Annotated in this window: 45 protein-coding genes and 1 tRNA gene (1 of these 46 running past the window's edge); 20 read left to right on the top strand and 26 right to left on the bottom strand. The window is 42.9% G+C overall.

The annotated features are described in order from the left end of the window. The 5 genes from dppA to glyQ form a co-directional block, all read right to left on the bottom strand. Positions 1–1,328 carry the 5' portion of a dipeptide ABC transporter periplasmic-binding protein DppA gene (gene dppA, locus PSF11_RS16710; RefSeq protein ID WP_014656985.1) on the bottom strand. Its footprint begins 280 nt before the window's first position, so the window shows 1,328 of its 1,608 coding nt (coding positions 1–1,328); the start codon lies at positions 1,326–1,328; the stop codon falls past the left edge of the window. An 849-nt stretch (positions 1,329–2,177) separates the two neighbouring features. Then, the gene (locus tag PSF11_RS16705) at positions 2,178–3,758 is read right to left on the bottom strand and encodes a ShlB/FhaC/HecB family hemolysin secretion/activation protein (protein WP_014656986.1); all 1,581 of its coding nucleotides are present in this window, start codon (positions 3,756–3,758) and stop codon (positions 2,178–2,180) included. Positions 3,759–4,039: 281 nt separating this feature from the next. Next, positions 4,040–4,116 (bottom strand) — tRNA-Pro (locus PSF11_RS16700). A gap of 212 nt (positions 4,117–4,328) precedes the next feature. Further along, positions 4,329–6,398, bottom strand: coding sequence for a glycine--tRNA ligase subunit beta (glyS, locus tag PSF11_RS16695; RefSeq protein WP_004923731.1), 2,070 nt, complete (start codon positions 6,396–6,398; stop codon positions 4,329–4,331). Positions 6,399–6,407: 9 nt separating this feature from the next. Beyond that, complete coding sequence (gene glyQ, locus PSF11_RS16690) at positions 6,408–7,316, bottom strand: glycine--tRNA ligase subunit alpha (protein ID WP_004923728.1); 909 nt, start codon at positions 7,314–7,316, stop codon at positions 6,408–6,410. 193 nt (positions 7,317–7,509) lie between these two features. Between glyQ and PSF11_RS16685 the strand changes: the two genes are divergently transcribed. Both PSF11_RS16685 and PSF11_RS16680 read left to right on the top strand, forming a co-directional pair. Further along, positions 7,510–8,073: a DNA-3-methyladenine glycosylase I gene (locus tag PSF11_RS16685; protein ID WP_072502592.1), complete on the top strand. Its 564-nt coding sequence runs from the start codon at positions 7,510–7,512 to the stop codon at positions 8,071–8,073. Positions 8,074–8,279: 206 nt separating this feature from the next. Then, positions 8,280–9,536, top strand: coding sequence for a valine--pyruvate transaminase (locus PSF11_RS16680; protein WP_053110242.1), 1,257 nt, complete (start codon positions 8,280–8,282; stop codon positions 9,534–9,536). Positions 9,537–9,817: 281 nt separating this feature from the next. Here the strand turns inward: PSF11_RS16680 and PSF11_RS16675 are convergent, their stop codons facing one another. Beyond that, a complete protein-coding gene (locus PSF11_RS16675) occupies positions 9,818–11,476 on the bottom strand; it encodes a putative transporter (protein WP_004923717.1) in 1,659 nt (552 codons plus the stop codon). 347 nt (positions 11,477–11,823) lie between these two features. On the opposite strand from PSF11_RS16675, the gene PSF11_RS16670 reads away from it, so the two are divergent. Then, entirely contained in the window at positions 11,824–12,183 is a 360-nt protein-coding gene (locus PSF11_RS16670) for a YceK/YidQ family lipoprotein (protein WP_004923714.1), read from the top strand. A 263-nt stretch (positions 12,184–12,446) separates the two neighbouring features. Here PSF11_RS16670 and PSF11_RS16665 read toward each other — a convergent pair whose 3' ends face one another. Next, on the bottom strand, positions 12,447–13,775 hold the full coding sequence (locus PSF11_RS16665) for a DUF3748 domain-containing protein (protein ID WP_004923712.1): 1,329 nt from the start codon (positions 13,773–13,775) through the stop codon (positions 12,447–12,449). 126 nt (positions 13,776–13,901) lie between these two features. On the opposite strand from PSF11_RS16665, the gene PSF11_RS16660 reads away from it, so the two are divergent. Further along, positions 13,902–14,516, top strand: coding sequence for a trimeric intracellular cation channel family protein (locus PSF11_RS16660; RefSeq protein WP_004923710.1), 615 nt, complete (start codon positions 13,902–13,904; stop codon positions 14,514–14,516). A gap of 20 nt (positions 14,517–14,536) precedes the next feature. On the opposite strand, the gene ligB is transcribed toward PSF11_RS16660, so the two are convergent. Continuing rightward, positions 14,537–16,249, bottom strand: coding sequence for an NAD-dependent DNA ligase LigB (gene ligB, locus PSF11_RS16655; RefSeq protein ID WP_072502593.1), 1,713 nt, complete (start codon positions 16,247–16,249; stop codon positions 14,537–14,539). A gap of 412 nt (positions 16,250–16,661) precedes the next feature. Here ligB and gmk point away from each other — a divergent pair, with 412 nt between their 5' ends. The 6 genes from gmk (at position 16,662) to PSF11_RS16625 (ending at position 23,187) form a co-directional block, all read left to right on the top strand. Next, positions 16,662–17,285, top strand: coding sequence for a guanylate kinase (gene gmk, locus PSF11_RS16650; RefSeq protein ID WP_004923701.1), 624 nt, complete (start codon positions 16,662–16,664; stop codon positions 17,283–17,285). Between the two features lie 57 nt (positions 17,286–17,342). Beyond that, positions 17,343–17,618: a DNA-directed RNA polymerase subunit omega gene (gene rpoZ, locus PSF11_RS16645; RefSeq protein WP_004262665.1), complete on the top strand. Its 276-nt coding sequence runs from the start codon at positions 17,343–17,345 to the stop codon at positions 17,616–17,618. A 19-nt stretch (positions 17,619–17,637) separates the two neighbouring features. Further along, the gene (gene spoT, locus PSF11_RS16640) at positions 17,638–19,755 is read left to right on the top strand and encodes a bifunctional GTP diphosphokinase/guanosine-3',5'-bis pyrophosphate 3'-pyrophosphohydrolase (RefSeq protein ID WP_004923698.1); all 2,118 of its coding nucleotides are present in this window, start codon (positions 17,638–17,640) and stop codon (positions 19,753–19,755) included. A 2-nt stretch (positions 19,756–19,757) separates the two neighbouring features. Beyond that, the gene (gene trmH / locus PSF11_RS16635) at positions 19,758–20,471 is read left to right on the top strand and encodes a tRNA (guanosine(18)-2'-O)-methyltransferase TrmH (protein WP_040132696.1); all 714 of its coding nucleotides are present in this window, start codon (positions 19,758–19,760) and stop codon (positions 20,469–20,471) included. A gap of 10 nt (positions 20,472–20,481) precedes the next feature. Then, positions 20,482–22,563: an ATP-dependent DNA helicase RecG gene (recG, locus tag PSF11_RS16630; protein ID WP_040132695.1), complete on the top strand. Its 2,082-nt coding sequence runs from the start codon at positions 20,482–20,484 to the stop codon at positions 22,561–22,563. Positions 22,564–22,638: 75 nt separating this feature from the next. Then, positions 22,639–23,187 carry an NADPH-dependent FMN reductase gene (locus PSF11_RS16625; RefSeq protein ID WP_004923693.1) on the top strand — a complete coding sequence of 183 codons (549 nt, stop codon included), beginning with the start codon at positions 22,639–22,641 and terminating at the stop codon, positions 23,185–23,187. Positions 23,188–23,275: 88 nt separating this feature from the next. Here PSF11_RS16625 and gltS read toward each other — a convergent pair whose 3' ends face one another. Continuing rightward, entirely contained in the window at positions 23,276–24,490 is a 1,215-nt protein-coding gene (gene gltS, locus PSF11_RS16620) for a sodium/glutamate symporter (protein ID WP_004923688.1), read from the bottom strand. Between the two features lie 235 nt (positions 24,491–24,725). Here gltS and PSF11_RS16615 point away from each other — a divergent pair, with 235 nt between their 5' ends. Then, the gene (locus PSF11_RS16615) at positions 24,726–26,108 is read left to right on the top strand and encodes a uracil-xanthine permease family protein (RefSeq protein ID WP_004923685.1); all 1,383 of its coding nucleotides are present in this window, start codon (positions 24,726–24,728) and stop codon (positions 26,106–26,108) included. Positions 26,109–26,222: 114 nt separating this feature from the next. Further along, positions 26,223–27,992 (top strand): AsmA family protein, encoded by a 1,770-nt coding sequence (locus PSF11_RS16610; RefSeq protein ID WP_072502594.1) that lies wholly within the window; start codon positions 26,223–26,225, stop codon positions 27,990–27,992. A gap of 49 nt (positions 27,993–28,041) precedes the next feature. Here PSF11_RS16610 and fabY read toward each other — a convergent pair whose 3' ends face one another. The 4 genes from fabY to PSF11_RS16590 all read right to left on the bottom strand — a co-directional run bounded on the left by fabY (position 28,042) and on the right by PSF11_RS16590 (position 31,112). Further along, positions 28,042–28,965: a fatty acid biosynthesis protein FabY gene (gene fabY, locus PSF11_RS16605; protein WP_004923676.1), complete on the bottom strand. Its 924-nt coding sequence runs from the start codon at positions 28,963–28,965 to the stop codon at positions 28,042–28,044. Positions 28,966–28,987: 22 nt separating this feature from the next. Further along, positions 28,988–29,425: a D-aminoacyl-tRNA deacylase gene (dtd, locus tag PSF11_RS16600; protein ID WP_004923673.1), complete on the bottom strand. Its 438-nt coding sequence runs from the start codon at positions 29,423–29,425 to the stop codon at positions 28,988–28,990. A 60-nt stretch (positions 29,426–29,485) separates the two neighbouring features. Continuing rightward, a complete protein-coding gene (yihX, locus tag PSF11_RS16595; protein WP_004923670.1) occupies positions 29,486–30,100 on the bottom strand; it encodes a glucose-1-phosphatase in 615 nt (204 codons plus the stop codon). A 91-nt stretch (positions 30,101–30,191) separates the two neighbouring features. Further along, entirely contained in the window at positions 30,192–31,112 is a 921-nt protein-coding gene (locus PSF11_RS16590; protein ID WP_072502595.1) for a LysR family transcriptional regulator, read from the bottom strand. 270 nt (positions 31,113–31,382) lie between these two features. On the opposite strand from PSF11_RS16590, the gene PSF11_RS16585 reads away from it, so the two are divergent. The 3 genes from PSF11_RS16585 to abgT all read left to right on the top strand — a co-directional run bounded on the left by PSF11_RS16585 (position 31,383) and on the right by abgT (position 35,767). Beyond that, positions 31,383–32,708 (top strand): M20 family metallo-hydrolase, encoded by a 1,326-nt coding sequence (locus tag PSF11_RS16585; protein WP_072502596.1) that lies wholly within the window; start codon positions 31,383–31,385, stop codon positions 32,706–32,708. Next, complete coding sequence (locus PSF11_RS16580) at positions 32,701–34,149, top strand: M20 family metallopeptidase (RefSeq protein ID WP_004923660.1); 1,449 nt, start codon at positions 32,701–32,703, stop codon at positions 34,147–34,149. The genes PSF11_RS16585 and PSF11_RS16580 overlap by 8 nt, the downstream gene beginning before the upstream one ends. An 88-nt stretch (positions 34,150–34,237) precedes the next feature. After that, positions 34,238–35,767 (top strand): p-aminobenzoyl-glutamate transporter, encoded by a 1,530-nt coding sequence (gene abgT, locus PSF11_RS16575; protein ID WP_014657002.1) that lies wholly within the window; start codon positions 34,238–34,240, stop codon positions 35,765–35,767. 502 nt (positions 35,768–36,269) lie between these two features. Here abgT and typA read toward each other — a convergent pair. Continuing rightward, positions 36,270–38,093, bottom strand: coding sequence for a ribosome-dependent GTPase TypA (typA, locus tag PSF11_RS16570; RefSeq protein WP_004923655.1), 1,824 nt, complete (start codon positions 38,091–38,093; stop codon positions 36,270–36,272). Positions 38,094–38,522: 429 nt separating this feature from the next. Between typA and PSF11_RS16565 the strand changes: the two genes are divergently transcribed. The 4 genes from PSF11_RS16565 (at position 38,523) to glnG (ending at position 43,689) form a co-directional block, all read left to right on the top strand. Further along, complete coding sequence (locus tag PSF11_RS16565; RefSeq protein WP_225829616.1) at positions 38,523–39,176, top strand: PadR family transcriptional regulator; 654 nt, start codon at positions 38,523–38,525, stop codon at positions 39,174–39,176. Positions 39,177–39,602: 426 nt separating this feature from the next. Beyond that, entirely contained in the window at positions 39,603–41,012 is a 1,410-nt protein-coding gene (glnA, locus tag PSF11_RS16560) for a glutamate--ammonia ligase (protein WP_004923644.1), read from the top strand. Positions 41,013–41,184: 172 nt separating this feature from the next. After that, positions 41,185–42,234 (top strand): nitrogen regulation protein NR(II), encoded by a 1,050-nt coding sequence (glnL, locus tag PSF11_RS16555; RefSeq protein ID WP_004923641.1) that lies wholly within the window; start codon positions 41,185–41,187, stop codon positions 42,232–42,234. A gap of 9 nt (positions 42,235–42,243) precedes the next feature. After that, entirely contained in the window at positions 42,244–43,689 is a 1,446-nt protein-coding gene (gene glnG, locus PSF11_RS16550; RefSeq protein WP_004923638.1) for a nitrogen regulation protein NR(I), read from the top strand. A gap of 12 nt (positions 43,690–43,701) precedes the next feature. Here the strand turns inward: glnG and PSF11_RS16545 are convergent, their stop codons facing one another. After that, positions 43,702–44,580 (bottom strand): LysR family transcriptional regulator, encoded by an 879-nt coding sequence (locus tag PSF11_RS16545; RefSeq protein WP_272682837.1) that lies wholly within the window; start codon positions 44,578–44,580, stop codon positions 43,702–43,704. 194 nt (positions 44,581–44,774) lie between these two features. Here PSF11_RS16545 and ampC point away from each other — a divergent pair, with 194 nt between their 5' ends. After that, positions 44,775–45,908 (top strand): class C beta-lactamase, encoded by a 1,134-nt coding sequence (ampC, locus tag PSF11_RS16540; RefSeq protein ID WP_071599671.1) that lies wholly within the window; start codon positions 44,775–44,777, stop codon positions 45,906–45,908. Positions 45,909–45,946: 38 nt separating this feature from the next. Here the strand turns inward: ampC and hemN are convergent, their stop codons facing one another. The 11 genes from hemN to pstS form a co-directional block, all read right to left on the bottom strand. Beyond that, positions 45,947–47,320, bottom strand: coding sequence for an oxygen-independent coproporphyrinogen III oxidase (hemN, locus tag PSF11_RS16535; RefSeq protein WP_060561277.1), 1,374 nt, complete (start codon positions 47,318–47,320; stop codon positions 45,947–45,949). Positions 47,321–47,530: 210 nt separating this feature from the next. After that, positions 47,531–48,058, bottom strand: coding sequence for a Der GTPase-activating protein YihI (gene yihI, locus PSF11_RS16530; protein ID WP_072502597.1), 528 nt, complete (start codon positions 48,056–48,058; stop codon positions 47,531–47,533). Positions 48,059–48,258: 200 nt separating this feature from the next. After that, positions 48,259–49,593 carry an NCS2 family permease gene (locus PSF11_RS16525; protein WP_004923617.1) on the bottom strand — a complete coding sequence of 445 codons (1,335 nt, stop codon included), beginning with the start codon at positions 49,591–49,593 and terminating at the stop codon, positions 48,259–48,261. A gap of 215 nt (positions 49,594–49,808) precedes the next feature. Then, positions 49,809–50,561, bottom strand: coding sequence for an amino acid ABC transporter permease (locus tag PSF11_RS16520; RefSeq protein ID WP_004923612.1), 753 nt, complete (start codon positions 50,559–50,561; stop codon positions 49,809–49,811). A gap of 1 nt (position 50,562) precedes the next feature. Then, a complete protein-coding gene (locus PSF11_RS16515; RefSeq protein ID WP_004923608.1) occupies positions 50,563–51,315 on the bottom strand; it encodes an amino acid ABC transporter permease in 753 nt (250 codons plus the stop codon). Positions 51,316–51,417: 102 nt separating this feature from the next. After that, entirely contained in the window at positions 51,418–52,248 is an 831-nt protein-coding gene (locus PSF11_RS16510) for an ABC transporter substrate-binding protein (RefSeq protein ID WP_004923605.1), read from the bottom strand. Positions 52,249–52,556: 308 nt separating this feature from the next. Then, positions 52,557–53,273, bottom strand: a complete 717-nt coding sequence (gene phoU, locus PSF11_RS16505) for a phosphate signaling complex protein PhoU (protein WP_014657010.1) — start codon at positions 53,271–53,273, stop codon at positions 52,557–52,559. A 13-nt stretch (positions 53,274–53,286) separates the two neighbouring features. After that, entirely contained in the window at positions 53,287–54,063 is a 777-nt protein-coding gene (gene pstB, locus PSF11_RS16500; protein WP_004923601.1) for a phosphate ABC transporter ATP-binding protein PstB, read from the bottom strand. Between the two features lie 37 nt (positions 54,064–54,100). Next, entirely contained in the window at positions 54,101–54,982 is an 882-nt protein-coding gene (gene pstA, locus PSF11_RS16495) for a phosphate ABC transporter permease PstA (RefSeq protein WP_004923598.1), read from the bottom strand. A 1-nt stretch (position 54,983) separates the two neighbouring features. Next, on the bottom strand, positions 54,984–55,940 hold the full coding sequence (gene pstC / locus PSF11_RS16490; RefSeq protein ID WP_004923595.1) for a phosphate ABC transporter permease PstC: 957 nt from the start codon (positions 55,938–55,940) through the stop codon (positions 54,984–54,986). Positions 55,941–56,052: 112 nt separating this feature from the next. Beyond that, positions 56,053–57,096 carry a phosphate ABC transporter substrate-binding protein PstS gene (gene pstS / locus PSF11_RS16485; protein ID WP_004923592.1) on the bottom strand — a complete coding sequence of 348 codons (1,044 nt, stop codon included), beginning with the start codon at positions 57,094–57,096 and terminating at the stop codon, positions 56,053–56,055. Positions 57,097–57,671 lie beyond the last annotated feature (575 nt).

Genomic DNA, 57,671 nt, shown 5'->3' with positions numbered 1-57,671 from the left:
AAGAAGTTATCAGGGTCACCATTATCACCGGTCCAACCCATCATTACCGTTTGCGGTTCACCATCTTTAGCACGCTTCAGATATTCGCCCCACTCATAGCTCACTACTTTCGATTTAACACCAATTTTTGCCCAGTCAGCTTGGATCATCTCAGCCATACGGCGCGCATTTGGGTTATATGGACGTTGGACTGGCATTGCCCATAAATCGATTTCGAAACCATTCGGGAACCCGGCCTCAGCCAATAACGCTTTTGCTTTTTCAGGATTATATTCATAATCCTTCACATCATCGTTATAGCCCCACATCGTTGGTGGAATTAAGTTTTTCGCTTTCTGTCCTGCACCTTGATAAACGGCATCGATGATAGCGTCTTTATTCACAGCCATAGATAGCGCTTGGCGCACTTTCTGGTTATCTAGTGGTTTTTTCTCAACGTTGAAAGAGAGGTAACCGACGTTCAAGCCTGGTTGCTCCATCAATGTAATATTTTTATCTTGCTTCATGCGTTCCAAGTCTGCCGGATTTGGGTATGGCATAACTTGACACTCATTTTTTTGCAGTTTGGCATAACGGACAGACGCATCAGGTGTAATCGAAAAAACTAAACGATCAATCTTAGGTTTATTACCCCAATACTCTTTGTTGGCTTTATAAAGAATACGTGAATCTTTTTGGTACTGCTGTAGCTCAAATGGGCCTGTTCCAATAGGGTTCAAATCCACTTTTTGCGGTGTGCCCGCTGCTAACATTTTGTCAGCATATTCAGCAGAAAGAATGGAAGCGAAGTCCATTGCCATATCAGCTAAGAAAGGTGACTCTGGGCGAGAGAGTGTGAAACGTACGGTGTAATCATCAACTTTTTCAACTTTATCGATGATTTTATCCATATCCATGCCCATAAAGTACTCATAGCTACCGCCGGAGACTTTGTGGTATGGGTGATTCGCATCTTTCTGACGCATGAAGGTATAAATGACATCATCCGCATTAAAGTCGCGGCTTGGCTTAAATTCTTTATTTGAATGCCATTTTACGCCTTTACGTAAGTGGAAAGTATAAACTTTGCCATCATCGCTTACTTCCCAACTTTCCGCTAAACCTGGCTCTATCTCTGTAGTACCAAGTTTGAACTCAACTAAACGGTTATAGAGTGGAATTGAGCTAGCATCGTAAGTCGTACCGGAAGTAAATAGCTGAGGGTTAAAGCCCTCTGGAGAGCCTTCTGAACAGTAGACTAATGTTTTCGCTTGCACAGAAGCAGAAACTGCAAGTGCTGCAAGTGTTAGCCCAATGGTTAAACCTGTCTTTTTGATTGAGAGCGTCATCTGTATGCTCCTGTGGTGTTCATGTGTTATTTGCTTGATGCCCAAACCCATCCTTGAAATGACAGATAGGGGATCTGTATTTTTTTGTTATTCACTGTGCAATTAATCAACTGTCATCCACTTCGTCAATAGTATCTCTCTTTAAACAGACAACTATCTTATAACATTTTAGAAACATATTAAGAGTGTTCTTAGGTCTTTGTATGGTTATTTAAGTCATATAGCAGACATAATAACCATAAAAATACTACAGGATAGTGTTTTATCTCTGGGTGATTTATTTTTATATTTGTGATTAAGTGCTGAATTACTGAACGAAAATAGTGCAACACCTAAGAGAGTGCGGCATAAAGTTCTGGTGTGTTTAAAACAAATAATTACTTTAGGTTGTTATTATTTTGCTTGTTTTTTATTCATATAAAAAAGTACGGTTCATTAAATTTTAACAATTTATTGATTAGTTAATAACTTCAATAATCGCACGATCTACTTGATTTCATTCTCTCTACGGACCTTCACTATATGACTCTGCTCTCATTCAATAACTCGCCTTTTCCAAAATAAATAATTTACTTTAATATCAATCCATTATAACTATTCACGCCGGAATATCGCTAATCTCATCCCCTTTACTCGCTATATTAATTGCTTTATAAGTATTCCAATGCCTGCACAACAATGCTCAGAGATACCTAAATAGCCGTTATTTGGGGGCTTTATGAGTACAATATAACGGTTTCCTTGAACTCGCTGCTGTGTAACCCTACTTCAACCAGACTTCTGCTTACCTATTTATGTTTGGGCATAAACCATATTCATAGCCAATGAAACTGCGACCAAATAAACTGGCTAATAATCAATACTCACTTTCGCCCCAACATTCACCGCGTTCGTTGCTAATTTCGCCGACTGCCAAAGAGGAGCCTCGATAAAGAGTTGGTAGTTCAAGCGATCAATCTGCCCTCTCACACCAATTTCTGTACCGAATAACCTGTTGTCTCGCCAAATATGTGCGCTTTGCGAAGATGTCGAGGCGAAATCCAATGCACCATATAGCTCATAACCCCGCCATGGGGTAAACCACCCCCACTCATTTTTAAGTTTCAACGTGTTATCTCCCAAATTCTCCGTTAATACGCTATTTGAGAACCCCCTAATCCCAAATTTCCCAGTAGGACTATTTAGCTCAAGCTGCGGATCTAGTGGCGAGCGACTTAATTGCATTTCAAGCTCATGTCGGTGATACATCGATTGGTTGGCTAAATAAAATTGCCGTTGAAAATCTACCGAAAATAGATATATGCCGGCTCGCTCTAACCCTGTCACTTGGCGCCTTGTGGAACCGAACCAATCCGTATCTTGTTTATAACTCAATGAAAATGTCACATTACCTTGTGCAAAATGACGCTGATGCTTTACCCCAAGTAAGAGATAACTCGTGAAGCGTTGTTGGGTTTTCAAACGATATCGCTCTAAAAAGAGATCTAATGTTTGAATTTGAGTCCCCATACTTATCGACGTTGAGTGATATAAGGCTCGATGAAGAACATACTCAGCTTGTAGCGACAGTAATCGACTTCTCACATCATTTCTAACTTTAATGCTATCAATTAATTGGAAGTTTTGATGAATGCTGTTCTCTTGATAGCCCGCATATAAACTCAATAACCAATAATGGTAAGGAACTGAATACAAAATGGAGACCGATTTCAATTTCTTTTCAGGCTCTTTTCCAATATCACTATCTAAATTTAGAAAAAAGAAATCATTCAGTGCTAATGGATTAGCTAACATAATCAGATTGCTGACAACATGGGTAGGAAATTGCGGTGATTGTTTCGACGCTAAAAGTAGTTTTCCTTTAAAAGCTCTTGCTGCATTACGTTGGATCACTAAACGGTTCATATTGTTCTGTTCGTGATCGGAAACAATATGAATTTGATGTGGGATCAACTGGGTATTGCGTAAATTAGCCAGACCTTGATTTATAGCGTGGATATCTACGACTTGCCCTTTGCGTAATGGAAAAGCGTACGCTAATGATTGGCTAGCACTATCTTGATACTCAATACTGCCGAGCTTCCCCGCGACTAATTCAACCTGCAACACACCAAATAACAGAGTTTGCTCTGGGTAGTGAATAGACGATGTGATATATCCTACCTCAGCCAACTGTGCGTTAAGAAAGTCTGCATAGCGCAATAGCCCTTCCTCACTAACACATCTCCCTTCAACGCCCTGTTTCCATTTATTGATATCACTCGAGGTAATTAACGGAAATAGTGCCAATGTTGAGAAATGAACTTGGTGAATCGCAATACAGGGCGTTGATGGTGATTTCACCGCAAAATCAAGCTGCCTATTGGCATAACAAGGCAGATAGTTGAACAGTAAAAATAACAAAATAAACAGTGTTGGTGCTGTTTTCATTAACAGGTTCCTTGTTATGAAAAATCCATTGATAGGTAATAAACAACTCGCGACTACATCATGCTTTTCATTACACTCAAGAAAACAACGTTAATGAACATAACAACAGATTATGACGAGAAAGGACAACAAAGTTACTCTGAAAGCGCATGTTGGTAAGTTAGACAAAAACCATGCCACCAGAATCAGTATTTGGATGATGAGAAAAATTACTGTGTGAAATGTTTGCTGACGTGCAAATGCAAAAAACCCCACCTCATATGAGGTGGGGTTCTGGAATCTGGTCGGCGAGAGAGGATTCGAACCTCCGACCCACTGGTCCCAAACCAGTTGCGCTACCAAGCTGCGCTACTCGCCGAAAACGGTGTGAATCATACTGTTGAGCGCCCTTCCCGTCAACCCATTTTTCACTAAATTTGTTTGTATGCTGATAAAACCATCAACTTGATAGGGTTTTTTAACTAATCGTCCCTATAAGACAACATTAAGCCCTTGCAAGATCTTATCCTGCAAGGGCTTATAAAGATTAATAAATGATATTTTTAGTCAATACCATCACTTGTTCACGATTTATTGTAGCAATGAGATATCTGCAACTTTCAAGAACAAATCACGTAATTGGCTAAGCAGAGTTAGACGGTTAATACGTACCGCTTCATCTTCATCCATAACCATAACATCAGCAAAAAATGCATCCACAACTTCACGTAAAGAAGCCAACTCAACTAAGGCATCTTGATAATTACGCTCAGCAAACATTGGCTCTAGTTTTTCTTGTAATACAACAAGGTGTGTAGCCAACTTCACTTCTTGTGGTGCTTTTAGCACAGATGCGAGAACTTTATCAGCCAGTTTCTCATTAGATTTACTCAAGATGTTCGAAACACGCTTATTGGCTGCCGCTAAAGCTTCTGCATCTTCCAATGTACGGAAGTGAGTCACAGCCTTCACACGTGCATCAAAATCGGCTGGTGACGTTGGACGGCGCGCTAACACCGCTTGAATCGTATCAATACTATAGCCAAGCTCTTGATACCAAGAACGGAAGCGGCCAAGCATAAATTCAACAACATCATTCACTACATTTTTGTTAGTGAGTTTATCACCGTAAAGGCGGACGGCTTCTTCTGTCATTTCAACGAGATCAAGCTGATAGCCTTTTTCAACAATAATGCGTAACACGCCTAATGCAGCTCGACGCAGTGCAAATGGGTCTTTATCACCTTTCGGATGCTGACCGATGCCGAAAATACCGGCTAAGGTGTCCATTTTCTCGGCTAAGGCAAGTGCCGCTGAAACATCAGTAGATGGCAACGCATCCCCTGCAAAACGAGGTTGATACTGCTCTTTCAGTGCTAATGCAACATCTTCTGATTCACCGTCATGGCGTGCGTAGTGCATCCCCATCACGCCTTGAGTGTCTGTAAATTCAAACACCATATTGGTCATCAGGTCACATTTTGCCAACAAACCCGCGCGAGTCGCATGATTAACATCTGCACCAATCTTCGCTGCAACCCAACCTGATAAGGCTTCTAAACGGTCAGTCTTATCACGCAATGTGCCAAGCTGTTGTTGAAACAGAACGGTTTCCAAACGTGGTAAATTATCTTCAAGACGTTGTTTACGGTCAGTTTTAAAGAAAAACTCCGCATCCGCCAAACGAGGACGTACCACTTTTTCATTACCGGAGATAATTTGTTGTGGGTCTGAAGATTCAATATTCGCCACAAAAATGAAATTTGGCATCAGGTTGCCAGCATTGTCATAAACAGGGAAATATTTCTGATCCCCTTTCATGGTATAAACCAATGCTTCCGCAGGTACTTCTAAGAACTTCTCTTCAAATTTTGCAGTTAATACGACAGGCCATTCAACTAATGAAGCAACTTCTTCTAGTAAGCTGTCGGTTAAATCCGCTTTCCCACCAAGGGCGAGCGCGGCTTTTTCAGCATCAGCTTTGATGACGGCTTTACGTTCTTCATAGTCAGCAATGACTTTGCCGCGTTCACGTAAGATCGCCGGATATTGGTCTGCATGATCAATCGTAAACTCTGATTCACCCATAAAACGGTGACCACGGATTGTACGACCGCTCTTAATGCCTAGCACTTCACCGTCAACAACATCGCTACCCAATAATAAGGTTACGGTGTGGACAGGGCGCACAAAATGCGTCTCTTTATCGCCCCAACGCATGAGTTTTGGAATGGGTAACTTAGCCAGAGAACGGCTTACCATATCGACCAACAATTCACTAACTGCTACGCCTTTTACTTGAGCGCGATAAAGTAACCATTCACCTTTATCCGTTTTTAAACGCTCGGCTTGGTCAACGGAAATACCGCAACCACGAGCCCACCCTTCAGCAGCTTTGGTTGGTTGACCGTCAGCGCCAAAAGCAGCAGAAATCGCAGGGCCACGTTTTTCAACTTCACGGTCAGGTGATGAGTCTGCAAGAGCAGCGACTTTTAAGGCCAAACGGCGAGGTGCTGCAAACCAGCTAACTTCACCGTGTGCAATATCCGCGCTATCCAATTCAGCCGTAAAGTTTGCCGCAAATGATTCAGCTAATGAACGAAGAGCCTTCGGCGGTAACTCTTCTGTGCCGATTTCCACTAGGAAAGTCTGTTGAGTCATGACAGCCTCTTAATTCTTGTGACACATAGGGAATCCGAGCGCCTCACGGGAAGCATAATAAGCTTCGGCAACCCCTTTAGTTAGGGTACGGATACGTAGAATATAACGCTGGCGTTCTGTCACTGAGATTGCTTTACGAGCATCCAGTAAGTTAAATGTATGAGCCGCTTTCAAAATGCGCTCATAAGCCGGTAGCGGCAGTGGTGTTTCTAGTGACAGTAAATATTGAGCTTCTTTCTCATACTCTTCAAAGCATTTGAAAAGAAAATCGACATTAGCATATTCAAAGTTATAGGTTGACTGCTCAACTTCATTTTGATGATAAATATCACCATAGGTCGTTTTACCGAGTGGGCCATCGCACCAAACAAGGTCATAAACGCTATCAACACCTTGAATATACATAGCAAGGCGTTCAAGACCGTAGGTAATTTCACCCGTTACAGGCTTGCATTCCAGCCCGCCAACTTGTTGGAAGTAAGTAAACTGAGTGACTTCCATACCATTTAGCCACACTTCCCAGCCTAGACCCCAAGCGCCTAGTGTTGGGTTTTCCCAGTTATCCTCAACAAAACGGATATCATGAACGGTGGGATCAATTCCCAATTCCTTCAATGAACCGAGGTAAAGTTCTTGAATATTGTCAGGTGATGGCTTAATGATCACTTGAAACTGATAGTAATGTTGAAGGCGGTTTGGGTTTTCACCGTAACGGCCATCAGTAGGACGACGAGAAGGCTGAACATAAGCCGCCGCAATTGGCTCAGGCCCTAACGCACGCAAGCACGTCATTGGATGAGATGTTCCTGCGCCGACTTCCATGTCCAGTGGTTGAACAATGGTGCAGCCTTGGCGCGCCCAGTAATCCTGCAATGTCAGGATAAGACCTTGGAAGGTTTTGGTATCAAACTTTTGCATGTTAGATCCGCACGCGATACATATGATTTAATGAAAGTACGTCAGTATACCCTTTGACCGCCAGATATACAGCATTGAATCTACGTCTATTTGCCCTATAAATAAAAAAACTTTATTTTGTCTCTTTTAAACTGGACATTTATACAGTATAAATAAGGCATATAAGCTTTTGCCCCCCTTGAAAGGAGACAAAATGAATTCATCGCCAATTCGTTGCCATTGGGTAAATCAAGACCCAGAATATATTGCCTACCATGATAATGAATGGGGGAAGCCAACAAAGGATAACCAACAGCTATTTGAGATGATCTGCTTAGAAGGTCAACAAGCTGGGCTTTCTTGGTACACCATTTTAAAAAAACGCCAAGATTATCGCATACTGTTCCATCAGTTTGATCCAGCAAGAATTGCCATGATGAGTGAACAAGATGTTGACAGCTTAATGCAGGATCCTCGTATCATTCGGAACCGCGCTAAAATTAACGCGATTATTGCTAATGCAAAGGCTTATTTAAAAATGGCTGAAAACGGCGAGGATTTCTCAACATTTTTATGGCAATTTGTGGGTGGCAAACCTATCGTCAACCAGTGGCAGTCTCACACTCAAGTTCCCACAGAGACAGAGCTTTCAAAACGTTTATCCAAAGCACTTAAAAAACGTGGATTTAAGTTTATTGGTTCCATTACTTGTTATGCTTTTATGCAAGCGACAGGCATGATTAATGACCATTTAAAAGATTGTTGCCAATATAAATAAATCAGAATGAATCGGCATCACCCCCATTATCAAAAGCAACATTCACCATATTTTAACCAATTTTCACAAATATCAGCCCAGAAGTTAATAAAAAAGCAGTATTTTGTATCAATGCTATATTGATTGAAGCTGTTGAACTCTCTTGTCGAGCAGAGTATGTTTTTAAATTCCATTAACAACCTACTTAACATATGTGAATAAATGAGATGATATTTTCTAAATTCGGTAATAAATTCGCACAAAATTCAGGTATATCAACATTAATGAAAGACTTGAATGATGGCTTGAGAACTCCCGGTGCAATTATGCTGGGTGGTGGGAACCCTGCTCATATCCCTGAGATGGATGCCTATTTCCAAACACTATTAGCAGAAATGTGCGCCAACGGTAAATTAACGGATACTTTGTGTAACTATGACGGCCCACAAGGTAAAGATGCCATGTTGAAAGCGCTAGCAGCAACCCTAAAAGCAAAACTAGGCTGGAATATTAGCGCCAAAAATATTGCCCTATCCAATGGCAGCCAAAGCGCGTTTTTCTACCTATTTAACTTGCTTGCTGGTCGTTTTGAAGATGGCATCACTCGTAAGGTACTATTCCCACTAGCCCCCGAATATGTTGGCTATGCCGATTCAGGGCTAGATGACGATCTATTTGTGGCAAATAAGCCACAAATTGAATATTTACCGAATGGTCAATTTAAATATCACGTTGATTTTAATACATTAGAAGTAACTGATGATATTGGTGTTATCTGTGTTTCACGCCCAACAAACCCTACCGGTAACGTGATAACCGATGAGGAAGTGGAGCACCTTGATAAACTGGCAAAGCAACACAACATTCCATTACTCATTGATAACGCTTATGGAGTTCCTTTCCCTGGCATTATTTTTAGTGAAGCGACGCCATTTTGGAATGAGAATGTCATTCTGTGTATGAGCTTGTCTAAGCTAGGGTTACCCGGTACTCGTTGCGGTATTATCATCGCGAATGAAGAGATCATTGAAGCGGTGAGTAACATGAACGGCATTATTAGCCTTGCACCGGGTAGTGTTGGCCCTGCATTAGCGTTGGAAATGTTGCAGCGGGATGATCTGATTTCTTTATCAAAAAATGTTATTGGCCCCTTCTATAAACAACGTGTAGAAGAGGTTATCCGCATTATCCGTCGCTATATTCCTGAAGATAAATGTCTGATCCATAAGCCTGAAGGTGCTATTTTCTTATGGTTATGGTTCAAAGATTTGCCGATTAATAGCTTAGAACTCTATCAACGACTAAAAAAACGCGGTGTTTTAATGGTTCCGGGACATTACTTTTTCCCTGGTCTAGAAGAAAACTGGCCACATGCACATCAATGTATGCGTATGAATTATGTGCCAGAGCCAGAAAAAATCGAGAAAGGTATTGCTATCCTTGCTGAAGAATTAGAATTGGCTTATCAAACTGTCGAATGTTAGATGTTCCTGTCGTTAGCTTGTTGTCATCCTTGTATATCAAGGATGACTGGTTAACTAACACGGTTAATAGATACCTGATACCCTAAAAATAAAAAAAAGCCCTTTTATGAATTAAAAGGGCTAAAAATTAGCGAGAACTCCGTAATCAAATATTACATTACGAATATCATTCAACTGTATTAAACCATCTTTTTAGATTATTCATCGTTTGAATAAACACCATTTTTACCTCTATATATCTAAATACCCTTCTCGCCCATCATCACTTTTAGCAACTATCGTCACAATGTCCAAAATAAAATCGCCAATAGCTGCGGTGAAATAATGCGTAAAAACATCGCTAAAGGATAGACGGTTGCATAAGAGAGAGCCGGTGCCCCACTGGTTGAATGAATATTGTTAGCAAATGCCAGTGCTGGTGGATCTGTCATTGAACCTGCCAGCACACCACACAGGCTGAGGTAATTCATCTTGCCGAAGATCCGAGCGATAAGACCAGTAATAAATAACGGAACAAAGGTGATTAATAAACCGTAGCCGATCCAAGTTAGCCCATCACCTTTAACTAAGGTATCAATAAAACCACCGCCTGAATTTAAACCGACCACGGCAAGGAACATCACAATACCGAGCTCCCGTAATGCAAGGTTAGCACTAGGCGGCATAAACCAATATAAACGCCCTATGGTGCCTATACGCCCTAAAATCAGTGCGATGACCAATGGTCCACCTGCCAACCCAAGTTTTAATGCTGCGGGGAAACCCGGAATAAAAAGAGGTATCGACCCCAACACAACACCAAGACCTATACCAATAAACACAGGTAGCATTTGTACTTGCTGTAGTTTTTGTTTGGCGTTGCCAAGCAATGCGCTAACGGCTTCAATAGACTCAGGCCTTCCCACAATATTGAGAATATCACCGAATTGCAGTACTGAATTATTATTCGCCACAAGCTCAATCCCTGCTCGATTTAGTCGAGTGACCACCACGTCATATTTCTGTTTTAAGTTCAGATCACGTAGACGTTTACTCAATACTGAATCATTTGTTACTACTACACGAACAGAGTGAAGTATTGAGCCAGATGTCGATAATGATGCATCCACCTCCTCACCAAGAATTAAACGGACTTTATTAAGGTCTTCTTTTTGCCCAACCACATGCAGTAAATCGCCTAATTGAATTTCCGTTGTAGGCTGAGGCACCATAAGCATTTCGCCTCTTTTCAATCTTGAGCAAACAATATCCTCACTTCCTAATAAAGGAATATCTTGCATCATCAAGCCATCTAAGTTGGTATTGCGAACCGCAATATTCATCGTTTGCAATGTTTCTCGCTGATGCACATTCTGGCTGCTAAAAGCTGCGGCTTCTTTATCAACACTGATCCTAAAAATGATACGGATCAACCACATTACTAGCAAAATACCACATATGCCCATCGGATAAGCCATGGCATATCCCATTCCCATTTGCCCAACCAGCGCAGGGTCCGAGCCTAAGTCAGTGAGTATTTGCTGGCCTGCACCTAAAGAAGGCGTATTCGTGACCGCACCAGAAAAAATCCCCAAAATAATTGGTAACGGAATATTGGCTAATTTGTAGATAACCGCGGTTACTACAGCACCTAATACAACAACTAATAAAGCAAAGCCATTTAGTTTTAATCCAGAAACACGCAATGATGAGAAGAAACCTGGCCCCACTTGAATACCGATAGTATAAACAAACAGGATCAAGCCAAATTCCTGAATAAAATGCAGCATGTGACCATTGAGTTGTAAACCATAGCTTTGTGCGAAATGGCCGACAATAATACCGCCAAATAATACCCCGCCGATCCCAAGGCCAACATTACGGATTTTCCAATTACCTATCCATAAACCAAGTGCAGCAGCTAACGCCAACAAACTCACAGTAAGAGCTAATTCACTCATAGACCGCTATCCTTTTGACGAAAAGTCACTTACAAAGCGTAACGTGAAAGACGATAAAACGTACAACTGAATCGATTATGTCAAATAAAAACAAAGTAATATGTGCATTAGTCCACAGTTCGTCATTTATGAAAAAGAGATTAGCTCACCGATTGATGCCAATACATATACGTATTAAACATTCAATGATATTGGTTAATATTGGTAACAAAATAGATCATTTGTTTAGACAGTTATCAATTTTTATAATACAAATTCAACAATTCATATTATGCTGTGATTGTGAATTTTTGATTTTTAGCTATTATTGTCACAGGGAAAGATAATAAATTTAAAACATAGGTTAAATGGACTATATGGCTGGACTATTGCTAAAAAGAATATTGATATGTTTTACACCATTAATACTTTCAGGCTGTTCAAGCATTATGACTCATGCAGGGCCTTCTGACGGTTATTACCCCGGCTCTAAAAACAGTATCGAAATGATTAAAGATAAAGATACTGGCTGGGTTATGCGCCCGCTATTAGCGATTGATTTACCCTTTACCGCGGTAATGGACACATTGCTTATTCCCTTAGATTATGTGAAATCTGATAGTAACTCTGAAGAGAGTTCACCTAAAAAGCGTATTGAAGCACTCGATAAACAAGCTAATACCCAAATAAATAACCACCCAGACTCTTTAGAGAGCAATCTAGAATAGCGTATTTGTTACAAGTAACATATTCAGTTAATGAGTATTAATTTTATAATTAATTACTCTTTGTTTTACTCTTTATTTGCATAATTTTTTCAGTGTTATTCTAATTAACACGATTTAATAATGATTAAATCACCGAATAAATTACTAAGATATAATTAATTAACACTATAAACACTAGCTAATTAATTATATTTCGAGTATTGAGAAGAGGCACTTTCGCCTCTTCTCTCTTACTTTATCTAGGTGGTTACCTAGCATGCGATTTAGCATCCTAAGCCTGTTTCTACAATATGAATTTGCCTATACCCCTTTGTGTCATCACGCATAAAAGCAATCAAACGGTCATCAGGTGAAAACACAACGGCGTCCGCAACGGGAGCGGTTGCACTTCGCACCGTCAATCTTTCTAATTCACCTGAAATCACATTGCAACGCATCACGCTGTTATCACAAATAAAGGCAATATGCTTGCCCTGACTATCCCAGCTAAAGGCAGATTGGATAGATGAGGAACACTGTGTAATTTGCTTAAGGCTTCCTGTCGATGTACTGGCTAACCATAACTGAACAACGCCATTATCATCCTTCATTAAACAGGCAATAAAACGGCCATCAGGCGATGAACGTAACCAGTGCCTTGGTTGTTTCGCCAGCCCTGGATATTGCCGCTCATGGGTAAATGTCAACCTACGTTGTTGAATATTTTTAGGGGGAAAAGGTAGCCGAGAATCCGTGCCTTGCAGCGGGAAATCACCTTGTTGCATAAAGGCATTCTCATCCTCGGGCAGGTCAACGATGAAGATTTCAGGAATAATTTCACCATCAAGCGAGTGAGTATCACCAATAAACGCGATTGCCCTGCTTTGCCACTGCCCATTATCTGATAAATACCCTTTTTGCCCAATCCAACCTTCTTCGTAGGCTCGGCTGATTTGATGACTGCCAAGAATCGGCTCTGGGGTTGTGTGGGAAATAACACAGCAGAAATATTCCCCGCTATACTCACGTTGATGACCTTTCGGCTCCACATTGACTGCTTTGATAGGAACAGCGATAGCAACATTACGTTGATCTAACCGGATATCTCTTTCATGCATAACATGGTCGTTATAAGTAAAACTTAACCACTTACCATCAGGACTAAAGACATGAACATGTGTTCCTCCTCTTAATGCTCCTGCAAGATAAGGTGGAGTAATACACATGGCATCAATTGAATGCGCCTCTCCTAATTTATCATCTCTAACGTATACGCCTCTGCGATGATGAAAATCGTATTGCCACTGCTCATCAGGAAATTCAGGGCCATGAATAAAGGCATAACGAGGTGGGTCTTCAGCACTTACCGTCACAACACCCACATGCGCACCATGATTAGCGCGATAGATTTCACATGGCATCTGACGCTCAATATGAATTTTTTCTATGGTCAACCCAGTAAATGAACTCGGACTAGGGCGAACATCATAAGCTATCCATTGGCTATCCGCTGTCCAAACATTAATATTTGTAAGTTGATGACTTCGCTTATCGTGCGTTATTTGAGTTTCTTTATAAGGTAATTTGCCGTTCAATCTGTTATCCTTTGACATCTCTTAATATGGGCTATCGGATTACTTTAACTAATCTATTTTGTAAGGCACTAGAAAATCTCAGTCGAGAATTTCTATAAGTAATATTACCCTTTAGCAATCACTTTAGTGTCGAATAGAATCATTATGTTATTAAGTGTTCTTTATATTATTGGTATTACCGCTGAGGCCATGACAGGCGCCCTCGCAGCCGGTCGCCGTAAAATGGATGTTTTCGGCGTTATTATTATTGCCTCAGCGACCGCCATTGGCGGAGGCTCTGTGCGCGATGTCTTGCTTGGGCACTATCCATTAGGTTGGGTTCAAAACCCCGAATATATCTTGACAGTCGCCGGTGCCGCTATCGTTACTATTTGGATCGCACCAATGATGAAACATTTACGTCGTTTGTTTCTAATTTTAGATGCGATAGGCCTTATTGTATTCTCAATTCTAGGTGCCCAAATAGCCCTTGATATGAATTATAGCCCAGTGATTGCCGCGATTGCTGCTGTAATTACCGGAGTATTTGGCGGTGTCCTTCGTGACATGCTATGTAACACCATCCCCCTCGTTTTCCAAAAAGAAGTTTATGCTGGCGTCTCATTTGCCGCTGCATGGCTGTATATTGGGCTTTTATATACCCCACTACCACAAGACATCGTCGTTATTATTACCCTCGTCGCGGGGCTAAGCGCACGGCTCATCGCCATACGTTATCGCTTAGGGTTACCCATTTTTAACTACGAAAGCCAAGACTAACGATTTAGGCCATCAAGCGGTTAGATTGATGGCCCGTTTCTTATCTCATCAATAACCTGAAATATCTCTTTGATATCCGGTGTTGAAAGCCATTGATTAAGCTTTGTTTTTTGTATGATAGACAAACCTAACCCCTCTAAAAAAAGCGTATTATTTAATAGGCTTAATTCTGTAATTAATGATAAATGTTTATCTTTTAAAGGGATCCCTAAGCCTTTTAGCCAATTCATGAGTGGTTGCTGCCCCACCAGCCTAAATTGCTCAATGATTTTCTTGGTTTTTTTAGTATTGGGTAGACTGGTTTGCCAACTTGGAGATAACCATGTTGTCAGCTTATTCAGATGGTAATGTTCTGCCCATTCACGCCAAGTAGCTTCACTAATTCCTTTTATCTTCAATTGCTTGCCTAGCCAATTTAAACGAGCAACAAACTGCTGCTCACACTGAGGAGTCATTACAAAACAGCTTAAAGCGTGAAACTGCTTAAACTGAGATAAGTCAGGGTAGGTGCGTTGTTGAAGGCGCCAAATTACCGATTCAAGTTTTGGAATACCATGCCCCGCTAGTGCCACTTGAATAGTATCACCAACCAGCAGATCCTTTTTCTGCCATGATTTCAATGAGCCTAAATAGAGCCGACTCACCTTTTTACTATCTAGTTCAACAGGTTCAATTTCCGCCACCACACTCACAGCCCCCGTTCTCCCCACGCGAAAATGGAGGTCAGTCACTTTTGAGGCGATTCGAGCATAAGGATGCTTCCAAGCTACAGACCAACTGTTGTGATTCACTTGCCATGCCGCTACCCGTGGCGTTGGAAATGACTTAAGTACAATACCGTCTGTCGCAAAAGGCATCGGCTGTTGATAGTAATAGGACTGCCATTTTTTCACTTGTGCCATAGTCGTGACTTTATGGCTATATTGCTGAGTAAGTGGAAACCCTAAATTTGCCAGTTGCCGCCATTGCTCTTCGGCTTTCCCCACTCCCTCTGGCCATGCCCAAATAAAGACATCAATATTGGCCTCAGGGGTTACAAGCTTACTTTTGCGCATTAACCACCCTGCAACTTGATTTCTGGCATTAACCCCACCACTGGCTTGTTGCCTATGATCTTTTAGCCGCCAAAATAGCTCTCCTTGTAATATAAGCTGTGGTTGTGATGTCGGTAGTTGCTTGGGGATAGCTGGAATAAAATCCGCCTTATCACGCCATTCAAGCCCCTCAATACCATTTCCACGACTGATCATTGAAACCAATTTCCCTTGTTGATAAACCAACGAAATGGCAACGCCATCAACCTTCGGTTGTAGCCAGACCTCCTCCCGTGTATCTATCCATTTTCCAATATCCACTTCATTTAATTTTTTTAAGCCCGTATGCACAATAGGATGCTTGGCTGTGCGCGAATGAGGTGGCAAATGGATAGGCGGTAATTGCCCAGACAAATTTTGGCACTTTTGCCATTGTTGCCATGTATTCAGCAGTTGATCATATGTTTCATCTGTTACGGGGCTATTCCCCGATAAACGGTATAGACGGTTCCATTGCTGCAATTGCTCACCCAATTTTTGGCTCTCTTTTTTTAACTCATCCTGACTCAATGTTGAGCATTGGTGGGGATAAAAAAGCCGTGTTGCATCGGCTGACACATAGCTACAGTAAAAACTCAGTACCACAAAGACGTATTGAGCAGCCAGCCCTCTTTTTTCCTGAACAAATCCCTTTTGCATAAGCTGTCCTTATTCCTTTAGTTATCCCTTCAGATTGCACATCGATCCTGACGCGATAATCCAAAACTATCAGCTTAATTTCGATACTTCTGCAAAACATTTCGCAAAAAGAGTGTACTTTGCATCAATAAAAAAATATTTTCTGGAACGGCTTCGCAATTCATCTATTTCTTAAATAAATTGCGCTGTATACTCTAGATAATTTGAGATGCAATAAGAAATGAATCGCTATCAGCGCACTGCCGTTTGCCGTTCGCGTTAATGAATATCATCAAGAATATGGCAGCTTAAAGAGAAACAAGCATGCTTCATGCTTGATTGATAACGCTGCATGTTGGTGTAAGTCCGTGTATACTATGTGGGGTTTATCATTATCATTTATGTTTAACCCTCGATTATTCAAGAAACCATCATGATACAAGGCACATTATATATTGTTTCTGCGCCAAGCGGTGCAGGTAAGTCCAGCCTGATCCAGGCGTTGTTGAAAACACAACCGTTGTATGACACTCAAGTTTCAGTCTCTCATACAACAAGAGCTGCACGCCCCGGTGAAGTTCATGGTGAGCACTATTTCTTTGTATCCGAAACTGAATTTTTGGCAATGGTCGAAAATAATGAGTTCTTAGAGCATGCCTGTGTCTTTGGCAACTACTATGGTACTTCACGGCCGATCATTGAAGAAGTCCTCAAAAGTGGGGTTGATGTTTTTCTCGATATTGACTGGCAAGGTGCGCAACAGATTCGTGCCGCCATGCCAGAAGCACGTAGTATCTTTATACTACCGCCATCAAAAGATGAGCTTTATCGCCGTTTGCGAGGTCGTGGCCAAGACAGCGATGAGGTCATTGAGAAACGCATGTCACAAGCTGTTGGCGAAATTGAACATTACAATGAGTACGACTATCTCATTGTAAATGATGATTTCAATACCGCATTGAGCGATTTGCAATCGATTATTCGCAGCGAACGCTTAAGATTGGAGCGCCAAGTCCAGCGACATGATGCTTTAATCAGCAAATTACTGGCAGACTGAGCATAGTTTCAGTATCATATCAGGTCATTTTTTTATTTCTTTTGGAGTAGCACATTTATGGCACGCGTAACGGTTCAAGACGCTGTAGAAAAAATTGGTAACCGCTTTGACCTTGTACTGGTCGCGGCTCGTCGAGCTCGTCAGTTGCAAACTGGCGGTAAAGATCCTTTAGTTCCTGAAGAAAACGATAAATATACAGTTATCGCACTACGTGAAGTAGAAGAAGGTTTAATTAACGGTCACATACTGGATGTACGTGAACGTCAAGAACAGCAGGAGCAAGAAGCGGCTGAAATGCAAGCAGTTTCTGCTATCGCTGAAGGTCGTCGCTAATTACTAAGGTGGGTCTGCCTTGTATCTGTTTGAGAGCCTAAATCAAGTAATTCAGAAGTATCTTCCCGAAGAACAGATTGAATTACTGAAAAAAGCCTATGTTGTCGCACGGGATGCCCATGAAGGACAAACCCGTTCAAGTGGTGAGCCTTATATTACTCATCCCGTTGCTGTGGCCTGTATTCTTGCCCAAATGCGTTTGGATCATGAAACATTAATGGCAGCGCTACTTCATGATGTCATTGAAGATACTCCAGCGACATTTCAGGATATAGAAGAGCTATTTGGCACCATAGTTGCGGGGCTTGTTGAAGGTGTGTCTAAATTAGATAAACTCAACTTCCGCGACAAAAAAGAAGCTCAAGCAGAAAACTTCCGCAAAATGATCATGGCGATGGTTAAAGACATTCGCGTCATTTTGATAAAACTGGCAGACCGCACTCATAACATGCGCACGCTTGGGTCGCTTAGGCCTGATAAGCGTCGGCGCATTGCAAGAGAAACGCTGGAAATCTACAGCCCTCTTGCGCACCGGTTAGGTATTCACCACATCAAAACTGAGCTAGAAGAGCTGGGCTTTGAGGCGTTATATCCAAACCGTTATCGCGTTATTAAAGAAGTGGTCAAAGCCGCCCGTGGCAACCGTAAAGAGATGATCCAAAAAATCCTCTCTGAAATTGATGGTCGCCTTACTGAAGCGGGTATTCCCTGCCTAGTCAGTGGCCGAGAAAAACATCTTTACTCTATTTATCGTAAAATGCACCTTAAAGAGCAGCGTTTCCATTCCATTATGGATATTTATGCGTTTAGGGTGATCGTAAAAGATGTTGATACCTGCTACCGCGTCCTCGGGCAGATGCATAACCTCTACAAACCGCGTCCCGGTCGTATTAAAGACTATATTGCCATCCCCAAAGCCAATGGTTACCAATCACTGCACACGTCATTAATCGGCCCACATGGTGTTCCCGTTGAAGTGCAAATTCGCACTGAAGACATGGATCAAATGGCTGAAATGGGGGTTGCAGCCCATTGGGCATATAAAGAGCAAGGCGAACAAGGCACTACCGCTCAAGTTCGTGCTCAACGCTGGATGCAAAGTTTACTTGAACTACAACAAAGTGCGGGAAGCTCTTTTGAATTTATCGAGAGTGTTAAGTCTGACCTCTTTCCTGATGAAATTTATGTGTTCACACCGGAAGGCCGTATTGTTGAGTTACCGACAGGCGCAACCCCGGTCGATTTCGCCTATGCCGTCCACACGGATATCGGTCATGCTTGCGTAGGTGCTCGGGTTGATCGCCAACCTTACCCACTTTCTCAGGCTCTCACCAGTGGTCAAACGGTTGAAATTATCACTGCCCCTGGTGCAAGGCCGAATGCAGCTTGGCTCAATTTTGTTGTCAGCTCAAAAGCGCGCGCGAAAATCCGCCAATTATTAAAGAACCTTAAACGAGAAGATTCCATCAATTTGGGCCGTCGCCTATTGAATCATGCGCTCGGGGCGGGTTGTAAACTCAACGATGTGCCACAAGCGAATATCGATCTTGAATTAGCACGCATGAAGCTCAATTCAATTGATGACTTACTTGCTGAAATTGGTTTGGGTAATGCGATGAGCGTTGTTGTGGCGCGTAATTTACAAAGTAATCCACAGACTGCACCTGAAGATGAGCCTGTCGTGACGACACGCAATAAGCTCTCCATAAAAGGGGCTGATGGCGTTCTTATTACCTTTGCGAAATGTTGTCGCCCTATCCCAGGCGACCCCATTGTGGCTCATATCAGCCCCGGTAAAGGGCTTGTTATTCATCACGAGTCTTGCCGTAACATCCGTGGCTATCAAAAAGAGCCTGACAAATTTATGGCTGTAGAGTGGGATAATGATACCGATACCGATTTTATTGCTGAAATCAAAGTCGATATGATTAACCATCAAGGGGCCCTTGCCAATTTAACAGCTGCCATTAATGATGCTAACTCAAGCATTCAGAGCATGAATACCGAAGAAAAAGATGGGCGAGTTTATTGTGCCTTTATCCGCCTAACGACGAAAAATCGCGTTCAATTAGCCAACGTGATGCGTAAGATCCGGATCATGCCTGATGTGTTACGTGTTAGCCGGAACCGTAATTAACGATGAATGAACGCCGCTATCGCCGCATTTGCCAAATGATGGCGATGCGGCAACCCGATCTCACCATATGCCTTGAAGAAGTTCACAAACCCCACAACGTTTCAGCGATCGTACGTAGTGCAGATGCCGTTGGTATCCATACCATTCATGCTATTTGGCCTGACCAACAAGTCAAACTCTCTGTCTCTTCTGCTGCGGGCAGTAACAGTTGGGTCAATGTGATTTCACACCCATCAACAGAGGCTGCTATTAGCCAATTAAAATCACAAAACATGCAAGTGCTTGTCACCCATTTGTCTGAACAAGCCGTCGATTTTCGTGAAATTGATTATACTCAGCCGACCTGTATTATGGTGGGACAAGAGAAAAAAGGGATATCAGCAAAGGCGCTTGAGCTTGCTGATAAGCACATTATCATTCCAATGGTAGGGATGGTGCAGTCTCTGAATGTCTCTGTGGCTTCCGCCTTGATCCTCTATGAAGCACAACGCCAACGGCAGCTTGCAGGAATGTATTCTCGAGAAACCAGCCTTCTTTCTGAGCAAGAGCAGCAGCAGTGGCTATTTGAAGGTGGCTATCCCGTCCTTGCAGAGGTTGCCAAACGTAAAGGCCTACCTCGCCCCTATATTAATGCACAAGGGCAAATAGAGGCTGAAGAGTCTTGGTGGGCACAGATGCAGTTAACCGAAAAAATGAAAAAACGACAGTTAGGTTAAGGAAGGAATAATGAACAGTGGGCTGCTTGATACCATTTCACTGACGACTCTACACGGCGTAGGGGCTAGCCAATCGGAAAAATTAAGCAAGATAGGCCTAAATACCGTTCAAGATTTATTGCTGCATCTTCCACTTCGTTATGAAGATCATACTCGCCTTTACCAAATCCGCGATCTTTTACCGGGCACAACCGCGACTATCGTTGGTGAAGTGCTCCAAACAAAAGTGGTGTTTGGTCGTAAGCGAATGATGACCTGCTTAATTACCGATGGTACAGGGAATTTAACATTACGTTTTTTCAATTTTTCTGCTGCCATGAAAAATAGCTTAGCAGAAGGCCGCCATGTTATTGCATATGGTGAAGTCCGTCGTGGCAATACTGGGCCTGAAATTATTCATCCTGAATATAAAGTATCCCAAGATACCTCAAATATCTCACTGCAAGAAAACCTAACGCCCGTTTACCCTACAACCGAAGGGGTAAGACAAGCAACACTGAGAAAGTTAATTGAACAGGCTTTGAAGCTGTTAGAAGGGGGGCAGATCAAAGAGTTGCTACCGGAAGAGCTTAGTCGTGGCTTAATCAGCCTCCCAGACGCGATCCGCCTTTTGCATACTCCCCCCCCTGATGTGGCATTAAGTGAGCTTGAGAAAGGGCAGCACCCGGCTCAAAAACGTTTGATATTAGAAGAATTGCTCGCACACCATTTAAGCATGTTAGCCATTCGAGCCGGTCACCAACGCCTCTATGCTCAACCAATGGTGATCACAGGTCAATTAAAGAGCCAATTTTTGGCAAGCCTACCGTTTACCCCAACCCATGCACAAACACGGGTTGTCGGCGAGATAGAGCAAGATCTGATTAAAGATGCACCGATGATGCGCTTAATTCAAGGTGATGTTGGCTCAGGAAAAACTCTGGTCGCGGCTCTCGCTGCATTATCTGCCATTGAAAATGGCAAACAAGTGGCTTTAATGGCTCCCACCGAGATTTTGGCTGAGCAACATGCCAATAACTTCAAATTATGGTTTGAGCCTTTAGGCATCAATGTGGGCTGGCTTGCAGGGAAACAAAAAGGTAAAGCGCGCGAGCAGCAACAAGAGGCTATCGCCAAGGGTGAAGTGAGTATGGTTGTTGGTACACATGCCCTGTTCCAAGAGCATGTGACGTTTAAAGCTCTTGGACTGGTCATTATTGACGAGCAGCACCGATTCGGTGTTCACCAGCGCCTCGCTCTACGTGAAAAAGGTGAACAACAAGGTTTTCATCCTCACCAACTTATCATGACCGCAACGCCTATCCCTCGCACACTGGCGATGACCGCTTATGCCGATATGGATACCTCTATCATTGATGAGCTGCCTCCTGGACGAACTCCGGTAACGACAGTCGCCATTCCAGATACACGGCGTAAAGATATTATTGAACGTGTCAGGCAAGCTTGTATTGATGAAGGGCGCCAAGCCTATTGGGTATGTACTTTGATTGATGACTCCGATGTATTAGAAGCACAAGCGGCACAAGCGACGAGTGATGAATTAGCATTAGCGCTACCTGAATTGAAAGTGGGATTAGTACATGGACGCATGAAACCGGCTGAAAAGCAAAGCATTATGGCGGCATTTAAAAATAATGAGATTCAGCTACTGGTTGCAACTACCGTTATCGAAGTGGGTGTTGATGTTCCAAATGCGAGCTTAATGATCATTGATAACCCTGAACGGCTTGGCCTAGCCCAATTGCACCAATTAAGAGGACGTGTTGGTCGCGGCGCAGTCGCCTCCCACTGTGTGCTTCTCTATAAAACACCGTTGACCCATACGGCAAAACAGCGGTTACAAGTACTGCGTGATAGCAATGATGGTTTTGTTATTGCTCAAAAAGATCTGGAAATTAGAGGCCCCGGGGAGTTATTAGGTACTCGGCAAACGGGGAATGTCGATTTTAAAGTCGCCGATTTGTTACGTGACCAATATATGCTGCCTGAAGTACAACGTATCGCGCGCCATATTCAGCAGAACTATCCTGAAAATGCCAAATTAATTATTGAAAGATGGCTACCTGAACGCGAGCAATACAGCCAAGCTTAATTCAATCATAACTCGATAAATACCTTAATATTTATTGTAAAAATTAAAAGTCATAGCAACAAGGGATAGTGGAACATGAAGATACAAATCTTAATTGGTAGTGTTCGACAAACACGAATAGGACCTCAGATAGCACGCTGGGTTAAGGATGTTGCCGAGAAAAAATACCCTACTGAAATCCTTGATCTCAGAGATTGGCATTTACCAATGGATGATGAGCCCTATCTCCCCGCCGAAGGAATATATACCCAAGAGCATACCATTGCTTGGAGCAAAAAAATCGCTGAAGCCGATGCTTATATTTTTGTTTTCCCACAATATAACTGGGGCTATCCCGCTGCACTAAAAAATGCGATAGACCATTTGTATAAAGAGTGGAACAACAAACCTGCCTTAATGGTCAGTTATGCCAATCGAGGTGGAGGAAAAGCTGCGGAGCAGTTACAACAAGTGTTGCAAGGCATTCATATGCGTACTACAGAATCTCATTTAGAAATTAAACTCTCTGAAGTTAATTTCTCACCTTCCAACAGTGATGCCTCTTACCCTGAAACACTTTGCCACTATGAAAATGCGCTAATTTCAGCGCTAAATCAGCTGAGCCTGTTACACACATCACGCTAATTGCATCATTTTGTACCCTATAAACGAAAATTGCCGTGAATAAATTCACGGCAATACCTGCTATTTACCTTTATATATTTTTTATCTGTTATCCAGCCACTGATGGGAATACGGGTAACATTAGATATAGTTTGATCACAATCGCGTTAACGATATCAATAAAGAATGCGCCAACCATTGGAACAACTAAGAATGCAAGGTGTGATGGACCAAATTTGTCCGTGACCGCTTGCATGTTCGCGATTGCTGTTGGCGTTGCACCTAGGCCGAAACCACAGTGCCCTGCCGCCAATATCGCCGCATCATAGTTTTTACCCATCACGCGGAAGGTAACGAAAATAGCATAACCCGCCATCACACAGGCTTGGACTGCCAAAATAATCAGCATAGGAATCGCTAAAGATGCCAGTTCCCACAACTTCAGGCTCATCAGAGCCATCGCAAGGAATAGGGAAAGGCTAACGTTACCAACAACAGAAACCGCGCGGTCAAACACGCGATAAAAGCCCGCTAAAGATAGGCTATTACTTAAGATAACCCCAACAAATAACACACAAACGAATTTAGGAAGTGCAAAGGCAGTATCTGCCAGTAAGCCAGCAATAAAACTCCCCGCCATCAAACAAATCGCAATTAATGCAATAGTTTCAATCAACACCATAGAGGTGATCATTCGGCCTGATTGCGGCTTCTCAAATGCTGTTGGTACATCTTTATCATCTTCAGCAGTGCCTGGCGTTGGAATATTACGGATTAAGAAACGTGCAACTGGCCCACCAATGAGCCCGCCAAGCACAAGACCGAATGTTGCACATGCCATCGCAACTTCAGTCGCACTTTGGAAACCATAGCTATCTGTAAAGATTTTACCCCAAGCAGCCCCTGTACCATGACCACCAGATAAAGTGATAGAGCCAGCAAGCAGCCCCATTAGCGGGTCAAGGCCAAGTAATTCGGCTAAGGCAATACCAACCGTATTTTGTACTAATAGTAAACCTACAACGACAAAAATGAAAATAAACAGTGCTCTACCACCAGCTTTCAAGCTGGCTAAGTTTGCGTTTAAACCAATCGTGGCAAAGAATGCCAACATCATAGGTTCTTGTAATGAAAGGTCGAAAGACAAGCTCCAATCAAATACTTGCTTGATCACCAATAAGCTAAAAGCGACCAGCAACCCGCCTGCAACAGGCTCCGGGATAGTATATTTTTCGAGGAAAGGAACTGATTTTACAAGCTTACGTCCGAGCAATAGCACAAGGGTAGCAGCCACAAGCGTACCGTAGACATCGAGATGATACATTTATGTACCTCGTCTGTTGTTAATATTATTTAAAACTAGTAAGACGTTAATTTCTTCCTTAAAACGCCAAAAGCAGGTTCCTGAATTAGAAAAAAAATCGGAGATAAACACAAGTTAAAACATATAAAAATGTGACATTCCTTATCTAACTATAAAGAAATATTTTTCGCGCAAACGATTGCTTTTTTACGTGGTCGCTTTACAATGCGTTTTTTGTTGGCAGAGAAATACCAAAATGACCACCGAAGCATCTCAAAGACAGGCCGTTGAAGTCGAGCCAAAAAGTGAACTCATTTACCGTTTAGAAGATAGGCCACCACTCCCTCAGGCGTTGTTTGCTGCGGGTCAGCACCTTCTCGCCATGTTTGTGGCCGTCATTACCCCCGCAATGCTTATTTGCCAGTCATTAGGGCTACCCGCCCATGATACACAGCGCATTATCAGTATGTCACTGTTTGCTTCGGGTATTGCTTCCTTAATTCAGATCCGTGCTTGGGGGCCTGTTGGCTCCGGGCTATTATCTATCCAAGGCACCAGTTTTAACTTTGTTGCACCTTTAATTATGGGGGGTGTTGCACTCAAACAAGGTGGCGCTGATATCCCCTCAATGATGGCGGCACTGTTTGGCACACTGTTGGTCGCAGCACTCACTGAAGTTGTTTTATCGCGTTTTCTGCATTTAGCACGTCGAGTGATTACCCCATTAGTATCTGGCGTGGTAGTCATGATCATTGGGCTGTCACTGATCCAAGTCGGTCTGACTTCTATTGGTGGCGGGCACAGCGCAATAACTGATAATACCTTTGGCTCCCCCGATTATTTGCTACTGGCAGGTATTGTGTTGGCTGTCATTATTTTACTCAATCGCCAAAAAAACCCTTACTTACGCGTCGCCTCTTTGGTGATAGCTATGGCAATCGGCTATCTTGCGGCTTGGTGGATGGATATGCTTCCCACAACTCAAGACACCGATAGCACACAATCCGTGATCACCATACCTGAACCTTTCTATTATGGATTATCCTTTGATTGGAACTTGCTGATCCCACTCATGCTCATTTTTATGGTGACCTCTTTAGAGACAATTGGCGATATCACCGCGACCTCCGATGTCTCCGAGCAACCTGTGCGCGGCCCCATTTATATGAAGCGAATTAAAGGCGGAGTGTTAGCAAATGGTTTGAACTCCATGGTATCTGCTGTATTTAACACCTTCCCTAACTCCTGCTTTGGCCAAAATAATGGCGTGATCCAGCTTACTGGCGTGGCAAGCCGCTACGTGGGTTATATCGTTGCTTTAATGTTGATCCTATTAGGGGTATTTCCTGCTGTCGCCGGCTTTGTTCAACAAATTCCTGAGCCTGTTTTAGGCGGTGCCACCATTGTGATGTTCGGTACGATTGCAGCTTCTGGTGTGCGTATTGTTTCCCGTGAACCCCTCAACCGCCGTGCAATTATGATTATCGCCTTATCGCTTGCGGTCGGTATGGGGGTTTCACAACAGCCACTTATTTTACAATTTGCCCCTGATTGGCTGAAAACACTCTTTTCATCCGGCATTGCCGCAGGGGGTTTAACCGCAATTGTTCTGAATTTAATTTTCCCTCACGAAAAGTAACCTGTCATTTACCGCCAGAGTTGAATACACTGGCGGTTATTCTGTATTCTATCTTGATAATTTATCCATCAGCGCATTTACCCATCAGTCCAATTATGGAGGGGCAGATAAACCATGAGGTGGTTAACCAAGCTCATCATAGCGCTTCTGCTACTGTTCTTACTCGCCGTGATATTCACCTATGCAGGGTTGCAAACACGCTGGGGTGCATCCTACGCTAGCCATTTTTTAAGTAAATTCACCGATTTTGATATTGATGTTGGTATCATGGGGCATGAGTTTTCGAATGCGGGTGAATTTGTTTTCCAAGACGTAAAAATCGCTTCGCGTAATCAAGACATGACACTGGATGCGAAACAAATTGTTGTCGATGTTAATTGGCGGAATCTGTTTAGCGGTACCGCAATTCGTCGCTTCGTGATCACACAAGGTAATTTAGCGGCGACGACCTCAGAAACGTCAACGCCAATTCCATTGAGTGCAAATATCCTCCAGTTTGAAAATAGCAATATCCAGCTAAACCAAGCAGAAAATCGCCTTCAAGTTTCTGGGTTCACAGGTGGCATCACACCATGGCAGCCAACCACAAACCATCCGTTTGGTTATGGTGATTTCCGCTTCACCACTAAACAGTTAGATATTAATGAATTGCCCTTAAAAAATGTTGCAATCACAGGGAAGCTTCAAGAGAATTTCACTGAATTTACCGATGCCAGCGGCTATCTTAATAATGGCTACATCACAGGCTCAGGAAAAGCATTAGCAGACGGTTCTATCACCATTAATTCTTTAGCGATGGATAAAGTTGGCTGGCAAAATAGCATTCCCTTTGACTCATTGCGTGAAGCAATCGAGAGCCAACGCACTATCTTATTAAAAAATGTTGCGCTAACTAATGTTGATCTCCAAGGTAAAGACTGGGCAATCTCAGGGCTTAATACTGAAATTGACCATATCAACTGGGTGAGGGGAAGTTGGAGCAGTCCTAAGAGCCATATTAACTTTACTGTTAATCAATTGGTTATCAAGGATCAACAGGTCGATACACTGATTGGTGATCTCAATATTCAGGGCGATAACCTCAACATTGAAAAGCTTTCAGGTTATTACTATAAAGGGGTATTTAGCCTTAATGGTGTGTGGCAACGTAACGACCAAACCCTTACCCTCAATGACGCAAAACTAGCCGGTATTTTATACACCCTGCCTGAAAATTGGTTGCAATTTTTCAGTCAACCTTCTCCTAATTGGCTATCAGGGCTGACTATCAAACAGTTTACCCTATCTCAATCATTGCTTATGAATATCGACTCTCGTTTCCCATTCGAATTGACTGCGCTCAGTGGCAACGTAGAAAATGTGAGTCTTATTAAGCAAAAACAGTGGGGAATTTGGAGTGGTAAAGCCTCATTCAATGCAGATAGCGGAACGGTTAATCAAGTTATGATACGCCGGCCTTATATGGATTTACGCCAAAGTGGGCAAGCCTCTGCTGCGGCTTCATTAACTGCCAGCACTGATAAAGGGGTTGTGAAGGTAGGTCTATTGGTGAAGCAGTCACCTAAAAAAGTGCCATTTTTACTGCGAGCTTCAGGTACGAATGTCGACCTTTCCGTCCTAAATCAATGGGGCTGGCAAGGCTTTCCACCTCAAGTCATTGGCGATTTTGATACATCACTACAAGGGGATTTATTAGCGCCATCCTTAGCAAAAAGCGTAAATGGTGAATTAGTCGCTACTCCACTGCAAGGGAAGCAAATGTATCGGACTGTGGTGAACGGTGTTGTTACCTCTTCTGTTGAGAGTGATGCGCCCCCTACCGAGTCACAACCTGTTGGCTCTCTACCAACGAACGATCAGCTCCCAGCGCTACTTACGCAATAATAGAAAGGCAGGCCAATCATCTCATTGGCCTGCCTCTCAATCGCTATCATCAAGATGATTTTATGGTCTTTTCCACCGGTAAAACCATATAGACACCGCTAAATACTGCTCCAACCTCACTGTTCGCGCCACTGACGGCTACCTCAAGTTTCACTCTCGCTTTACTTCCTCTTGCGAGACGGTCAAGGTCGCCACTCATATGTGACATATCGGCAACGGCTGTTGGCCTGCCACTAACAGGCTTGCTATAACGAATACTGGCATCCACTAAGACAATATCACCACCGAGTTGGTGCTCTTGCATGAGTAGCCAAATCAAACCCCATCCCGTTAATGTTGCCAGTGAAAATTGGCTACCTGCAAAAATTGTTTCATGGGGGTTTTGGTTACCCGCTTCAGGCATCGTGGTAATAAATTTTTTCCCTGTATATTGTTCAATACGAACACCCATTTTTTCACTTAACGGGATATATTTATACCACGCTTGTTGCAGTTCGCCACACCAATCGGGTCGATGGAGGATTTGATCGAGGGTTTCAATCGGTTTAATCATTAAATAGTGGCGAACGGGTGTTTTCAGTTCACCAGCGATAAGGCCACGACTTTCAAAGCCGATCTTACTAAAGAAAGGAACGGCCTCTTCCCGAACACTCGATACAATGCGTTTTACACTTTCTTGTCGCGCAATGGACTCTAGGGCCATCAAGATGAGTTTACCTAAACCTTTACCTTGCATCACAGGATTAACAGCAAGAAAGCGGATCGCGCCTTCATTATCGGCATTAATATAAAGCCGCCCGATCGCTAAAATACGGTTTTTATCATCAACGACCATTTGATGATAAGCAGTAAGATCATAGCCATCTTTCTCAGAACCAAGAGGCTGATTAAAGGGTTTACGTAACATCTCCCAGCGGAACTGGTAATAAGCATCAAACTCAGCGTCATCTTTAGGTGCACGCAGATGGTACATAGTCTCCCCCTAAATAGTTGAATCAGACTTGCAACCAGAAAGTCACAGGACCGTCGTTGGTCAGGCTGACTTGCATATCCGCGGCAAATTGCCCTGTTTCAGTGATCACACCTTGTTGGCGACTCTGTTCAACAAAATATTCATATAGCTGTTCAGCGCGTGCAGGCTCTGCTCCCCCTGAAAAGCTGGGTCTCATCCCTTTTTTCGTATCTGCTGCCAATGTAAATTGCGAGACAACTAACAAATGACCGCCAGCTTGTTGAACATTCAGGTTCATTTTTCCCTGTTCATCACTAAAAATTCGATAACCAAGTACTTTCTCACACAGCCGTTTTGCTTTTTGTTCGTCATCATCTTTTTCAACGCCGAGTAAAACAAGTAACCCAGAACCGATTTGACCAACAACTTGCTCATTCACAACAACTGCTGCATGAGCGACTCTCTGTATTAATGCAATCATGGTAACTCTATAAAAATATGGAGTAACGGTTTAGGTTACTCCACGGTGATAACTCATTAATTATTCGACTTCAGCGTTGAAGTCATAAGTACGAAAATATTCAGGTACAGTGTCTTTGTTAACGACATGAACACCTTTGATACCTAGCGCTTCGGCAGCCTTAATATTGTCCTCAACATCATCAAAGAATATGGCATCTGCCGCGTCAAACTCTTCAGATTCCAGAACATATTGGTAAATGGCTGGATCAGGTTTGCGCATCCCCAAGTCTTGAGATAGGTAGAGGAAATCAGAGGAGGCTGCAATTTCAGGGTAATGTTCAGGCCAGTAATCAAGGTGTAGGCGGTTGGTGTTAGATAAAACAACAACACGATGCCCTTGCTCACGTAGGCGCTCCATTATATCAATAACTTCTGGGCGCACCGACATAAAGATAGCGTGCCAGCCTTCCGCAAACTCTTCAAAACTGAGTGTAATGCCGAGTTCTTCGCATAGCATTTCAGCAAATTCAATATCTGAAATTTTGCCACACTCATGTTGTTGGAAGATATTCCCAAAAGTAAACCGTGATTTGATCTGCTCAGAAGGCGTACCGCTCAGCTCTGACCATTTATCAAAAACACGATTAAAGTCGATATCAATAATCACATTACCCATATCGAAGATATACAGCATACCGTTTCCTCGTTGTTATTAACTAAATTCACTTTAATCATAATTCATACAACTGAACAGCCCTAATTGCAGATTATTTGTTGTTTTTTTATTAATAAAGGGTGCTATCGTCTCTATCATGACAATAGATTCGAAACAGTCGAGCTAGATGCTCCCCTGCTGGCGACAAGGTATGATCCCGCCGTTGCACCAGCGCAAAAGTTGCATAAGGCAATTTTTCAGCCAAATCTAGTGCGATAAATTGCTGGTCAAATAAAGGGTCATCAATTGTATCAACAGAGACAATCGTCAAAAAATCGCTTTGTGCCACCAAGCTCATGCAGCCAATTAATGTTTCACATGTCACACTAAAGCTCATTGGTCTCTCCATTCTGGAGAACACTTCAGAAAGCTGCTTATAATAAGTGCCTTTCGGTGTCGGCATTGTCCAGTCACAATTTGCTAATTGCTCTAATGACGTAGCATGCCTCATCGGGTGATCTTTACGCATGATCACCTTATATTCTTTGCGCATTAACCTTTCAAAATTAAATTCAGCATCCAAACTACCGGGGTAATAAGTATTCACCGTAAAATCTAATTCACCTTGGCGTAATTGCGGCAACATCGTCAATAATTGCCCTTCCATGATACGGATCTTGATATTGGGAAAGTCACGATGAAATTGAATAATGACTTTTGGCATCACTGAACGTGCAATACTCCCTGCGACACCAATATTAATCGTACCGCTGGATAACCCAATGCGCTGCTGTATTTCCTCTTGCCCTACACGTAACTCTTCCAAAATAATACTGGCACGACGTAAAAAACTTTCTCCACAATCCGTTAAATAGATCCCTTGATTACTACGAATAAATAATTTTGCTCCCAAAGAGCTTTCTAATTCACGAATGGATTTGGTCAATGCTGGCTGAGAAAGCTGTAAAAAACGGCTTGCCGCCCTAATGCTGCCATGGCGACTCACTTCAACGAATGCCCTCAATTGATTCAACTTTATTGGCAAAGCCATATTAGCCCCTGATAACCATTAATTATATAGACAAAGATAATCGTATCTTTTTTACCCTATTTTGATTGTGTACAGTCAACTTTTGATAATAACAAATAATTAACATAACTACTTATTAACTATTTTTTAATTATTAAAACAATCAAATGCAGCATATTAAATTAGTTTAAAAATATTAAATAAAATTTAATTTTATTTAAATTGAATCGTTCTGGGTATTTATACCGAGCCACTCCCACTTTATCGTGATAACTAAAAGAGATAACAATTATGGAGATTTCTTTAAATAACGCTATTGGATCCATCACACATCAATTACAAATTTGGCGGCGTGATTTTCATCAATATGCCGAATCCGGTTGGTTTGAATTTCGAACTGCAACATTAGTTGCTGATGAGCTGGACCGCCTTGGCTACCAATTACAACTAGGAAAGGAGGTCATCAACGCTGAAGATCGTATGGGGCTTCCCTCACCACAGCAATTGGCAGAGCAAGAAAAACGAGCCATTGAGCAAGGCGCGCTAACCAAATGGCTTCCCTATTTTTCAGGAGGATTTACGGGGATCGTTGCGACGTTAGATACGGGTAAACCGGGGCCTACACTGGCGTTTCGTGTTGATATGGATGCGTTAGATCTGAATGAAGATCTCACTGAGCAGCATCGTCCACACGCAGAAGGCTTCTCTTCTTGTAATGCCCATATGATGCACGCCTGTGGTCACGACGGTCATACCGCCATTGGCCTCGGTTTGGCACATATCTTGAAGCAATTTCAAGCACAACTGACTGGTCGTATCAAAATTATTTTCCAGCCTGCCGAAGAAGGAACCCGTGGAGCAAAATCAATGGCAACCGCTGGCGTTGTGGATGATGTCGATTTCTTTGTCGCCATACATATCGGCACTGGAGTGCCTAAAGGGGAATTAGTGTGTGGCAGTAAAAGTTTTCTTGCGACCACTAAATTTGATGTCACTTTTCAAGGGAAAGCCGCACATTCAGGAGCAAGACCAGAAGATGGCAAAAACGCATTAGTTGCCGCCGCTCAGGCCACACTGGGTCTATATGGTATTCCTCGGCATAGTGAAGGTAGTTCTCGTATCAATGTTGGTGTACTCAATGCAGGAATTGGACGTAATGTCATTGCTGATCACGCATTAATGAAAGTTGAGACGCGCGGCGAAACGAATGATATTAATGAGTTTATGTATCAAAAAGCCCTCAATATCATTGAAGGTGCCGCCAAAATGCAAGATGTTGAGTTCAACATCAAATTAATGGGCGCTGCACAAAGTAGTCATCCTAGCCCGCAATGGGTCGATTTCATTATGCGTCTAGCACAGAACAATATTTCTGAGCTGACTTCCGTTATTAAAGATAAACCTCAAGCAGCAGGTTCAGAAGATGCAACCTACTTTATGGAGCGCACCAAAGCACTTGGTGGGCAAGCAACCTATATGATTTTCGGTACTGAGCTTAGCGCAGGGCATCACAATGAACGTTTTGATTTTGATGAAGATGTTATGCCTGTTGCCGTCAAAACCTTAGCCACTATTGCGCTTTCGCTACCTGAATTTGGAGATCACCCTAATGAGTAACGCATTCACATCATTCATCAATCATTATATTGAACAGAATCGCGCACGTTTCACCCAATTAAGCGATGCGATTTGGGATCATCCAGAAACCCGTTTTGAAGAGACCTTCTCGGCTGGGCTACTCGCTGATGCACTGGAGCAAGAGGGCTTTACTGTAGAAAGAGGGGTGGGCGATATTGATACCGCATTTATTGCCAGCTTTGGCTCCGGCGCCCCTGTGATAGCGCTGCTGGGTGAATTCGATGCGCTTGCTGGTTTAAGTCAGCACTCCGCTTGTAGCCATCCTAGCCCCGTTATTGAAAACGGTAATGGTCACGGTTGTGGGCATAATTTATTGGGAACTGCCGCATTAGCTGCCGCCTTTGCCGTAAAAGCTTGGATAGAGGAAAACCAACTACCAGGTACAGTACGTTTCTATGGCTGTCCGGGTGAAGAAGGCGGCTCAGGTAAGACTTTTATGGTAAGAGAAGGCTTATTTGATGATGTAGATGCGGCGGTAACATGGCACCCTGAATCATTTAGTGGTGTTTTCAATGTTCAATCCCTCGCCAATATTCAAACTGCATTTCGCTTCAAAGGCATTGCAGCACACGCGGCAAACTCTCCACATTTAGGCCGTAGCGCACTTGACGCGGTTAGCCTAATGAATGTTGGTGTTCAATTTTTACGTGAACATATTATTCAAGAAGCGCGCATCCACTATGCAGTCACGAATACGGGAGGCGCTTCCCCTAACGTCGTTCAAGCAGATGCCGAAGTTTTGTATCTGGTTCGTGCACCACAGCTAGACCAAGCTCAAGATATTTATCAACGAGTTATTGATATCGCTAAAGGCGCAGCTTTAATGACTGGTACACAATTAGAGATCCGACTCGATAAAGCATGCTCAAATTATGTTCCTAATCGCACTATTGAAAAAGCGATGTATCAGCATATTACCCATTACGGTATTCCTGAATACAGCGAGCAAGAGCGCCAATTTGCAGAAGAGATCCATGCCACCTTAACCAAAGATGATTTGCACAACGCAAAACTGAATGCCGCGCGTAGTGGTGGTGAACAAGCGATAAAATGGGGTGAGCGCCAAGGTAACAAGGCTCTGACGGATGAAGTTTTACCCTATGTTGAATCAAAAGAACTGATGTATGGCTCAACGGATGTGGGGGATGTCAGCTGGGTCACACCAACGGCACAATGCTTTAGCCCTTGCTTTGCATTCGGCACACCTCTGCATACATGGCAATTGGTTGCGCAAGGAAGAACATCTATCGCCCATAAAGGCATGCTATTAGCAGGGAAAATTATGGCAGCTACCGCCGTTGATCTACTCACAACACCGAACTTACTCGCACAAGCAAAAAGTGAGTTCCAACGTCAACGTGCTCAACAACCTTACCACTGCCCAATTCCCCCTGACGTTAAGCCGTCTAAATTGCAGTAATTTTGTATTGGCGGGTCAATAACAATCACAAATCCCGCCATCAAGACCATAAAAATAACAATAATTGCAAATACATAGGAAAAACATCATGAGCCAAACCACAACATCAATGAATAAGAGCCCAGGTGCTATTTTTCGTTGGATAGAGCGTGTTGGGAATAAAATACCAAACCCTTTCATTCTTTTTGTCTATCTTCTGGCGATCTTAATGGTCGCTACGGCTATCCTTTCTTGGTTTGATTTATCGGTAAAGAACCCAGCTAACGGCGAACTCGTTTCCGTAAAGAACCTATTGAGTGTCGAAGGCATACAGTGGATTTTGCCTAATATTGTCAAAAACTTCAGTAGCTTTGCTCCATTAGGCGCCATCTTAGCGCTCGTCATCGGGGCAGGACTCGCTGAAAAAGTGGGTTTATTACAAGCCTTAATGTACAAAATGGCATCAGGGATTAATAAACGTTACGCCAGCTATATGGTGTTATTTATCGCCTTTTTCAGCCATATTTCATCAGATGCCGCTTTGGTGGTTATGCCCCCTTTAGGTGCATTAATTTTTATTGCGGTTGGTCGTCACCCCGTCGCGGGTCTACTCGCGGCTATTGCTGGCGTAGGCTCCGGCTTTACCGCTAACCTCCTGATTGTTACAACGGATGTTTTACTCTCTGGGATCAGTACGGAAGCCGCCATGATCATCGACCCTAACTTACATGTTAGTGTCATTGATAACTGGTATTTTATGGCTACATCCGTCATCGTCTTAACGATTGCAGGTGCCATCTTAACGGATAAATTTATTGAGCCACGATTACCAAAGTGGGAAGGCACTTCTCATGACCGCTTAGAAAAATTAACCCCATTACAAAATCGTGGGTTATTAATGAGCGGGCTCTCGGCATTAATATTTATTGGACTCGTCGCATTAATGGTTGTACCTGAAGGTGCACCACTTCGTGACCCACAGACAGGCTCGGTGATCCCTTCACCATTTATTAAAGGTATTGTGCCTGTCATCATTATTTTCTTCTTTGTCGTCTCAATTACTTATGGTATTTCGACCAAGCAAATTAAAAAACCAAATGATATTCCTGACCTATTAGTTGACCCCATGAAAAGCATGGCGGGCTTTATTGTCATGGTTTTCCCTCTGTCTCAGTTCGTTGCGTTTTTCAACTGGAGCAACATGGGGAAATTTATGGCGATTGGCTTGACTGATTTACTCGAAAATTTAGGAATGACAGGCGTACCTGCCTTTATTGGTTTGATGTTTTTATCTGCATTCTTATGTATGTTTATTGCCAGTGGCTCCGCAATTTGGTCTATTTTAGCGCCAATATTTGTGCCAATGTTTGTGCTGTTAGGCTTCCACCCTGCTTTTGCACAGATAGTCTTTCGTATCGCTGACTCCGCGGTACTCCCACTTGCACCGATGTCACCATTCTTACCTCTATTTTTAGGGTTTCTACAGCGATATTACAAAAATGCCCAACTTGGTACTTATTACACCTTAATTCTGCCTTACCCACTGGTTTTCTTTGCAGTATGGATATTGCTGCTCGTCGGTTGGTACTATGCCGGTTTACCAATAGGGCCAGGGGTTTATCCTCAACTGACACCTTAATAAGTCACCCATTACCTTTAAAATTTACTGTATCAATAGAAGGTGGGATAGCTTCCCGCCATCCTCTTACCCTACCGTACATACAGCGCTGTATGCACGGTAGTTTGTACTTATTCCGCTCAGGTCGTCACACATGTGTGTCGCTAATAATTTCGTTACTGTTCGTTTATTGCGACTAACAAAATTAAGGTGATTTTGGGAAAATCTTTCCTTCTCCACGCGCGATGACTGATTATTCGTTATATCTACTCAAGTTGCAGTGTGATAATAGATATCACTCAGAACTGATTGATTTTACGAACGTAAATATCCTTCCAAAATGTGTTTATCTCGTGCGATAGCTTGGAATTAATATGATGGGAATGAGAGGCTTTGAATATGTCGGCTAGCTCACTATTTATACTAGCCCCATAACAGCAAAGTCCTAACCTTTTAGGCTAGGACTTTGTTAGCAATCTGAAAGCGCCCAATGAGCGCCTTCAGCAAGAAGAATAACTAAAAATTAGTCTTCTTTTGAACGGTTCGCACGGCGACGATCGTTTTCAGTTAAGTGACGTTTACGCAGACGGATAGACTGTGGAGTCACTTCAACTAATTCGTCATCATCAATAAACTCTAGTGCTTGTTCCAAAGTCATTTTAATTGGTGGTGACAAGGTTGTCGCTTCATCCGTACCAGACGCACGCATGTTAGTTAGTTTTTTACCTGTTAAGCAGTTCACAGTCAGGTCATTTGAACGTGAGTGAATACCAATGATTTGGCCTTCATACACTTCTGCACCATGACCTAAGAATAGCTTACCGCGGTCTTGTAGGCTGTACAGGGCGTAAGCAACTGCTTTACCTTGACCATTCGAGATCAATACGCCATTTTGACGACCACCAATTTCGCCTGGGCGAACATCATCGTAGTGGCTGAATGTTGAGTACAGCAAACCCGTACCTGACGTCATCGTCATAAATTCAGTACGGAAACCGATCAAACCACGGCTTGGGATAACATAATCAAGACGTACACGGCCTTTACCATCTGGCATCATGTCACGTAGGTCACCTTTACGCTCACCCAACGCTTTCATGACATCACCTTGGTGCTGCTCTTCAACGTCTAAAGTCACTTGCTCAAATGGCTCTTGTTTACGGCCATCCACTTCACGGAAGATAACTTTTGGACGAGAAACACCTAACTCAAAGCCTTCACGACGCATGTTTTCGATCAGAACTGACAAGTGCAATTCACCACGACCGGAAACTCGGAATGCATCTGGATCTTGAGTTTCTTCAACACGCAATGCCACGTTGTGCACTAGCTCTTTGTTCAAACGGTCAAGGATCTGACGCGAAGTCACATATTTACCTTCACGACCACAGAATGGTGAGGTGTTAACACAGAAGAACATGCTCACGGTTGGTTCGTCGACCGCCAATGCTGGTAACGCTTCAACATTACCCACATTACAGATAGTGTCTGAAATGTTTAGTTCACCTAAACCCGTCAGAGCAACGATATCACCTGCTTCTGCATGTTGAGAATCAATACGTTCTAAACCTAAGTGAGTCAGAACTTTACCGATTTTACCGTTACGTGTTTTGCCTTCGCTATCGATAACTGTCACTTGTTGGTTTGGCTTAACAGTACCACGTTTGATACGACCAATACCGATAACACCTAAGTAGCTGTTGTAATCTAGTTGTGAAACTTGCATCTGGAAAGGCCCTTCCAGATCAACTTTTGGTGGCTCAACATATTTGACAATTGCTTCATAAAGCGGGGTCATGTCTTCTGCCATATCTGTATGGTCAAGACCCGCGATACCGTTTATTGCTGACGCGTAAACGATAGGGAAATCAAGCTGTTCATCCGTTGCGCCTAAGTTAACGAATAAATCGAATACTTGGTCAATAACCCAATCAGGGCGTGCACCAGAGCGGTCAACCTTATTGATAACAACAATCGGTTTTAAGCCATTATCGAACGCTTTTTGGGTAACGAAGCGTGTTTGTGGCATAGGGCCATCAGTGGCATCAACCACCAGCAGAACGCTGTCAACCATTGACATAACACGCTCAACTTCTCCACCAAAGTCGGCGTGACCTGGGGTATCTACGATGTTGATGCGATAGTCATTCCATTTGATAGCGGTATTTTTGGCAAGGATAGTAATACCACGCTCTTTCTCCAAGTCATTGGAGTCCATAACACGCTCATCCACAGTTTCACGTTCACCGAACGTGCCTGATTGCTGCAATAATTTACCAACCAGTGTTGTCTTGCCATGGTCAACGTGAGCGATGATGGCGATATTTCTTAAGTTTTGAATTGACAAGGATTTTTACCGTTTAATTGACAGGAAAGGAATATGCTTTATAGAGCCTAACTATAAAACTGCAAAATAGGAAGCATACTTTCTACGTTAATTTGCTGTTATTTTACACGTTTTTCCGCGCAAGTGGAATAAATGTGAATTTCATCACTGTATAAAAAGTTTTTAACTAAAAAACATTTAGTTGCGTAACAACTACGGAATATCTCAAAAAATAACTGGTATCAATACTGAGAAATCACAAAGTAACAGAATAATACGCTATATTTTAAATTTTAACAGCCGTAAAAAAGAATAAAAAATAGAAATTCTTCTACTAACTCCCTCTTTCACGCTTTTTTCTGTAATTTAGATATATCTAAATTGACCAATTAGATATATCTAATTATATTTGTTCTCGTAAATTCGATATATCTAATCAAGGAGAATTATATGCGAATTCATTGTTGCCGTCATGTTTATCATTCACGCCATGAAGACGGTCATGGACACCAATGTTGCCACGGCGAAGGTCGTCATGGTCATGGCGAAGGTTGCCATGGTCGCGGTGAGGGACGTGGGCAGGGTGGTGGTCGCCATAGAGGTCGTGGATTACGCCGTTTATTTGATCATGGTGATTTGCACATTATGGTACTTTCATTAGTGGCTAAAAAACCTAGCTATGGCTATGAAATTATCAAAGATATCCAAGAAGCCTCAAATGGCCTTTATGTACCAAGCCCAGGTGTTATTTATCCGACGCTAACACTACTCGAAGAACAAGGTTTCCTTGAGTCAGAAGTGGTTGAACGTAACCGTAAAAGTTTCAAAATCACGGCAGAAGGTGCAGCACATTTAAAAGCGAATCAAGAGACAGAAACCATTATTTTCCGTAAATTAGCCAAAGCGCGTGATATGCAGCACGGCGGTAATTTATCTGAAGAAATCGAAATGGCTGTCAGCCGTTTTAAAGCGCTCTTGCGCCATAAAATGGTTTTAAAACAATTAAGTGAACAACAAACTCGTCAAATTGCGCAAATCATCAATGATGCCGTACAGCAAATTGAGCAAGTCAACATTTTATTAACTGATAACATTGATGAATAAAAAGCGGGTTGGTTAATCATTTATTTTATCTAAATGGCCTTGTGTTTTGACGTCAAGCACAGGGCTAACGGTCAAAGCTCCCCCTCACTACTAGCCATTAATAATGACTTTACTTTGGTACGGCAAAACCTTTGTGTGGCCGCTAATCCTCGCTTTTTATCACTAAAGCACCAATATGGTGCACTCCACACAGAAAATGCACCATATTGGTGCAGTAATTCACATGTACTCTCCTACTAATTTGTCATAACGGCGTAACACTCCATATTTAGGCTATTTTAAAAAGTTGGCACGTTTTTCGCTTATACTTTTATGTGAGAAGTTACACCTTGATTAACTGATGCTGAAAAGCCAGAAATAATTGCAAAAAGTAACGCAACTGTATGTGGTTATTTTGCAGACCCGACCTGACCAGGAGAGCCGACGATGTCCGCAGAACACGTTTTATCGCTGATAGAAGAGCACAAAGTAAAATTTATTGACATGCGTTTTACTGATACCAAAGGTAAAGAGCAACACATCACCATCCCTGCTCATCAAGTCAACGAAGACTTCTTTGAAGAAGGTAAAATGTTTGATGGTTCATCAATTGGTGGCTGGAAAGGCATTAACGAGTCTGACATGGTGCTAATGCCAGATCCATCCACTGCAATGCTCGACCCATTTTTTGCCGACCCAACTTTGATCATTCGTTGCGATATTCTTGAACCAGGCACAATGCAAGGTTACGACCGTGACCCGCGCTCTATTTCTCAACGTGCAGAAGATTTTTTACGTGCCAGCGGTATTGCTGACACCGTGCTGTTTGGGCCAGAGCCTGAATTCTTCATCTTTGATGATATTCGTTTTGGTAACAGCATGCACAGCAGCTACTATCACATTGATGATATTGAAGCGGCTTGGAATACTGGTACAAAATATGAAGGCGGTAACAAAGGCCACCGTCCGGGTGTAAAAGGCGGTTACTTCCCAGTTCCCCCCGTCGATTCTTCACAAGACCTCCGTTCTGCGATGTGTACCACCATGGAAGAAATGGGCTTAGTCGTTGAAGCTCATCACCATGAAGTGGCTACCGCAGGTCAAAACGAAGTGGCATGCCGCTTTAATACAATGACCAAAAAAGCAGACGAAACACAGATTTATAAATATGTCGTGCACAATGTTGCCCATGCTTACGGTAAGACAGCGACCTTTATGCCTAAGCCATTAGTCGGTGATAACGGTTCAGGTATGCACTGCCATATGTCACTGTCAAAAGATGGTATTAACCTATTTGCAGGCGATAAATACGGTGGTTTGTCAGAAATGGCGCTTTACTACATTGGCGGCATTATCAAACACGCACGCGCACTGAATGCCTTCACTAACCCAACAACCAACTCGTATAAACGTCTGGTTCCGGGCTTTGAAGCACCAGTTATGTTGGCTTATTCTGCACGTAACCGCTCTGCATCTATTCGTATCCCTGTGGTTGCAAGTACCAAAGCGCGTCGTATTGAAGTGCGTTTCCCTGACCCAGCAGCCAACCCGTACTTAGCGTTTGCTGCGCAATTAATGGCGGGTCTTGATGGCATTATCAATAAAATCCATCCGGGCGACGCCATGGATAAAAACCTATACGACCTGCCACCAGAAGAAGCAAAAGAGATCCCAACAGTGGCTGGTTCACTAGAAGAAGCCTTGGCTGAGCTAGATAAAGATCGTGAATTCTTAATTCGCGGTGGTGTATTCACCAACGATGCAATTGATGCCTATATCGAACTACTCCGTAGCGATATTCAACGCGTTCGCATGACCCCGCATCCATTAGAATTTGAAATGTACTACAGTGTGTAACACGCCGTTCCACTGCTAGTCTTTGTTGCCGTGAAACATTTGCCCCATCTCTGATGGGGCCTTTTCTCCTACTTTCAGTGGTATCATTTTATTTACGGCACCGTTATTCAAATTGCAGCTTTGTTGGGTAAATCAAGTATAATGCACCAAAATAGTGCAGGAGCAGAATTACATGAAAGCCGAACATTTGCCAGCACCGGAACATATTCTTGATTCACTGTTAAACAGCGTCCTAATCGTTGATTATGACCTTGTGATCCATTATGCCAATCATGCGGCTTTACAAATACTTGCCCAAAGCCAACGTAAAATATATGGCACCCCATTACCTGTACTTTGCAATTATTGCTCCTTAAATGATGAGCTAATGTTAAATAGCTTAAAAGAGGGCCATAGCTTCACCGATAACGAAGTTACGCTCGTTTTTAATAATCATTCCCATGTTATGTCGTTAAGTGCACAGCCTTTCTCTGCTCAGTTTATTTTGTTGGAACTGTCTCAATTAGATAGCCAACGCAGGCTCAGCCAAGAGCAGGTACAAAATGCTCAGCAATTGGCAGCAAGAGAGCTGATCCGGGGTTTGGCTCATGAAATAAAAAACCCATTAGGCGGCTTAAGAGGCGCTGCACAGTTGCTTTCAAGGGCATTACCTGACCCAAAACTGAATGAATATACGCAAGTTATTATTGAACAAGCCGACCGATTAAGGGCATTAGTCGATAGATTACTTGGCCCCCAATACCCTGGGCCAAAAACGCAACAGAGTATTCACCACAGCGCTGAAAATATCGTGCGCCTTGTGTCATTAGAGAAGCCCGAAAATATCACGTTAATACGCGATTATGACCCTAGTTTGCCTGATCTTGAGTACTATCCCGATCAAATTGAACAGGTTCTACTCAACATTATCCGTAATGCGTTACAAGCACTTTCCGATACGGGTGGCACAATAACGCTACGCACTCGCACAGCATTTCAGGTCATGTTACAAGGGGAGCGTTATCGCTTAGCCGCTCGTATTGATGTTGAAGATAATGGCCCAGGTATTCCACCCGCTATCCAAGATACGTTGTTTTATCCTATGGTAAGTGGTCGCGAGGGCGGAACAGGATTAGGCTTATCTATCGTTCACAGTTTAGTGGATCAGCACGCTGGGAAAATTGAATTTACCAGTTGGCCCGGTCATACCGAATTTTCTATTTATCTACCAATTAAAAAATAGGGGATAACAATGCAGCAGGGAAAAATCTGGGTTGTTGATGATGACAGTTCTATTCGTTGGGTGCTTGAGCGCGCCTTAAATAGTGCCTCTTTTCATTGCACCTGCTTTGACAGTGCCGATGCTGTTCTTGCCGCTTTAGAGCATGATTGCCCTGATGTTTTGTTATCAGATATTCGTATGCCGGGTATTGATGGTTTAGCCTTACTTAATCGGCTAAAGCAGTCGCACCCATCGCTTCCCATTATTATTATGACGGCACACTCTGATCTTGATGCAGCGGTAAATGCTTATCAATCGGGGGCTTTTGATTACCTACCTAAGCCTTTTGATATTGATGAAACCGTCGCTTTAGTCGAACGCGCCTTGAGCCATAGCCGAGAACAAAACCACCTCGAACGTGATTCGAAACAGAAAACGGAGAGTGTCTCTTCCACCATGATAGGTGAAGCTCCTGCTATGCAAGAGGTTTATCGGATCATAGGTCGCCTCTCTCGCTCATCCATTAGTGTGCTGATTAATGGTGAGTCCGGTACAGGTAAAGAATTAGTTGCACATGCACTGCATCAGCATAGCCCCCGTGCCAACGGCCCTTTTATTGCTCTCAACATGGCGGCTATTCCTAAAGATCTCATTGAGTCAGAGCTATTTGGTCATGAAAAAGGGGCATTTACTGGCGCCACACAGGTTAGGCAAGGCCGTTTCGAGCAAGCTAATGGCGGCTCACTATTTCTTGATGAAATTGGCGATATGCCTCTAGATATACAAACACGACTATTGAGAGTTCTTGCGGAAGGGCAATTTTATCGTATCGGCGGTTATACTCCGGTAAAAGTCGATGTGCGTATTATCGCAGCAACACACCAAAATCTAGAAAAACGTGTTAAAGAGGGGCTATTCCGTGAGGATTTATTTCATCGCTTAAATGTCATCCGTGTACAGCTCCCACCATTACGTGAAAGAACAGAAGATATCCCACGTCTTGCCCATTATTTTTTACAAAATACTGCCAAAGAGCTAGGTGTTGATAGTAAGGTACTACATCCAGATAGTGAACATATTCTACAACGCTATCATTGGTCCGGTAACGTGAGGCAATTGGAGAACGTTTGTCGCTGGTTAACAGTTATGGCGGCTAGCCAAGAAATTCTACCGCAAGATTTACCAGAAGACCTGTTGGATAGCCCACAACCGGACGATGCTAGCGAAGAGCCAGCAGCACGTCAGTCTGTCACAAGTCATCATCCATCATGGTTTGAACTGCTCGAGCAATGGACACACAGTGCATTAGCTGAAGGTAAAGAAAACTTATTAGCTCAAACCGTTCCTCTAATGGAGCATACCATGCTAAATTGCGCCCTCAAATATACGAATGGGCACAAACAAGAAGCAGCTCGTTTATTAGGTTGGGGGCGAAATACTCTCACCCGCAAATTAAAAGAGTTGGGTATCGAGTAAATCACCACAGGCTTATTTCTGCACCTCTGCAAGTAGCCAATGACGAAAAATAGCCATTGCAGGGGTTATCGGTCGTGATTTCAATCGACTCAGCCAATATCCCCCTAAAGTGACGTTAATATCAAACGGTTGAACCAATGTACCGGCGCTCAATTCGTGCTCGAACATACAACTTGGAGCCAGCGCCACGCCATCCGTTAACAGCGCAGCTTCAACCATTAAGCGCGAAGAGTCGAAAATTGGCCCTTTCACTCGCCATGGCTCAAGCTCTGCTGCTATCTGCCATTTTTCCCATTCGTCTTTACGATAAGAGCGCATCAAACTGTGATCTTTTAAATCTAATGGATGAGTTAACTTATTGGCCACTTTTTCAGAGCACAGTACGGTATGAGCCGCTGAAAACAGCGCCGTATTTTCTGCTAATGGCCACAATCCTTCCCCAAAACGGATCGCAAAATCAACCCCCTCAGCTGCTAAATTAACCACGTTATTGTGCGTCATGATGCGCAAATCGATATAAGGATACAATGCAGCAAAAGCGGGTAAGCGTGGTAATAACCAACCTACTGCAAACGTACCGACAACGGAGACACTCAAGACTTCATGGTAATGCCCATCTTCAAATTGTTGTAACAATGACTCTATTTGGTCAAATGAGCGGCTGAGTACAGGAAGTAAAGCCAACCCTTCATCGGTCAGAGCCAGCCCCCGAGGTAAGCGAATAAATAGCTCAAGTCCAAGCTGCTCTTCCAGCAAACGTACCTGCTGACTCACAGCGGCTTGGGTCACATTCAACTCCAGCCCTGCTCTTGTAAAGCTTAGGTGCCGCGCTGAAGCTTCAAATGCTCTCAACGCATTCAAAGGGAGACGATGACGATAATTCCCTGACATAAGTTTTTCTTTTACCTCATCGAATTTTATATCGTTTCAAATCAGAATTTAAAATAGGCATACTCTTTGCTCATCATCGGACAATACGGTATTAATCAATGCCTCAGCATCTAAGGCATGTGGAAATTAGAATACCTGAATTTTAATTATCAATAACTAAAACTTTTACTTTAATGGATAACTCTATGAAAAATATTTTTCGTCAGGGGCGGCTTTTTATCGCCTTAAGTTTAGCAATGACATCGATTTCCGCCTTTGCCCTTACACAGCAAGAGGTCGATGACATTATCAAGCCCCTGATGAAACAAGAACAGATCCCGGGTATGTCTGTTGCCATCTCAGTGAATGGCAAACAAGCTATTTACCATTACGGTGTTCAGTCAAAACAGACCCAAATTCCTGTTTCTGATAGGACGCTGTATGAAATTGGCTCCTTATCAAAAACCTTTACCGCAACACTGGCAACTTATGCGCAAATTCAAGGAAAACTCGATTTTAGCCAAAGTGTCAGTCATTACCTACCTGAATTAAAAGGCAGTGCTTTTGATAATGTTAGCGTGATGAATTTAGCCACCCATACATCAGGGTTATCGCTATTTGTACCTAGCGATATCAAAACCAACGATCAATTAATGGCGTATTATCAAAAATGGCTTCCTGACAATGAGGTTGGACAATATCGTTCTTATTCAAATTTAGGGGTTGGGTTACTTGGTATCGTGACGGCAAAGCAACTTAATATGCCTTTTTCTCAGGCTATGGAAAAATTGATGCTGCCTTCACTTGGCTTAAAACATACTTACATCCATGTTCCCAAAAGCCAAGAGAAATATTACGCACAAGGCTACAATAAGCAAAATCAGCCTGTTCGCTTAAACCTAGCAATCCTTGGTCCAGAGGCTTATGGCCTAAAGTCCAATGCCAAAGATTTGATCCGTTATTTAGAAATCAATATGCAATCCATTAAAGTGGCGAAAACTTGGCAAGAAGCGATTGAAAACACCCATACTGGCGTTTACCTAACCGATTCGTTTGTGCAGGATATGATGTGGGAAAGCTATCCATGGCCGGTGTCGCTTTCACAATTACTGCAAGGCAACCGTGATGATATGGCTCTCAAACCACAAAAAGTGGAATTGATTAAGCCAGCCATGGCGCCAGAAGTACGCGCTTATTATAACAAGACTGGCTCTAGCAATGGCTTTGCGACATACGCGATATTTATTCCAGAAGAGAAGATTGCCATTGTTATGCTATCCAATAAATGGATACCTATTCCTCAGCGCATTACAGCGACTTACCAGTTACTAGAGAAAATCGAACGCTAAATACTCAAACGGCTCCATTGTAATATGGAGCCATGTATTTAAATAACACGAGAAAATTGGCGTTGACGCATTTGATTACGCAAATAGACATCAAAGCACATACAGATATTACGGATCAGCAAGCGCCCTTGAGGAGTCACCTTAATCGCGGTTTCTGTTATTTCGACTAAGCCATCTTCTTCCATCGGTTTTAACAGCGCTAAATCCTCTGCAAAATAGCGTTTAAACTCGATAGGATAAAGCGCCTCAATTTGCGCATAATGAAGTTGGAAATTACAAATCAGTGTCTTTATCACATCTCGGCGTAAGCAGTCATCATTGGTTAACACTAACCCACGCCACAAAGCATGCCCTTGCTCTTCTACTTGCGCATAATAGGTTTTTAAATCTTTTTGGTTCTGCGCATAACTATCACCCAACATACTGATCGCCGATACGCCCAATCCTAATAAATCACAATCCCCTTGAGTGGTGTAGCCTTGGAAGTTGCGATGTAAAATCCCTTCACGCTGTGCAACGGCTAACTCATCTTGTGGTTTGGCAAAGTGATCCATACCAATAAACTGATAGCCTTCTGAGGTTAAGGTCGCGATGGTTTCTTGCAAAATATCCAGTTTTTGCTCAGCATTTGGCAAGTCTTCATCTTTAATTTTACGCTGTGCCGCAAACAAGTTAGGTAAATGAGCATAGTTAAACACGCTCAAACGATCCGGTGACAGTTCAATCACTTTTTTCAAGGTAAAAGCAAAGCTTTCTGGGGTTTGCTTTGGTAGACCGTAAATCAGGTCAATACTGGTTGATGTAAACCCCGTTTCTTTTGCTCGATTAATGAGCGCAAAAATAAAATCTTCATCTTGTTCGCGGTTAACTAAAACCTGAACGTCTTTATTAAAATCTTGCACCCCCATACTCAGGCGGTTGAACCCTTCGCTGCGCAAATGATCTATCATATCCAGTTCAATTTCACGGGGGTCTACCTCTATCGACATTTCAACGTCATCAGAGAAATGGAAGTGTGTTTTGAGCAAAGCGACCAAATGGCTAACTTGAGCCTTATCGAGATAAGTAGGTGTGCCGCCGCCCCAATGCATCTGTGTAACGGTTCGCCCTTTTAATAAGGCTGCACGTTGAATAATCTCTTTTTCGATGACCTGCAAGTATTCATCTGCTTTATGCTTTTGCCGTGTCACCAGTTTATTGCAGCCACAAAAATAACAAAGCTTATGGCAAAAAGGGATGTGAACATAGAGCGATAATGGGTTTTCAGGGTAGCGTTGAGTTGCAGCCACAAACGCACTCTCATCATACTCTTGGTTAAATTCCAAAGCTGTCGGGTATGACGTATAGCGTGGCCCTGAATAATTATATTTTTGGATGAGAGAGAGATCCCAAACGATATTTTGCTCTGACATTAACATTCCTCAATTGCGCCGAATACCTACTTACAGGCTGTATCTTATGTTTTTTTATTGGCGAACTTATATACACGACATAATAACATAAAAGAAATTATAACTTGTGATTGGCAAGAGAGAGTTGATGCAGCACCAAAAGTCACATGACTTGAATGAATTTTAACCAAAACCTCCTCCGGCAGTGCACCGGAGGAGATAGAAAAACGATTATTTACTTTTCAGGATACGCATAATGTCATCCAGTTTATCTTCGTCTTCTTCTTCATCGTCGTCGGTCAGTTCAATACCTAAAATAGACATCAGCTCATCAATGCGGTCTAAACAAGTATCAATATACGCCTGCTCTTCCGCTGTCACCGTTTCACCATCTTCTAAACGCGCCAACAAGCTATCTAAACGATCGTCCTGCTCAAGCATTTCAAGCTCTTGCTCTGGTGATAATTTAACTTTTACTGCCGGCTCTTTAGCGGGCGCTGAGCGTGTTACCACCGCATTATCATCAACAACCAACGGAATCGGTTTTTTGCTACCCACACGTGGGTCTAGGGCCTGATTTTGATTTCCAGACTTGTTATTCGTTGATTTTTCTTGATAACGCGCCCCTGATTTATTACCACGATGCTTTTTCTGGCGTTTGCGCTCACGCCCTTCTGCATTAAGCTCTTCTTTTGTTTTACGGTACTTTTTCTTGGTTTTGCTGGCGGTTTTACTTGCCGGTTTTTTTGGTGAATTCATGGTCTGATACCTTGATAAGTCAGTTTCTGCTGCGGAATCTAGCAGAATCCCTCAAGCTGTGAAAGCACTTGAGCAGCAATTAAAACGGTTTTTTGCATTTTGCTTGTCAGTCTTATTGATTATAGCTCGAATTGATAGCAATTAAGAGTATTTGATGACAAAACGGCTCCAAGAAGGGAGCCGTTAGATAAGGAAGGTGATTAGGCGTCGACTAAAACCATTTTTAAAATAAATAAAATGGAAACTAAAACAACACATAACCCTAAGTCGCGCCAACGACCAGTACCGATCTTCATTGCACAGTAAGCGATAAAGCCTAATGCAATACCTTCTGTAATCGAAAAGCTAAATGGCATCATGACCGCAGTAATAAATGCAGGCACCGACTCCGTCAAATCATCCCACTTCACACGCGTTAAACTGGATGTCATCAACACGCCAACATAAATCAGCGCGCCCGCGGTTGCATAAGCAGGAACCATACCCGCTAAAGGAGAAATAAACATGGTCAATAGGAATAACACCCCGACCACAATGGCAGTCAGACCAGTACGCCCACCAACAGATACCCCCGAAGAGCTTTCGATATAAGCGGTTACCGATGATGTTCCCATTGCAGAGCCGGCAACAGAACTTAAGCTATCCACATAGAGTGCTTGCTTCATGCGCGGGAATGTTCCGCGAGCATCAGTAATGCCAGCTTTATCCGTAACCCCAATCATTGTGCCGGATGAGTCGAATAAGTTAACCAACATAAAAGCAAAGATGACCCCAGACAGCGCTAAGTCCAGTGATCCCAAAATATCGACTTGCCCCACTACACTGGTGATGCTAGGTGGCAAAGAGAAGATGCCGTTGAACTTCACATCGCCTAATGCAAGGCCAATCAAGGTAGTGACCACAATGGAAACTAATACTGCTGCATGAATATTACGGGCAGCTAAAATTGCAATAATGAAAAAGCCCAGAGCACCTAACCAAACGTTATGTTGGGTGAAGTTACCAATGGAGACTAAAGTGTCTGGATTCGCCACGATAATACCTGAATTTTTCAGCCCCATCATGGCAATAAATAGACCGATACCGCTGGTGATCCCCACACGCAAACTCAATGGAATATTTGCAATGATCCAGTAACGGATACGAAAGAGCGTTAGAATAAAGAGCCCCACAGCGCCCCAGAACACAGCGCCCATCGCAACTTGCCATGAATACCCCATCGCACCAACGACGACAAAAGCAAAAAAGGCATTTAGCCCCATTGCTGGCGCCACCGCGATAGGTAGATTTGCTAATAACCCCATCAAAATACTGCCGATAGCCGCAATTAAACAGGTCGTTACGAATACGGCTTTAATGTCCATCCCTGCGACAGATAAAATTTGAGGGTTAACAAAGACAATGTAGACCATTGTGAGGAAGGTTGTAAAACCTGCAACGACTTCAGTTTTCGCCGTTGTTCCGTGTTCTTGTAATTTAAACACGCGTTGGAACAGACCCTGTTGTTGCACAGAGCCAGAAGATTGATTACTCATTAGATATTGCGCCCAAAAAAAGTTTTTTTCGCCCTATCCTACAACAAACAAATCGAGAGTGTTACCGTTAAAATGAAAAAAAGAAAACGTTTGCGTGATGATAATACTCAAAAGTGCGTTAACTTACTGATACAGCAAGATGAATTGGAATTTACAGAAAAAAGAAATTTTTGCGTGATCGTGGCGGCGCCATTTGCACCGCCACATTATGATGATTACGATAAGGCGAGTAGCTTCTGCCTACGCCAAAAGAGTAATGACCGCTTCGCAGCAAATGGTTTAGCCCCACGATGATGACTTAAACGTTTTGCTATCAAGTTGGCGACAATTTCTAATGTCAGACAGATGACAAAGTAAATAAACGCGACAAATAAGAAAATTTCGAGTGGATAAACCATTTCACGGTTATTCACCTGTGTTGCCAAAAATGACAGTTCAGCAACGCCCACAATGTAAGCCAAAGACGTGTCTTTAATCAGCGCAACCCATTGGTTAATAAACGATGGCACCATCATGCGTAATGCTTGGGGTAAAACTATTTGCCAAAGCACTTGCCAACGGCTAAAACCTAACGATAAGCCAGCCTGCCATTGCCCTTTGCCTATTGCTAAAATGCCCGCCTTAACCGCATGGGCCAAATACGCCGACGTGATTAAGGCGAGAGCGCAAATCACAGAGGCGATACCCGGTATTTCGGTTCCGAGCACAACGGGCAAAAAGAAATAAGTCCAAAAAATCAGCATAATGACGGGAATGGCGCGGAAAAAGCCTAAAACAGCAGCGAACAGGTTCATCCAGAAACCACGTAACATCGCTAAGGCAACACCACCAAGCGTACCGAATACAATCGACATTGCCCCCGCGACCAAGCTGATAATTAATGTTAATGCGGCACCTTCAATAGGGCCATCTGGAAACGCACCAAACAAAAGGTACTGCCAGTTTTGCTCAATGACTGAAAAATCCATCTTACACACTCTCCACTAAATTACGTTGCGCTCGCCACTGCCCCCAACCTTCCATTACCGCGATAATCGCAATATACAGCACAGTGGCTAGGCCAAATGCCGTAAATGTCTGTAGTGTTTGGCTTTCAACCTGACGTGATACATAAGATAGCTCAGCCACACCAATCGCCATGGTTAAAGAGGAGTTTTTAACGACATTCATGTATTGCCCAAGAAGAGGTGGCATGGCTATTTTAACGGCCTGGGGTAGCACCACATGTTTCATCGCTTGCCACCCTGTTAAACCCAGCGCAAAAGCGGCATATTTTTGGCCTTGTCGTACACCACGGATACCGGAGCGTATTTCTTCGGCAATAAATGGTACGGTATACAACGTTAAGCCAATAAAACCCGCTAAAAATTCAAACGAAGGCCAACTGAGCGCCATCCCCGCAAATGTGATTTCGTGGGGAGTATTAAGCCACGCCATCATATCCGATGATAAAATTTCACCGGAAGCGAAATACCAGAAAAAGAGTTGTACCAACAACGGGGTATTGCGAAAAACGGAAACATACACTCCGACAATCCAGCGTAGCGGAGCAATTTGGCTATCCCTTGCCGCAGCAACCACAAAACCTAATAACGTTGCAGCGATAATGGTACAAATGGAGATCCAGAGGGTCAGTAAAAAACCATAACCAAACCATTCCAAATACTCGGGAGCTAAAAAATGCTCAGAAAGAAACTCGCCGCTCGTTAATTTTTCAAACATAAGTGCTGCCTTTTATAACTAAGAACCCCGCGATAATATGCGGGGCTATTTATTCTATGCTTATCGACCAGTGAGCATGGAATCGGCGAAATAGAACGCCTATTATTTTTGCTGATCCAGTGGTGCAAATTTGAACTCACCGCGAGGTTGAGCGGCCTTTGTATCAGGGCCAAACCAACGGTTATAAATCTGTTCTGCTTTGCCTTCTTTTTCAAGCTTCAACAACGTGTTATTCACATTTTCGATTAAACGTGTTTCACCTTTAGCGGCAGCAACCGCTTGATATTCGCGAGTGATGCTAAATGGAGAGATTTCAAAATCTGCTTTGACTTTCTCAGGTAAGTTACCAAGTAATCCCACTAATTTTGCATCGTCTTGGGTAATTGCTTGCACGTTACCATTGCGTAAAGCCGCAAATGCCTGTGGTGTATCATCATAAGAAATGACTTTTGTATTCGGATAACGTTCACGTAATGTCACTTCTTGCACGGTACCTTTGTCGGCACCAATACGTAAAGGTGCGATATCATCAGGCGTCTTCAATACCCCTTTACGCGCAATAAACTTTTGCCCTGTTGCAAAATCAGGAATAGAAAAATCAACCTGCTTAGCACGTTCATCAGTGATAGTGAAATTTGCCCCAATTAAATCGACTTTACCTGAAGTCAGTAGTGGAATACGGTTTGCTGGGTTGGTTGGACGCAACTCTAACTTGACGCCAAGGTCATCCGCTATCGCCTGTGCGATATCAACATCATAGCCCGCGAGTTTTTTCGTTTGTGGGTCAATAAAACCAAATGGTGGGTTACTGTCAAAAACAGAGATACGGATCACACCCGCTTGCTTAATATCATCCAGCTTATCTGCATTGGCGACATTGGCCACCAGCGCAAGGCCTGCAAGTAGTGCGGTAGTTAAAACGCGAGCTTTCATTGAACACCTCTGACGGTAAACTTATGTAAATTGACCATCCCAAGTTATCAAGGAACGCTTATTTCTTGAAATACTATTAGTTAATATATTTATATCAAAAAAGAATATATAAATGCGGATATAAAAAAAGGGCAAACACCATCGGAGACGCCCTAAATTATGGTCTAAACCATGAATAGCCTTTTCTTATAACGAAAAGGAAAAACGGAAATGTTTAAAGGTTGACTAGAGCGGGTATCACCCCAGACGAAAAAGAAAGTTTGTACCAAGGAGTCACCGTGAGGCGGCCCCTTGGCGGCATTACCTCGTTATTCCTTCTTAGTGATCATCTTTTCTAAGCGATCACCACCTACATGACGGAAGTCTTGGCCTTTGACATAGTAAAAAATAAATTCACAGATGTTTTGGCAACGATCACCGATACGTTCAATAGAGCGAGCACAAAACAGCGCAGTCAGTACACTTGGGATAGTCCTTGGGTCTTCCATCATGTACGTCATCAGTTGACGCACGATCCCTTCGTATTCTTGGTCTACCTTTTCATCTTCTCGATAAATCCGAATGGCTTCTTCCAAGTCCATGCGTGCAAAGGCATCTAAGACATCATGCAACATTTGCACAGTATGACGACCTAATGACTCGAGGCTCACCAATAACGGCTGGTGCTGGTGAGAAAACTTTTCCAATGCAGTTTGGCAAATTTTATCGGCAACATCACCAATACGCTCAAGTTCGGCAATCGTTTTAGAAATTGCCATAATCAGTCGCAAATCGCTCGCTGTCGGCTGGCGTTTTGCGATAATTTTCACGCATTCTTCATCAATAGCCACTTCCATCATATTGACTTTATGGTCATTTTCGATAACTTCGCGCGCAAGAGCCTCATCCTGATTATGCATCGCTGTGATAGCTTTGGTGAGCTGTTCTTCAACCAGCCCTCCCATTGTCATCAACTCTGTATGGATATGTTCCAGTTCAGCATTGAACTGCCCAGAAATATGTTTGTTGTGGTTCAGCGTATCCATAGTCGGCTCCATATCAACCGTAACGACCAGTAATGTAGTCTTCAGTTTGTTTCTTTTCAGGTGTGGTGAACATCTTGTCTGTATTATTAAACTCAATCAGCTCACCCAAATACATAAAGGCCGTATAATCAGAACAACGCGCAGCCTGTTGCATATTATGAGTTACGATCACCACGGTGTATTCAGATTTGAGTTCGCTGATCAACTCCTCAATGCGCCCTGTTGAAATTGGGTCAAGAGCTGAACACGGCTCATCAAGCAATAACACTTCAGGGCGGATAGCAATACCACGTGCGATACATAGACGCTGTTGCTGACCACCAGATAGGCTATAACCACTTTGATGTAATTTATCTTTGGTCTCATTCCACAGAGCCGCTTTGGTTAATGCCCATTGAACGCGCTCATCCATCTCTACACGAGAGAGTTTTTCAAACAGGCGTACACCAAATGCAATATTATCGTAGATTGACATTGGGAATGGCGTTGGTTTTTGGAATACCATTCCGACCTTGGCACGTAACAGAGCGATATCCTGTTTGTCTGTCAGAATATTTTGACCATCAAGTAAGATTTCACCTTCCGCACGCTGTTCACCGTACAGCTCATACATTTTATTGAAGGTACGCAGTAAGGTCGATTTACCGCAACCAGATGGGCCGATAAAGGCGGTGACTTTATTTTTTTCGATATCTAATGAGATATTTTTTAATGCGTGGAATTTCCCGTAATAAAAATTAAGGTCACGTACTTTAATCTTACTGTTTGCAATATCATTTGCATTAATCATGGCAACTTCTCTCTATAAATCTTTATTCAATCCGGGGTTAGTGTTTTTTCTGAGCAAACACAACACGTGCGACGATGTTAATTAACAAGACACATAGGGTGATTAATAGAACCCCTGCCCATGCCAGTTGTTGCCATTCAGAGAACGGGCTCATCGCAAATTTAAAGATAGTGACGGGTAAGTTAGCAATTGGCTCATTCATATCCGTACTCCAGAACTGGTTCGACAGTGATGTGAACAGTAATGGTGCGGTTTCCCCCGCAATACGAGCAATAGCCAGCAAAATACCTGTAATGATCCCGGAGACAGATGCTTTAAGCGTAATCGATAAAATCATTTTCCATTTTGGCGTACCTAGCGCATATGCGGCTTCTCGTAAGCTATCCGGCACTAACTTCAACATGTTTTCAGTGGTACGGATAACAATCGGAATTTGCAACAACGCCAATGCGATAACGCCAGCCCAGCCAGAGAAGTGCTGCATTTGCGCCACCACAATGGTATAGACGAATAGCCCCACCACAATCGATGGTGCTGAAAGCAAAATGTCATTAATAAAACGCGTTACAGAAGCTAGCCATGATTTACGGCCATACTCTGCCAAATAGATCCCTGCTAAGATCCCAAGCGGTGTACCCACGACCGTTGCCCACAAGATCAACAGCCCACTACCTACGATAGCATTAGCAAGGCCACCCCCTTCCGTATTCGGTGGAGGAGTCATTTCTGTGAACAAGTTCAATGACATGCCATCGAACCCTTTGGTAACGGTTGAGAACAAAATCCAAATTAACCAGAACAGCCCAAATGCCATCGTTAGCATCGAAACAAACAGAGCGATTCGGTTAACTTGGCGTCGCCATGCCTGACGACGGGCTCGTTCTTTTTGATTAACGACAATATTATCGGATGTCGACATATTAACGGCCCTCGTTCTTCGCTAAACGCATAACCATGAGTTTTGATATCGCCAGAACAATAAAGGTGATAACAAATAGAATTAACCCAAGTTCCATCAGCGCAGCGGTATGTAGACCACCTTCCGCTTCGGCAAATTCATTCGCCAATGCAGAAGTAATACTGTTACTCGGCATAAACAACGAGAAACTATCCAGTTGATACGTATTACCAATTACAAAGGTCACCGCCATTGTTTCACCAAGCGCGCGCCCTAAACCTAACATTACCCCACCTATCACACCGTTACGTGTATAAGGCAGAACAATATTCCAGATCACTTCCCATGTGGTACAACCGATACCATATGCTGACTCCTTCATCATGACAGGTGTTTGTTCAAACACGTCACGCATGACAGAGGCAATATAAGGAATGATCATAATGGCGAGGATAATACCTGCTGCCAAAATACCAATCCCGAATGCAGGACCTGAGAAAAGCTCACCGACAATTGGGATACTCGACATCACATTGCCGACAGGCTCTTGAAAATATTCCGCAAACAGCGGCGCAAAAACAAACAGCCCCCACATACCATAAACGATACTAGGAATGGCAGCGAGAAGCTCAATCGCAATCCCTAATGGGCGTTTTAACCAATTAGGTGCAAGTTCAGTTAAGAAAAGAGCAATACCAAAGCTCACGGGTACTGCAATAATCAGGGCTATCAGTGATGTGACGATGGTGCCATAGATAGGCACAAGCGCACCAAACTCCTCAGCGGGAGCATCCCATTCTTTAGTCCATAAAAACGAAAACCCAAATTTTTGCATACTCGGCCACGAGGCAAAAATAAGGGAAATAATGATGCCACCAAGCATTAACAAAGTGATTAGCGCGGCAATTTTGACTAATGCGCCAAATATCACATCGCCTGACTTGCTCGGTGCTTTAAATGCCGTTGTTTTTTCGGCCATGCGCTTTGTCTCATCCTACACCTACTTTATTTAGTAGGATTTAGTTACTACGTCAGAAGGCGGATGTTAATCCTAAGCATCCGCCTACCATTACCAACCCGAGGCTCACTGATTAGAACAGTGGTTTGCCTTGGCTATCTTTGACTTCTGTTTTCCATGCTGCACGAATTGCTGTCACAACTTCTTGAGGAAGGATAGCATAATCCAATGCTTCTGCTTGCTGACCACCTTTCTCATAAGCCCAGTTAAAGAAATCGAGCACAGCTTTTCCTTTTTCTGCATTCGCTTGATCTTTGTGAACTAAGATAAACGTGGTTGAGGTAATTGGCCATGCGTTCTCACCATTACGGTTAGTCAGGTCTTGAGCGAATGACTTAGACCAGTCAACTTTCTTCGCTGCTGCGCTGAAGCTTTCACCTGTTGGGGAAACAACCTTACCATCTGCGGAAATGAGTTTAGTATAAGCAAGGTTATTCTGTTTCGCATAGGCATACTCCACATAACCGATAGAGCCTGGTAAACGCTGGACGAAAGCTGCAACGCCATCGTTACCTTTACCTGCGACGTTGTTTTTCGGCCAGTTTACTGTAGAGCCTGCACCAATATCATTTTTCCAGCTTGAGCTGACTTTTGATAAGTAGCTCGTAAATACGAACGTTGTACCTGAGCCATCAGAGCGTCTTACCACTGCAATGTTTTGATCGGGTAAGTTAACACCTGGGTTCAATTTAGCGATGGCAGGATCATTCCATTTGGTGATTTTACCGAGGTAGATATCACCTAATGTTGTACCGTCTAATGTCAATTGACCTGACTGGATACCTTTTACGTTAACCGCCAGTACCACACCACCGATTACGGTTGGGAACTGGAATAGGCCATCTTCTTTCAATTTTTCATCGGTTAATGGCGCATCAGACGCACCGAAATCAACCGTTTTTGCATTAATTTGTTTAACACCACCAGAAGAGCCAATCCCCTGATAGTTCACTTTATTACCTGTTTCTTTCTGATAAGAGTCCGCCCACTTAGCATAAACAGGAGCAGGGAATGTTGCACCCGCGCCAGTTAAGCTTGTGGCAGCAAAAGAAGACATTGCAGTCATTGAAAGGGTTGCTGCCATTACGCTAGCTAAGGTTGTACGCATCATTTTCATAATCCCTCCGGGGATGTATAGAAACAATTAAGTAGTAAATTGTTGGTGAAATGTCACGGTAGGAAAAATAGGACAATTTGATGACAACAACATGTCTGATTTATGACAGTTTTATGACAATTGACGATTTTCGTCTAGCTATCGAAAAAAAACAGCAGCTTAAAAAACAAAATCAGTCATAAAATCAATGAGTAATGAAATACAGAGCAGAATATCTCTATATTGAGACCACCATGACAAACTGTCATAAAAAAGTCGTAAAATCCTTTTTTACTGCTTCTCTATTTTGATAATACGGTTTAATTCACCGTTTCAAGGGAGAAACATGCGCTTGCCATCAAGGGATTAAAATCAGCAATTTGCGTATGCGGTCAGACTACCATCACAAAATGGTCATCTCGCGTGGTGCCTGCTTTATGATAAAGCAGGCAGATAATCAGCGAAAATTGAGCCTCACGCCAGCTACGCAAACAACAAGCAAATATTCATTATTCTTTATTTGACTTGAAAACCGGATGTTGTTTGAGCTGAGCGATTACTTGATCCATCCCCGTTTTATCATGAGCGGTCTGCAA

This window comes from Providencia sp. PROV119 (assembly GCF_028482435.1).
Classification (GTDB): domain Bacteria; phylum Pseudomonadota; class Gammaproteobacteria; order Enterobacterales; family Enterobacteriaceae; genus Providencia; species Providencia stuartii.
Note: the sequence above shows the minus strand (reverse complement) of the source record. Positions and strands in the feature narration are given on the sequence as shown.

What these genes read in the sequence shown, in the direction of transcription:
- glnA (WP_004923644.1), top strand. Translation starts at nt 39,603, where the DNA reads ATGTCCGCAGAACACGTTTTATCGCTGATAGAAGAGCACAAAGTAAAA.
- yihX (WP_004923670.1), bottom strand. Translation starts at nt 30,100, where the DNA reads ATGCTGTATATCTTCGATATGGGTAATGTGATTATTGATATCGACTTT.
- PSF11_RS16515 (WP_004923608.1), bottom strand. Translation starts at nt 51,315, where the DNA reads ATGTTTGAAAAATTAACGAGCGGCGAGTTTCTTTCTGAGCATTTTTTA.
- PSF11_RS16585 (WP_072502596.1), top strand. Translation starts at nt 31,383, where the DNA reads ATGGAGATTTCTTTAAATAACGCTATTGGATCCATCACACATCAATTA.
- recG (WP_040132695.1), top strand. Translation starts at nt 20,482, where the DNA reads ATGAACAGTGGGCTGCTTGATACCATTTCACTGACGACTCTACACGGC.
- PSF11_RS16680 (WP_053110242.1), top strand. Translation starts at nt 8,280, where the DNA reads ATGATATTTTCTAAATTCGGTAATAAATTCGCACAAAATTCAGGTATA.
- PSF11_RS16665 (WP_004923712.1), bottom strand. Translation starts at nt 13,775, where the DNA reads ATGTCAAAGGATAACAGATTGAACGGCAAATTACCTTATAAAGAAACT.
- ligB (WP_072502593.1), bottom strand. Translation starts at nt 16,249, where the DNA reads ATGCAAAAGGGATTTGTTCAGGAAAAAAGAGGGCTGGCTGCTCAATAC.
- PSF11_RS16685 (WP_072502592.1), top strand. Translation starts at nt 7,510, where the DNA reads ATGAATTCATCGCCAATTCGTTGCCATTGGGTAAATCAAGACCCAGAA.
- PSF11_RS16525 (WP_004923617.1), bottom strand. Translation starts at nt 49,593, where the DNA reads ATGAGTAATCAATCTTCTGGCTCTGTGCAACAACAGGGTCTGTTCCAA.
- PSF11_RS16610 (WP_072502594.1), top strand. Translation starts at nt 26,223, where the DNA reads ATGAGGTGGTTAACCAAGCTCATCATAGCGCTTCTGCTACTGTTCTTA.
- PSF11_RS16705 (WP_014656986.1), bottom strand. Translation starts at nt 3,758, where the DNA reads ATGAAAACAGCACCAACACTGTTTATTTTGTTATTTTTACTGTTCAAC.
- PSF11_RS16545 (WP_272682837.1), bottom strand. Translation starts at nt 44,580, where the DNA reads ATGTCAGGGAATTATCGTCATCGTCTCCCTTTGAATGCGTTGAGAGCA.
- dtd (WP_004923673.1), bottom strand. Translation starts at nt 29,425, where the DNA reads ATGATTGCATTAATACAGAGAGTCGCTCATGCAGCAGTTGTTGTGAAT.
- glnL (WP_004923641.1), top strand. Translation starts at nt 41,185, where the DNA reads ATGAAAGCCGAACATTTGCCAGCACCGGAACATATTCTTGATTCACTG.
- fabY (WP_004923676.1), bottom strand. Translation starts at nt 28,965, where the DNA reads ATGTACCATCTGCGTGCACCTAAAGATGACGCTGAGTTTGATGCTTAT.
- PSF11_RS16580 (WP_004923660.1), top strand. Translation starts at nt 32,701, where the DNA reads ATGAGTAACGCATTCACATCATTCATCAATCATTATATTGAACAGAAT.
- gltS (WP_004923688.1), bottom strand. Translation starts at nt 24,490, where the DNA reads ATGTATCATCTCGATGTCTACGGTACGCTTGTGGCTGCTACCCTTGTG.
- pstA (WP_004923598.1), bottom strand. Translation starts at nt 54,982, where the DNA reads ATGTCGACATCCGATAATATTGTCGTTAATCAAAAAGAACGAGCCCGT.
- PSF11_RS16510 (WP_004923605.1), bottom strand. Translation starts at nt 52,248, where the DNA reads ATGAAAGCTCGCGTTTTAACTACCGCACTACTTGCAGGCCTTGCGCTG.
- pstC (WP_004923595.1), bottom strand. Translation starts at nt 55,940, where the DNA reads ATGGCCGAAAAAACAACGGCATTTAAAGCACCGAGCAAGTCAGGCGAT.
- PSF11_RS16625 (WP_004923693.1), top strand. Translation starts at nt 22,639, where the DNA reads ATGAAGATACAAATCTTAATTGGTAGTGTTCGACAAACACGAATAGGA.
- yihI (WP_072502597.1), bottom strand. Translation starts at nt 48,058, where the DNA reads ATGAATTCACCAAAAAAACCGGCAAGTAAAACCGCCAGCAAAACCAAG.
- PSF11_RS16670 (WP_004923714.1), top strand. Translation starts at nt 11,824, where the DNA reads ATGGACTATATGGCTGGACTATTGCTAAAAAGAATATTGATATGTTTT.
- PSF11_RS16520 (WP_004923612.1), bottom strand. Translation starts at nt 50,561, where the DNA reads ATGGATTTTTCAGTCATTGAGCAAAACTGGCAGTACCTTTTGTTTGGT.
- phoU (WP_014657010.1), bottom strand. Translation starts at nt 53,273, where the DNA reads ATGGATACGCTGAACCACAACAAACATATTTCTGGGCAGTTCAATGCT.
- hemN (WP_060561277.1), bottom strand. Translation starts at nt 47,320, where the DNA reads ATGTCAGAGCAAAATATCGTTTGGGATCTCTCTCTCATCCAAAAATAT.
- pstB (WP_004923601.1), bottom strand. Translation starts at nt 54,063, where the DNA reads ATGATTAATGCAAATGATATTGCAAACAGTAAGATTAAAGTACGTGAC.
- glyQ (WP_004923728.1), bottom strand. Translation starts at nt 7,316, where the DNA reads ATGCAAAAGTTTGATACCAAAACCTTCCAAGGTCTTATCCTGACATTG.
- PSF11_RS16590 (WP_072502595.1), bottom strand. Translation starts at nt 31,112, where the DNA reads ATGGCTTTGCCAATAAAGTTGAATCAATTGAGGGCATTCGTTGAAGTG.
- PSF11_RS16675 (WP_004923717.1), bottom strand. Translation starts at nt 11,476, where the DNA reads ATGAGTGAATTAGCTCTTACTGTGAGTTTGTTGGCGTTAGCTGCTGCA.
- glyS (WP_004923731.1), bottom strand. Translation starts at nt 6,398, where the DNA reads ATGACTCAACAGACTTTCCTAGTGGAAATCGGCACAGAAGAGTTACCG.
- abgT (WP_014657002.1), top strand. Translation starts at nt 34,238, where the DNA reads ATGAGCCAAACCACAACATCAATGAATAAGAGCCCAGGTGCTATTTTT.
- PSF11_RS16565 (WP_225829616.1), top strand. Translation starts at nt 38,523, where the DNA reads ATGCGAATTCATTGTTGCCGTCATGTTTATCATTCACGCCATGAAGAC.
- pstS (WP_004923592.1), bottom strand. Translation starts at nt 57,096, where the DNA reads ATGAAAATGATGCGTACAACCTTAGCTAGCGTAATGGCAGCAACCCTT.
- rpoZ (WP_004262665.1), top strand. Translation starts at nt 17,343, where the DNA reads ATGGCACGCGTAACGGTTCAAGACGCTGTAGAAAAAATTGGTAACCGC.
- trmH (WP_040132696.1), top strand. Translation starts at nt 19,758, where the DNA reads ATGAATGAACGCCGCTATCGCCGCATTTGCCAAATGATGGCGATGCGG.
- PSF11_RS16660 (WP_004923710.1), top strand. Translation starts at nt 13,902, where the DNA reads ATGTTATTAAGTGTTCTTTATATTATTGGTATTACCGCTGAGGCCATG.
- glnG (WP_004923638.1), top strand. Translation starts at nt 42,244, where the DNA reads ATGCAGCAGGGAAAAATCTGGGTTGTTGATGATGACAGTTCTATTCGT.
- gmk (WP_004923701.1), top strand. Translation starts at nt 16,662, where the DNA reads ATGATACAAGGCACATTATATATTGTTTCTGCGCCAAGCGGTGCAGGT.
- PSF11_RS16615 (WP_004923685.1), top strand. Translation starts at nt 24,726, where the DNA reads ATGACCACCGAAGCATCTCAAAGACAGGCCGTTGAAGTCGAGCCAAAA.